At 60.3% G+C, this 56,160-nt stretch carries 56 protein-coding genes and 2 pseudogenes (2 of these 58 only partly in view); 24 read left to right on the forward strand and 34 right to left on the reverse strand.

Annotation, left to right across the window (positions count from 1 at the left end; all coding sequences use genetic code 11):
• From BFE01S_RS07040 to BFE01S_RS37725, 4 genes are all read left to right on the forward strand, one after another.
• Positions 1-196 carry the final stretch of an aromatic ring-hydroxylating dioxygenase subunit alpha gene (locus tag BFE01S_RS07040; RefSeq protein WP_028224872.1) on the forward strand. Its footprint begins 1,076 nt before the window's first position, so 196 of the gene's 1,272 nt are visible here — the last part of the coding sequence; its start codon lies off the left edge, out of view; it ends in the stop codon at positions 194-196.
• A 117-nt stretch (positions 197-313) separates the two neighbouring features.
• A complete protein-coding gene (locus BFE01S_RS07045; RefSeq protein ID WP_080763845.1) occupies positions 314-1,378 on the forward strand; it encodes a Bug family tripartite tricarboxylate transporter substrate binding protein in 1,065 nt (354 codons plus the stop codon).
• A gap of 74 nt (positions 1,379-1,452) precedes the next feature.
• Entirely contained in the window at positions 1,453-1,917 is a 465-nt protein-coding gene (locus BFE01S_RS07050) for a tripartite tricarboxylate transporter TctB family protein (RefSeq protein WP_028224874.1), read from the forward strand.
• Between the two features lies 1 nt (position 1,918).
• Complete coding sequence (locus BFE01S_RS37725; protein WP_042337302.1) at positions 1,919-3,469, forward strand: tripartite tricarboxylate transporter permease; 1,551 nt, start codon at positions 1,919-1,921, stop codon at positions 3,467-3,469.
• A 431-nt stretch (positions 3,470-3,900) separates the two neighbouring features.
• Here the strand turns inward: BFE01S_RS37725 and BFE01S_RS46505 are convergent, their stop codons facing one another.
• From BFE01S_RS46505 to BFE01S_RS07100, 12 genes are all read right to left on the reverse strand, one after another.
• A complete protein-coding gene (locus BFE01S_RS46505) occupies positions 3,901-4,311 on the reverse strand; it encodes a LysR substrate-binding domain-containing protein (protein ID WP_354006078.1) in 411 nt (136 codons plus the stop codon).
• On the reverse strand, positions 4,206-4,523 hold the full coding sequence (locus tag BFE01S_RS45715; protein ID WP_235355799.1) for a type 2 periplasmic-binding domain-containing protein: 318 nt from the start codon (positions 4,521-4,523) through the stop codon (positions 4,206-4,208). The genes BFE01S_RS46505 and BFE01S_RS45715 overlap by 106 nt, the downstream gene beginning before the upstream one ends.
• Positions 4,523-4,714 carry a hypothetical protein gene (locus tag BFE01S_RS46510; RefSeq protein WP_084169610.1) on the reverse strand — a complete coding sequence of 64 codons (192 nt, stop codon included), beginning with the start codon at positions 4,712-4,714 and terminating at the stop codon, positions 4,523-4,525. Before BFE01S_RS46510 ends, BFE01S_RS45715 begins: the two co-directional genes overlap by 1 nt.
• A gap of 3 nt (positions 4,715-4,717) precedes the next feature.
• The gene (locus tag BFE01S_RS07060; protein WP_028224875.1) at positions 4,718-5,305 is read right to left on the reverse strand and encodes a MarR family winged helix-turn-helix transcriptional regulator; all 588 of its coding nucleotides are present in this window, start codon (positions 5,303-5,305) and stop codon (positions 4,718-4,720) included.
• Positions 5,306-5,445: 140 nt separating this feature from the next.
• On the reverse strand, positions 5,446-6,519 hold the full coding sequence (locus BFE01S_RS07065) for a porin (RefSeq protein ID WP_028224876.1): 1,074 nt from the start codon (positions 6,517-6,519) through the stop codon (positions 5,446-5,448).
• Between the two features lie 73 nt (positions 6,520-6,592).
• Entirely contained in the window at positions 6,593-7,375 is a 783-nt protein-coding gene (locus BFE01S_RS07070) for an ABC transporter ATP-binding protein (RefSeq protein WP_028224877.1), read from the reverse strand.
• 5 nt (positions 7,376-7,380) lie between these two features.
• Positions 7,381-8,193, reverse strand: a complete 813-nt coding sequence (locus BFE01S_RS07075; RefSeq protein ID WP_028224878.1) for an ABC transporter permease — start codon at positions 8,191-8,193, stop codon at positions 7,381-7,383.
• A gap of 29 nt (positions 8,194-8,222) precedes the next feature.
• Entirely contained in the window at positions 8,223-9,206 is a 984-nt protein-coding gene (locus BFE01S_RS07080) for an ABC transporter substrate-binding protein (protein WP_028224879.1), read from the reverse strand.
• A 432-nt stretch (positions 9,207-9,638) separates the two neighbouring features.
• Positions 9,639-11,453, reverse strand: coding sequence for a thiamine pyrophosphate-binding protein (locus BFE01S_RS07085; protein WP_028224880.1), 1,815 nt, complete (start codon positions 11,451-11,453; stop codon positions 9,639-9,641).
• A gap of 26 nt (positions 11,454-11,479) precedes the next feature.
• Positions 11,480-12,967, reverse strand: coding sequence for an aldehyde dehydrogenase family protein (locus BFE01S_RS07090; RefSeq protein WP_028224881.1), 1,488 nt, complete (start codon positions 12,965-12,967; stop codon positions 11,480-11,482).
• Between the two features lie 33 nt (positions 12,968-13,000).
• Positions 13,001-13,993 (reverse strand): ABC transporter substrate-binding protein, encoded by a 993-nt coding sequence (locus BFE01S_RS07095; protein WP_028224882.1) that lies wholly within the window; start codon positions 13,991-13,993, stop codon positions 13,001-13,003.
• 48 nt (positions 13,994-14,041) lie between these two features.
• Entirely contained in the window at positions 14,042-15,376 is a 1,335-nt protein-coding gene (locus BFE01S_RS07100) for an MFS transporter (protein ID WP_028224883.1), read from the reverse strand.
• Between the two features lie 454 nt (positions 15,377-15,830).
• On the opposite strand from BFE01S_RS07100, the gene BFE01S_RS07105 reads away from it, so the two are divergent.
• Positions 15,831-17,351 carry a methyl-accepting chemotaxis protein gene (locus BFE01S_RS07105; RefSeq protein ID WP_039334719.1) on the forward strand — a complete coding sequence of 507 codons (1,521 nt, stop codon included), beginning with the start codon at positions 15,831-15,833 and terminating at the stop codon, positions 17,349-17,351.
• Between the two features lie 1,181 nt (positions 17,352-18,532).
• Here BFE01S_RS07105 and BFE01S_RS07110 read toward each other — a convergent pair.
• The gene (locus BFE01S_RS07110) at positions 18,533-19,462 is read right to left on the reverse strand and encodes a LysR family transcriptional regulator (protein ID WP_028224885.1); all 930 of its coding nucleotides are present in this window, start codon (positions 19,460-19,462) and stop codon (positions 18,533-18,535) included.
• Positions 19,463-19,925: 463 nt separating this feature from the next.
• Between BFE01S_RS07110 and BFE01S_RS07115 the strand changes: the two genes are divergently transcribed.
• Positions 19,926-20,837, forward strand: a complete 912-nt coding sequence (locus tag BFE01S_RS07115) for an HTH-type transcriptional regulator ArgP (protein WP_028224886.1) — start codon at positions 19,926-19,928, stop codon at positions 20,835-20,837.
• 6 nt (positions 20,838-20,843) lie between these two features.
• Here the strand turns inward: BFE01S_RS07115 and BFE01S_RS07120 are convergent, their stop codons facing one another.
• The 3 genes from BFE01S_RS07120 to BFE01S_RS07135 form a co-directional block, all read right to left on the reverse strand.
• On the reverse strand, positions 20,844-22,082 hold the full coding sequence (locus BFE01S_RS07120; RefSeq protein ID WP_028224887.1) for an SLC5/6 family protein: 1,239 nt from the start codon (positions 22,080-22,082) through the stop codon (positions 20,844-20,846).
• Positions 22,076-23,026, reverse strand: coding sequence for a fatty acid desaturase family protein (locus BFE01S_RS07125; protein ID WP_028224888.1), 951 nt, complete (start codon positions 23,024-23,026; stop codon positions 22,076-22,078). Before BFE01S_RS07125 ends, BFE01S_RS07120 begins: the two co-directional genes overlap by 7 nt.
• Positions 23,027-23,892: 866 nt before the next feature.
• Positions 23,893-24,339, reverse strand: coding sequence for a helix-turn-helix domain-containing protein (locus tag BFE01S_RS07135; RefSeq protein WP_028224889.1), 447 nt, complete (start codon positions 24,337-24,339; stop codon positions 23,893-23,895).
• A 151-nt stretch (positions 24,340-24,490) separates the two neighbouring features.
• Between BFE01S_RS07135 and BFE01S_RS42815 the strand changes: the two genes are divergently transcribed.
• From BFE01S_RS42815 to BFE01S_RS37755, 14 genes and pseudogenes are all read left to right on the forward strand, one after another.
• Entirely contained in the window at positions 24,491-24,751 is a 261-nt protein-coding gene (locus BFE01S_RS42815) for a helix-turn-helix transcriptional regulator (RefSeq protein ID WP_080763890.1), read from the forward strand.
• A 34-nt stretch (positions 24,752-24,785) separates the two neighbouring features.
• Positions 24,786-25,664 carry a ParA family protein gene (locus tag BFE01S_RS37730; protein ID WP_039334728.1) on the forward strand — a complete coding sequence of 293 codons (879 nt, stop codon included), beginning with the start codon at positions 24,786-24,788 and terminating at the stop codon, positions 25,662-25,664.
• A gap of 128 nt (positions 25,665-25,792) precedes the next feature.
• A complete protein-coding gene (locus tag BFE01S_RS07145; RefSeq protein ID WP_245621050.1) occupies positions 25,793-27,340 on the forward strand; it encodes a ParB N-terminal domain-containing protein in 1,548 nt (515 codons plus the stop codon).
• Positions 27,337-28,032, forward strand: coding sequence for a hypothetical protein (locus BFE01S_RS42820; protein ID WP_080982298.1), 696 nt, complete (start codon positions 27,337-27,339; stop codon positions 28,030-28,032). Before BFE01S_RS07145 ends, BFE01S_RS42820 begins: the two co-directional genes overlap by 4 nt.
• Complete coding sequence (locus BFE01S_RS07155; protein WP_028224892.1) at positions 28,001-28,465, forward strand: hypothetical protein; 465 nt, start codon at positions 28,001-28,003, stop codon at positions 28,463-28,465. The genes BFE01S_RS42820 and BFE01S_RS07155 overlap by 32 nt, the downstream gene beginning before the upstream one ends.
• Positions 28,462-30,069: a hypothetical protein gene (locus BFE01S_RS07160; RefSeq protein ID WP_028224893.1), complete on the forward strand. Its 1,608-nt coding sequence runs from the start codon at positions 28,462-28,464 to the stop codon at positions 30,067-30,069. The genes BFE01S_RS07155 and BFE01S_RS07160 overlap by 4 nt, the downstream gene beginning before the upstream one ends.
• A gap of 298 nt (positions 30,070-30,367) precedes the next feature.
• Positions 30,368-31,441 carry a PFL_4669 family integrating conjugative element protein gene (locus BFE01S_RS07165; protein WP_028224894.1) on the forward strand — a complete coding sequence of 358 codons (1,074 nt, stop codon included), beginning with the start codon at positions 30,368-30,370 and terminating at the stop codon, positions 31,439-31,441.
• 16 nt (positions 31,442-31,457) lie between these two features.
• Positions 31,458-31,943: a hypothetical protein gene (locus tag BFE01S_RS07170; protein WP_028224895.1), complete on the forward strand. Its 486-nt coding sequence runs from the start codon at positions 31,458-31,460 to the stop codon at positions 31,941-31,943.
• Positions 31,944-32,074: 131 nt separating this feature from the next.
• Positions 32,075-32,644 carry a single-stranded DNA-binding protein gene (locus tag BFE01S_RS37735; RefSeq protein ID WP_080763848.1) on the forward strand — a complete coding sequence of 190 codons (570 nt, stop codon included), beginning with the start codon at positions 32,075-32,077 and terminating at the stop codon, positions 32,642-32,644.
• Between the two features lie 330 nt (positions 32,645-32,974).
• The gene (locus BFE01S_RS07185; protein WP_042337304.1) at positions 32,975-34,081 is read left to right on the forward strand and encodes a DNA-methyltransferase; all 1,107 of its coding nucleotides are present in this window, start codon (positions 32,975-32,977) and stop codon (positions 34,079-34,081) included.
• Positions 34,078-34,521: pseudogene (locus tag BFE01S_RS46515) on the forward strand (DNA cytosine methyltransferase); the annotation flags it as partial. The gene BFE01S_RS07185 and the pseudogene BFE01S_RS46515, both read left to right, overlap by 4 nt.
• Positions 34,466-35,404, forward strand: coding sequence for a hypothetical protein (locus BFE01S_RS37745; protein ID WP_052420801.1), 939 nt, complete (start codon positions 34,466-34,468; stop codon positions 35,402-35,404). The pseudogene BFE01S_RS46515 and the gene BFE01S_RS37745, both read left to right, overlap by 56 nt.
• A 131-nt stretch (positions 35,405-35,535) precedes the next feature.
• Positions 35,536-36,333: an adenine nucleotide alpha hydrolase family protein gene (locus tag BFE01S_RS37750; protein WP_174464442.1), complete on the forward strand. Its 798-nt coding sequence runs from the start codon at positions 35,536-35,538 to the stop codon at positions 36,331-36,333.
• A gap of 68 nt (positions 36,334-36,401) precedes the next feature.
• Positions 36,402-38,444: a DNA topoisomerase 3 gene (locus tag BFE01S_RS37755; protein WP_042337355.1), complete on the forward strand. Its 2,043-nt coding sequence runs from the start codon at positions 36,402-36,404 to the stop codon at positions 38,442-38,444.
• Between the two features lie 5 nt (positions 38,445-38,449).
• Here the strand turns inward: BFE01S_RS37755 and BFE01S_RS37760 are convergent, their stop codons facing one another.
• Entirely contained in the window at positions 38,450-38,935 is a 486-nt protein-coding gene (locus BFE01S_RS37760; RefSeq protein WP_052420804.1) for a hypothetical protein, read from the reverse strand.
• A gap of 253 nt (positions 38,936-39,188) precedes the next feature.
• On the opposite strand from BFE01S_RS37760, the gene BFE01S_RS07215 reads away from it, so the two are divergent.
• On the forward strand, positions 39,189-39,473 hold the full coding sequence (locus BFE01S_RS07215) for an HU family DNA-binding protein (RefSeq protein WP_028224897.1): 285 nt from the start codon (positions 39,189-39,191) through the stop codon (positions 39,471-39,473).
• Positions 39,474-39,481: 8 nt separating this feature from the next.
• Here BFE01S_RS07215 and BFE01S_RS07220 read toward each other — a convergent pair whose 3' ends face one another.
• The 17 genes and pseudogenes from BFE01S_RS07220 to BFE01S_RS07300 all read right to left on the reverse strand — a co-directional run bounded on the left by BFE01S_RS07220 (position 39,482) and on the right by BFE01S_RS07300 (position 54,921).
• Positions 39,482-40,747 (reverse strand): carbon-nitrogen hydrolase family protein, encoded by a 1,266-nt coding sequence (locus tag BFE01S_RS07220; RefSeq protein WP_245621051.1) that lies wholly within the window; start codon positions 40,745-40,747, stop codon positions 39,482-39,484.
• Between the two features lie 446 nt (positions 40,748-41,193).
• Positions 41,194-42,218, reverse strand: a pseudogene (locus tag BFE01S_RS37765) (IS110 family RNA-guided transposase).
• Between the two features lie 142 nt (positions 42,219-42,360).
• The gene (locus BFE01S_RS07230; RefSeq protein WP_080982296.1) at positions 42,361-42,714 is read right to left on the reverse strand and encodes a DUF3085 domain-containing protein; all 354 of its coding nucleotides are present in this window, start codon (positions 42,712-42,714) and stop codon (positions 42,361-42,363) included.
• A 134-nt stretch (positions 42,715-42,848) separates the two neighbouring features.
• Positions 42,849-45,134 carry an SNF2-related protein gene (locus tag BFE01S_RS07235; RefSeq protein ID WP_028224900.1) on the reverse strand — a complete coding sequence of 762 codons (2,286 nt, stop codon included), beginning with the start codon at positions 45,132-45,134 and terminating at the stop codon, positions 42,849-42,851.
• Between the two features lie 123 nt (positions 45,135-45,257).
• A complete protein-coding gene (locus BFE01S_RS07240; protein WP_028224901.1) occupies positions 45,258-45,869 on the reverse strand; it encodes a hypothetical protein in 612 nt (203 codons plus the stop codon).
• A gap of 276 nt (positions 45,870-46,145) precedes the next feature.
• Positions 46,146-46,601, reverse strand: coding sequence for a hypothetical protein (locus BFE01S_RS07245; RefSeq protein WP_028224902.1), 456 nt, complete (start codon positions 46,599-46,601; stop codon positions 46,146-46,148).
• Between the two features lie 74 nt (positions 46,602-46,675).
• Positions 46,676-47,782 carry a DUF6094 domain-containing protein gene (locus tag BFE01S_RS07250; RefSeq protein ID WP_028224903.1) on the reverse strand — a complete coding sequence of 369 codons (1,107 nt, stop codon included), beginning with the start codon at positions 47,780-47,782 and terminating at the stop codon, positions 46,676-46,678.
• Between the two features lie 63 nt (positions 47,783-47,845).
• Positions 47,846-48,406: a DUF3275 family protein gene (locus tag BFE01S_RS07255; RefSeq protein WP_028224904.1), complete on the reverse strand. Its 561-nt coding sequence runs from the start codon at positions 48,404-48,406 to the stop codon at positions 47,846-47,848.
• 266 nt (positions 48,407-48,672) lie between these two features.
• Entirely contained in the window at positions 48,673-49,209 is a 537-nt protein-coding gene (locus BFE01S_RS07260) for a hypothetical protein (protein WP_028224905.1), read from the reverse strand.
• Positions 49,210-49,332: 123 nt separating this feature from the next.
• The gene (locus BFE01S_RS42830) at positions 49,333-49,923 is read right to left on the reverse strand and encodes a hypothetical protein (protein ID WP_028224906.1); all 591 of its coding nucleotides are present in this window, start codon (positions 49,921-49,923) and stop codon (positions 49,333-49,335) included.
• Positions 49,924-49,997: 74 nt separating this feature from the next.
• Entirely contained in the window at positions 49,998-50,417 is a 420-nt protein-coding gene (locus BFE01S_RS07270; protein WP_028224907.1) for an antirestriction protein, read from the reverse strand.
• Positions 50,418-50,568: 151 nt separating this feature from the next.
• A complete protein-coding gene (locus BFE01S_RS07275; RefSeq protein WP_028224908.1) occupies positions 50,569-50,802 on the reverse strand; it encodes a hypothetical protein in 234 nt (77 codons plus the stop codon).
• Between the two features lie 110 nt (positions 50,803-50,912).
• A complete protein-coding gene (locus BFE01S_RS44065) occupies positions 50,913-51,704 on the reverse strand; it encodes a hypothetical protein (RefSeq protein WP_156966929.1) in 792 nt (263 codons plus the stop codon).
• Entirely contained in the window at positions 51,701-52,534 is an 834-nt protein-coding gene (locus tag BFE01S_RS41805; RefSeq protein ID WP_028224910.1) for a DUF6878 family protein, read from the reverse strand. Before BFE01S_RS41805 ends, BFE01S_RS44065 begins: the two co-directional genes overlap by 4 nt.
• Before the next feature lie 78 nt (positions 52,535-52,612).
• Positions 52,613-53,080: a hypothetical protein gene (locus BFE01S_RS07290; protein WP_028224911.1), complete on the reverse strand. Its 468-nt coding sequence runs from the start codon at positions 53,078-53,080 to the stop codon at positions 52,613-52,615.
• Positions 53,081-53,629: 549 nt separating this feature from the next.
• Complete coding sequence (locus BFE01S_RS07295; RefSeq protein WP_042337307.1) at positions 53,630-54,292, reverse strand: DUF3577 domain-containing protein; 663 nt, start codon at positions 54,290-54,292, stop codon at positions 53,630-53,632.
• 404 nt (positions 54,293-54,696) lie between these two features.
• Positions 54,697-54,921, reverse strand: coding sequence for a helix-turn-helix domain-containing protein (locus BFE01S_RS07300; protein WP_028224913.1), 225 nt, complete (start codon positions 54,919-54,921; stop codon positions 54,697-54,699).
• Between the two features lie 177 nt (positions 54,922-55,098).
• Between BFE01S_RS07300 and BFE01S_RS07305 the strand changes: the two genes are divergently transcribed.
• From BFE01S_RS07305 to BFE01S_RS07315, 3 genes are all read left to right on the forward strand, one after another.
• Positions 55,099-55,518 carry an ACT domain-containing protein gene (locus tag BFE01S_RS07305; protein ID WP_028224914.1) on the forward strand — a complete coding sequence of 140 codons (420 nt, stop codon included), beginning with the start codon at positions 55,099-55,101 and terminating at the stop codon, positions 55,516-55,518.
• Positions 55,519-55,797: 279 nt separating this feature from the next.
• Positions 55,798-56,040, forward strand: coding sequence for a type II toxin-antitoxin system ParD family antitoxin (locus tag BFE01S_RS07310; protein ID WP_028224915.1), 243 nt, complete (start codon positions 55,798-55,800; stop codon positions 56,038-56,040).
• Positions 56,037-56,160, forward strand: partial view of a type II toxin-antitoxin system RelE/ParE family toxin gene (locus tag BFE01S_RS07315; protein WP_028224916.1) — the 5' portion only. It continues 179 nt past the right edge of the window; only the first 124 of its 303 coding nucleotides appear in the window; its start codon is at positions 56,037-56,039; its stop codon lies beyond the right edge, outside the window. The genes BFE01S_RS07310 and BFE01S_RS07315 overlap by 4 nt, the downstream gene beginning before the upstream one ends.

Raw genomic sequence — 56,160 nt, forward strand, 5'->3', positions numbered from 1 at the left:
GCTGGGACCGGCCGGATTTGTCTCCATCGACGACAGCGAGATGCTGACGCAGACTCAGATTGGTGTGACCGGCTACCCGGAAGGCAGCGCCATTATCGAAATGGGCGGCAAGGACACCGAGCCGACCGACTATATGGTGACCGAGGTGTTGATCCGTGGCTTTTACAAGTATTACCGCGAAGCGATGGGGCTGTGACGTGCGGCCGCTAGTGAAATCCGGGTGCCAACATATTCGCTGCGCTCACCGCCGCCGCAGACCAAGTCTGCGGCGGCGGGGAAAACGGGAAACGGCGTTGCTTACGGGCGTGCCTTGATGAGCGGAAAGCTTTATCGAGGATGTGAGGAGACAGAGCTTATGTATGTTTTGCCTATTAGGTTGAAACACATTTTTCGCCTGCCGATGTTGCGCGTGTTGGCTGCGGTTCTGTTGATGGGCCTCGCGCTCGTTGATCATGCGTTGGCTCAAGCAGGTTCGGAATCGCGCTGGCCGACCGACAAGGTCGTACTTATCGTTCCAGCAGTGCCGGGTTCATCGGGCGATACCATCGCCCGCATACTTGCAAGCAAGTTATCCGTTATATGGAATCAAGCCGTTGTTGTCGAGAACCGGCCCGGTGCGGGAGGCATCATCGGAATGCGGCAGACTGCGGCCGCGGCGCCGGACGGGTACACCCTCGTCCTGACCGCGACGACAACTGCAGTTGTCATGCCGTATGTCTATCGGAGCGCCAGGTACGATGTCGGAAAGGACCTCGTACCAGTCGCGTTAGTCGGCTACACGCCAATGGCCATCGTAGCTTCAGCCGATTCGCCGGTTAAGAACATTTCGGATCTGATCAATGCTTCGCGTCAGAATCCTGGCAAGCTCACACTAGGCCACCCCGGCATTGCGACTATGGCGCACCTTTCGGCTGAGCTACTGAACCAGGAGGCGGGTGCAAAGCTTTTCGACGTCAACATGGGTGGAGCGACCAATGGCCTGAAGGGTGTCATCAGTGGGGACATCAATTACTACATTGACGGACTTGGTGCAGTGATGCCGATGGTACGAAGCCACCAGGTTCAGGTCGTCACCGTCTTTTCCGACAAGATTCCTGACGAATTGAAAGCTGCGTCACTGGCAAAAGACTCCGTGCCTGGCATGGTCATGCAAGGATGGTTCGCCATTCTGGCACCGGCAGGCACTCCAAAATCCGTCGTCGAAAAGATAAACAAGGAGGTGAATGCGGTGATCACTATGCCCGACGTCGTGTCGCGTTTGCGAGATTTTGCGACTTATCCGCAGGGGGGGAGTGTCGAGGCGGTGGCCGCTTACGTTCAGTCGGAAAAGGAGCGTTGGGGCAACGTACTGAAGCGGGCGAACTTACAGCCGCAATGAAAGGAGTCAATGAAGGCTTGAGCGACGGCTGATCTGTTGGCACTTGGAGAACTCGTGTGAGTGAAGCGCAGGCGATGAACGTCCTAAAGGGATTCAGTAAGGACTACTACGGCGGCGCGCTGATGGCGCTGCTCGGTGTCGGTGCGATCTGGAAAGGCTTGGACTATGAGGTTGGCACTCTTACCCGGATGGGTCCAGGCTTTTTTCCAGTCGGAGTAGGAGCGGTTCTCGCGTTGATGGGCCTCCTCATCGCAACTGGCGCGCGTAGCAGCGCGCCAGAGGTCGCGGGCAGGAAATCCCGTCGGCCCGAATGGCGAGGGTGGCTCTGCATCATCCTCGGCAACGTCGCGTTTATCGTGGTGGGCCGTTACGGCGGCCTGTTGCCGGCCTCCTTTTTGATTGTGTTCATCTCCGCACTCGGCGATCGTGAGAATACATTCGGGAGCGCATTGATGCTGGCACTCGCGATGGTCGCGGTCTGCGTCGTCGTGTTCTGGTGGGCGTTGCGACTGCAATTCCCGCTCTTCCGCTGGGGCTAATATGGAGTTGGCGTTGAATGACCTATGGGCCGGCTTTCACGTGGCTCTGGACCCACAGAACCTCATGTGGTCGTTCGTGGGCGTATTGTTCGGCAACATGATTGGTGTACTGCCTGGCATGGGCGCGCTGTCGGCCATCTCGATCCTGTTGCCGCTCACCTATACGATGCACCCGGTCCCTGCGATCCTGATGCTCGCCGGCATCTTTTACGGATCGCAATACGGCGGCGCGATCGGCGCGATCCTGCTCAATCTTCCGTGCCATCCGCCGCACGCGGTCACTTGCCTCGACGGCTACCCGATGACGAAGCAGGGAAAGGGCGGCACCGCACTTGGTATTACGATGATCGCTTCGTTTTTTGCCGCTTCGGTCGGCATCATCGTGATGATCTTTGCGTCACCTTTGCTGGTTCGGGTCGCGTTCAAATTCGGTCCCGCCGAACTGTTCTCGATCATGTTGCTGGGTTTGCTGGCGGGCGCCACGATGTCCAGGGGATCTGCATTGAAGGGCGTTGCGATGACCTGTGTCGGCCTGCTGACCGGCATCGTTGGTACCGATGTCAACAGCGGCGTGATGCGTTTTACTTTCGGCTTTGTAGATCTGTCGGACCGGATCGAGCTCGTAGCGCTTGCGCTAGGCGTATTCGGGATCGCAGAGTTCCTGCACAACGTGAATCGGCTGCAGATAGTCGGTTCCGAGATGAGACTGAAACTGCGCGATATGCGTCCGAGCTGGGCTGAGTTGAAGCAGGCGTTCTGGCCGATGGTGCGCGGTACGACGGTGGGCACGCTATTCGGCGCAATGCCGGGCACTGGACCAACGATTACGACGTTCATCGCCTATGTGATTGAGAAGAAAGTATCTAAAGCGCCGGGAAGGTTCGGCCACGGCATGATCGCCGGCGTGGCCGGGCCGGAAGCAGCATCGCATTCGAAGACTCAGGTGGACTTTATTCCGACCATGAGTCTTGGCATCCCCGGTGATCCGGTCATGGCGCTGATCCTCGGCGCGCTGCTGATTCAGGGAATTCAGCCGGGCCCGCAGCTAATCACCGAGCACGCAGACCTATTCTGGGGCTTGATTGCGAGTTTCTGGATCGGCAACGTCTTGTTGGTTTTGCTGAACGTGCCACTGATCGGCGTCTGGGTGAGGATGCTGCGCGTGCCGTACCGCTTTCTGTTCCCTGCGGCAATGTTCTTTATTGCCGTCGGCGTTTACAGCACCAACAATGCGCTGTTCGATGTCGGCGAAGTATTGGTGTTTGGTATTGTCGGTGCAGTGCTAATCGCTCTCGATTTTTCAGTCGCCCCAATCCTGCTCGGCTATGTTCTGGGGCCGATGGTGGAGGAGAATTTTCGCAGGGCCTTGATGTTGTCACGCGGAAACATGGCAGTATTCGTCGAGCGTCCGATCAGCGCGGTATTCGTTTGCATTTGCGCTGCGTTAGTGCTGATGCAGTTCGGGTTCTGGCTGCGGCGGATCATGAAGGCAAATCCGGTAGTGCCTCCGCAGGAGGGAGTGATACCAGCATGCTTGAACGAAGATGCATGAGATGAACGTTGTACGTGGATATCAAGTGCAACCGTTGTCTGGGCTGGGTGAGGAATCGGATTCTTGCATTACGCCCAATGTAAAGATCCACATTGGGTGGCGGGATTCTTGTTAAGACTCGCAGGTACGAATCGGATAAGCTTACGGGTGCTTATCGGAATTTTGTTGCCTCCGTCAGTTGCCCTAGATTCACAGGAAACCTCAGTGTCTCAGCGAGACGATTGAGTGGGTACCTGTCGAAGACTCGTTGTACGACGAAAGGGCTGGCTGAAGCCGTGCCCGCAAAGCCAAGGAGTTTTTGCCATTCGATGACCTCGAGGCGGGCTTTGGGCAGGCGACACATCAATGGGAGGATCCTGGAAAATTCGGTTTTTGGCAGAACAGCGGCGCGCCGGGCAGAGATAGCGTAAGGGTTATGCGCCGAGCCGTATTTAAATATCTTGCAAAATGGTCGACGGACGGTCATGGGCGTTTTGCCGTGGTAAGCCGGATATCGCCTGCCGAAGCCAGCGATTCCCCGGATCCCGATTGACTTTCCTGTGCCAGAACTGGTGCACTTCCGCATGCGCTATGTCGAACGGCAAGCGCTGCAAGCGAAATTTGCCTGGATTCGCTACAAAGTTCCGAGGCACGATTGCGACCAGGTCAGTCTTTGCGACGACTTCCGCAGCCGTGTGGTAACGCGTCGCAACCAGTACAATTTTTCTATGAAGCCGTCGTCTTGCTAGTTCATTGTTCACAAGCGATTCAGCGTTTCGCTGCTCACCAGGATATTTTCGAGCTGCACATAGTCGTCTATTGGCAGATCCTGATTTTGGTTTGCGATGCCGCTTCGTGGCGATGCAACAGTATTCATCGTCGAACAGTCTCTGCTGGAAGAATCCGGACTTGAGAAAGGGCAGGTTCCGAGGCCGAGGTCAGCAGAACCGGACTCAAGAGCGCTGGCGTGTAAATCGTGGCGAATCTGCATTGCTTCAACGCGTACGTCCCGCGCTTCTTTAGATATTTTGTTAGTGAATAGCGGTAGGACGATGGCTTCCCCGGCATCCGACATCAGGAGTCGGAAAACTCGGTTTGACAACGCTGGGACAAATCAGCGGTCAGAGGGCTCCTGGCTGGTCCTCGGATCTCAAATACGGTTTGGTCCGCAGGCACGGACTCGCCTTCTTCAACCTTCCAGTCGACATGAAGGCGCGGATCAGCCGGCACGACTGTTTCGTTAAACCACGGGCGGCCGCAAAGCACAAATCAGCCGTTTTCGTAATGCTCGCCGCGCGAGGCAATAAGATTCCCGAATTCTCGTGTTGACGGGATACGACGAGCGGGATCATCTGATTCCGCTTCGTCTCTTGCCATGTTCTCGATGATGGTAAGTAACACCTTCCGGGCGATCTTGATTTCGCTTTCTTTCAAGCCTCTAACGCTGATCTCGTTGACATCCTCGGCGAGCGGCACGAGTTTTTTCTTGAGGCCCCTGCCTTTCGGGGTGAGGTAGACATAGCTGTTCTTTTTGTTGTCGGGTGACTGCCTGCGTTCGACATAGCCGAGCTTTTCCATCGCAGACACGGCCGTGAATGTGGTCGGCGTCATCACGCCGGCTTCAACGCTCAGTTCCTTCTGCGTGAGGCCATCCTCCTCCCACAGGATGCGGAGAAACGCCCAGTGTCCAAACGACACCTCATACTGAGCCAGACGCATGTGCAGGCCCCGGACCATCGCTCGGGCTGCGTCCTTGATCAGGTGCGCAAGCCGGTCATTGGGAACTGCTTCCCGCCAGTGTCGGAGAATTGCGTCAGATGCGGATTCGTTCGTTTTCGGATTACGTTGAGAAACCATGGGCGTTGCCGTATTTGAGATTGCATCGCTCATAATATTATCCCGTTCTGGGGCGGCCCGGGACTTTCCAGCATTCCGACAGGTCTGCCGGACTAAACTGGGTCGCCCCGATAGCCTAAGTTGTCAACGTGCCGCCAAAATCAGAAAGTGTGGCGAATACCTACCGTCACACCAGTCTGGTCGGCACCGGTGGTAATGTCGACACCGGTGCCCCGGATACCAACGTTAGAGTAGGAACGGTTGTTTACATATGCACCCTCCGCATACAGTTCGGTGCGCTTGGAGAGGAAATAGTCGACCAGAAGGGCACCCATCGTCGGGCCGCCATGAGGATTGCGGAACTGTGTGTGATATACGCTCGCCGATACGAAGAGCGGAGCACTGACGTGGTAAGTCAGTCCACCCCAGTACAGCATTGAACTGGGCGGCGTGTCGGTGTTGCGCGTGTTAAGCCACCGTATACCAGCAAGCGCCTTGACCATGCCGAAGTCGTAGGATGCTCCGAGAAGCGCTCGACTTTGCGTGTTACTTTGCGTAGCGATCGAAGTTCCCTGGAGTTGGTCGTATGTTAAACCGATGCTCACTGGCCCGCGGTCATACAAGATTGCAGCGCTCATTTCGCGGCCAACCTTCGTCGCGCCCGGAACCTGCGCACCATTGGGAATCGTCGAGTCGAAGCCGTTGCTGTAGAGCATGGCAAACGTGACACCGGCGATATTCAGACCATACCGGATCGAATTGTCCGCCCGGTTCACAAACTGGCTGTCCATGCTTTGCGCCGAATAGCTCGGGTTGAAGGTCAGCGCATCATATTTGTACATCAACTCGTAGAGCAGGTTCTGATGGCGGCCCAATGTTACGGTTCCATAGGGCGTGGAGACTCCCACGTACGCCTTTCGGCCAAACAGGCGTCCGCTCTGGCCGAGCGTCCCATTGTTCAGATTGAACCCGCCCTCCAGCACGAATACCGCTTTATAGCCACCGCCGAGATCCTCCGCTCCTTTCAGGCCCCACCGCGATCCGGCAAGGTTACCGGATTGCTGACGCACTGCCGAAGATGACGTTTTTCCGCTGGGTACGTGGTTCGCGTACTCAATCCCCACGTCGGTAATGCCGTACAGTGTGACGGAACTTTGAGCGTGGGCCGGGATGCTGGCGAGGACGAGCGCGCCTGCTACCAGAGGAGTGGATGGGATATGTCTAATTTTTCTCATTATTAATGTGGACTACTTAGTTATAAAATCTGTCTGTAGACTCTGTTGATACTCCGCTAACCGTTGGTGTCTGTCAGATACTGCCGGCCGCCTCCATGAATTCTTTCATGCTTTGCTCAAACACACCGAGTACCTCTGATTCAAGCGCGTGCATCTGCTGGCTTCCGTATTCCCGCGGCCGAGGCAGATCAACATTGATGATGGAGGCGATCCTCGTCGGCTTTGGCGTGTAGACGACGATCCGGTCGGCGAGATAGCAGGCTTCGATGATGTCGTGAGTGACGAAGACAACGGTGCGGCGGTTCTTCATCCATGTGCTGACCAGTTCGGCACGCAGCTTGCGGGCCGTAATTTCGTCGAGTGCCCCAAACGGTTCATCCATGAGCAGGAGTCCGGAGTCGCGGATATAGGCGCGGGCGATACCGACGCGATGCTGCATGCCACCGGAGATCTGATGCGGGTAGAAGTGCTCGTAACCGGTCAGGTTCACGAGATCGAGGACGTCCCGTATCCTGCGTGCTTCATCTTTTACCGGACGGCCGCTTTCGGCGCGCAGAGCGAACATAAGATTCTCTTCGACGGTGCGCCACTGGAGCAACCGTGGTTGCTGAAACACATACCCATAACGCGGCCTTGCAGTTGTAACCGGCGTGCCGTCCACCATGACGCTCCCCGAAGTGGGGGGCAGGAACCCGGAAATGCAGTTCAACGTGACGGACTTGCCTGCGCCCGACGGACCGAGGAGGCACACGAATTCGCCTTCCTGGACTGTGAGGTCGATGTTGTCCAGAACGGTGATTGGACCCGTGGGCGTATCGAATGACTTCGTGAGACCGTTAATGATGATGTTGCTCATGGAACTCAACCCCTCTTCCAGCGCGTTGCAAACCGGTCAATCGGCGCGATGATCAGCCAGTCCGTCAGTAGCATGAGAACAACAAGCCAGACGGTCCAGGCAAAGACTTCATTGGTCCGGTTGAATTCCCAACCCACATACAGGTTGTAGCCAATTCCGCCGCCGCTGGCGCCACCGGCAAACAGTTCGGCCAGAACGACGATCTTCCAGCAGATGGCAATCATGGTCCGCGATCCGCTGACCAGATATGGTGTCAGACTGGGCAACGTGATATGGCGGAAAGTCATCAGGCGGTTAGCGCTGACTGATTCGGCCATCTCGAGCAACTGACGGTCAATTTGATGCAAGCCCGCTGAGACGTTGTAGGCAATGATCGTGAAGCCCGCGATAAAGATCGTGAAGATCACGGATGCTTGTGACAGGCCGAACCAGATCATCGACATAAGTGCCCAGACGACGTACGGCACCGTCTGGGCAAAGTTGAGCAGCGGGCCAAAAAAGGCTTCGTGACGTTTCAATGCGAAGCCAGCAAGAGTACCGACGACAAGCGAGGCAGTGCTGCCTGCTACGACGGATTTGAGCGTGGCCCAGGTTGCTCGCCAGAGTGTTCCGTCGTTCGCGAAGGAAGCCATGTCCTGAGCGATGTGCGGCAAGGAAGGAAATACGTAGCTTGGCTGGGTGAGGGAGAAAAGCTGCCAGCCGATCAGCAGTACTGCGAACGATGCGATCGTTCCCGCGATTCTCTTGCGCTGCGCGCGGTTAAGGGCCTGACGATAGCTCGTGGTTGTGCCGCCGGTGGGCGAAACTGCTGCTTTCACTTTGTCTGTCTCCAGTTCAGGAAGCCGGTTCAGGGCATCACCCAGAAATCGGCAACGTTGACCTGTCGCGGGATCTGTTTAATGTCGTAAAGACGGTCGTAGTACGCCTGAACCTGCTTGAGGAATACTGGTTCATTCTGGTCAGGGATGTAGTCGCCCGCGTAGGGCTTCAGAAGTGCTTGGACCTGATCGGGAGACTCTTTCAGGGCGGGGACTGCTTCGGAAAGTGCCTGTGACGCTGCAGGGAGATTCGCCGGAAGGGAGCGCGCTTCGCTGTCAAGAATCGACAGGAATTTGTTCACGGCGGTGCGGTTCGCGAGATAGAAATCCTTACGGGCGGTCACATTCAGTGCGAAGAGGGTCGCTCCATAGTGACGCCGATACAGCGTAATGGGGCGAAAGATCTCCTTTACCGTACCTGAATGGACGGCCTGGCTGAGATAGGGCTCGTAGAGCGTGGCGCCGTCGATCGTTCCGTTCTGTAGAGCCGCAATAAGACCGGCCGGCGGCAACACTGAGACCTTCACGTCGCGCATCAAATCAACATTTTCGATCTTGAAGGCGAGATAGGTGGCGCCAAAATTTGTGCCGGCGAGTGAAACGACGCCATAGGGCTTTCCCTTAAAGTCCACGGGACCTTTGGCAGTTGACCCCGTTTTTACGACGACGGCCCAGAAGTCGGCAGGCTGAACTGCCTTGAGCACGACGATTGGTACGCCGGCTGAGAAGAGTTGAGCGGCCTCGATCCCCCCCGCGTTAATGTCGACGTCAATAGCCTTGCCTTTGAATGCATCGTATTTCTGGCTGGACTGGACGAACGGCTGCGTCTGAACGTCAAGTCCAGCCTGCTTGAATAATCCCTTTTTTTGCGCGTTGAAGAGCGCAGCCGACGTGATATCCGTTGTGATCGTGTATCCGACACGAATCGTGGTGGACTGGGCGAAGGCAACTGTTGTGACAGAAATGCTGGCGGCGATGACGAGATGTGACCACGCCCGCAAGGGGTTTCTCATGAAGTGTCTCCAAATACTCGGGTTTGTTATGCAATGGCAGCCTGAGGCTGCCGCGGACGGCCTGTCTTCCCGGAAAGACGTTGTTATTAGATGTCTATCGATGGGCTGACTATAGGTTAAAGATTGCTAGCTGTCTAATGTTTTTGACGTGGGACAAACACTGATGGAAGCGGATGTGATACCCGGGGCCTACACGGCTCACGGCGTCGAAATTGCACGGTTGTTGGCTGCCGTGCCGGACCATATCGTTCTCGCTAAGTGCACTGTTTTTCGGCTCGCCGTGCGCACAGTAAGACAGGATGGGCGACGATGACCGAAAGCCGTGCCATAGGCACGGGAGTGCAGGGTGAGCCGACATTGTCCGGGTCGCGGTCAAACGTAGCTTTCTTGTGGGGAATTTCCGCCCTCAGGTCTTTCAGGGCGGAAAGGGGGTCAGCGCGTTGCCTTGTCTGTTGCTGAGGCGGTCATGCCCCGGCTCATGGAAGGCGCATAGCCGGGCTTCACATGAACATCGACAAGCACTTGGCCGCCTTCAAGAACTTTGCTTATGGCTTCAGCGAGTGCGACGGACAGGGCATTACTGTCGACGACTGGTCCTGTTGCGGTGAACCCCTGGGCCCTCGCCATGGCTGCAAGATCCACCACGGGCGAACTGATACGCTGGCCGATCCATTTGTTTTCGACTGGCCGACCTCGTTCGAGCGCGACCCGCTCTTGGTGGACTTCGTCGTTATAGAACGACTGGTTGTTTGCGACGATAACCAGGAGCGGAATGTCAAAGTGCGCGGCAGACCATAGCGCAGTGTTGCCCATCAGGAAGTCACCGTCTCCCAGGATTGCAACCGGGAGTCGTCCTGTGCCTGCCAGTGCCAGCGCGGCACCGACAGCCATGCCGGGACCGGATCCTATCCCGGCGCCGCCGTCATAGCCGAGATAGTCGAGGGGCGAATGAAAATCCCATAGCTCTCCGCTCCAGCCTAGAGGGAGTCGGAGGAGTGAGACGTCAATGCTACCGGTGGCTGCGCGCAGAGTCGACGCCAGCGTTTCCATGGAAATGCCGAAACCTTCGGGTGGTAGCTGGGCAGGGCGTACGCGTGAAGGGACCTCGTTGTTGAGCTGATGATCCTGCGGCATTGCGGCAAGCAGTTCCCGGACGGTGATACCTGTGTCCGAGGCGATGGCAATGTCGACTACCGGCAGACCTTGATGATCGAAGCTCCATCCGTTGTGGAGCGTGTGATCCAGCGATACTGAAATGATGCGGGCGCTGACTGGACTGTCGGGCCACGCAGACTTTAGAGTTCCTGCCAGGTCGACCCAGTCGAGAGCGAGGACCACATCGGCCTGACGCAGCACTTCCGCGGACGGGCCGTTGACGAAGAATGCGGGCGGATGTGGGTGTTGGGGATGATCCGTTGGGAAACTGGCAGCAGTTTTCAGATCGGTCAGTACAGTGGCTCCGAGCCTCTCGGCCAGTTCGATCCGTTCGCGCCATTCGATGGTGTCTCTCGAAACCCGGCCAATCAGCATGACGGGGCGCTTTCCGTGGGATAGCACCTGCACCGCCTGATCGATGTCGGCCGGACGCGGATAGGGCGGGGCCGGGGGCGCGTAGCGAGCAGCGTCAGGGATGCGTGGTGCTCCCTCGAGCAGCGTTTCCTGAAATGTCACATCGAGACAGACATAGACCGGCGCGCTCGGCTGCGTTCGGGTGATCTGGAACGCACGGAGTATCGCCTCGTACGCAGCATCGACAGAGAGGGGCTGGTTGTCCCATTTGACGAAAGGTCGCACCAGCGCAGCCGTGTCCTGCGACGTGTGGATCCAGTCGATCCATGGTCTGCGCTTCGCCGCATCGGCCGGACCATGGGCACCAAGTACCAGCATCGGGACGCGGTCACACCAGGCGTTATAGATTGCCATGCTCGCGTGCATCAGCCCAACGTTGCTGTGCAAGGCGACGGCAAGCGGCAAACCCTTTACCTTCGCGTAACCGTGGGCGATGGCCACGGCGTGTTCCTCGTGCAGGCAAAGAAGGAATTTAGGGTTGGTGTTGCCGGTGTGGTTGACAATGCTGTCATGCAATCCCCGGAAACTCGAGCCCGGATTGAGGCACAGGAATGGTATGTCCAGACTCTGGAGCAGTTCCGCGACTCCGTCACTTCCCCAGTAATTTTCGCGATCGTGTGCGATCGTGCCTTCAGTTTGTTTGGCATTGGCTGCCTGATTTTCAGCGAGTGAGTTCATCTCTGTATGGACGCTCTGTCATTCTGTCAAAGTTGTATGTTGATGCTTTTGGTCGCCGTGAAATCCAGCAGTTCCTCAAGACATTCCTCGCGGCCGAGTCCCGAGTGTTTGACACCTCCGAAAGGCACACCGAGATAGTGGCGGCTGGTCTGGTTTATCCAGACGTAGCCTGCCTCCACGCGGATCGCGGCACGATGGGCGGTCGACAGTGCACTTGTCCAGATGGACGCAGTCAAGCCGAATTCAGTCCCGTTGACGACCTTGAAAAGCTCCTCTTCGTCTTTCCATCGAAAGACCGACATAACCGGCCCGAAAATCTCCTCTCGCGCAATCCGCATGGACGCGGTTACGTCTGAAAAGATTGTTGGCTCGATGTAGTAGCCGCCTCGCAGTTCCGGTGTGTCCGGGGCCTTGCCGCCTGTGACGAGCCGGGCACCTTCCCTAGTGGCAGATGCGATAAAGTCCATTACCTCATCACGCCGTTGTGCGGAAATGAGCGGGCCCATCGTTGTTGCCGCGTCAGTTGGCACCCCCGGTACGTAGGTTTCCTGCACATAGGTCGCGACGCGTTCCAGGACCTGGTCGTGAATTGAGTCGTGAAGAAACACCCTGCTGGTGGAGCCACACGATTGACCCGCCCAGGTGAAATTCATGCCACGGGCAATACCGTGAATCAGCGCTTCAATGTCCGCATCAGGAAACGCGATCAGTGCATTTTTGCCGCCGAGCTCCAGTAGTGTGGGCTTGATGGTATCGGCGGCGCCGCGAAGGATCGCGCGGCCCGTATTCACGCTCCCAATCAGGGTGACCTTTTTGACGAGCGGGTGCGATGCAAGCGTTTGCCCACATTCCCGGCCACCGGGCAATATGTTCAGGACGCCAGGTGGAAATACGTCCCTGAGTACCTCCGCAAGTCGCAGACAGGAAAGCGGCGCCTGCTCGGGGGGCTTGACAATGACGGTATTGCCGGCTGCGAGTGGCGCGGCAATCTTGCCCGCAGCAAACATCAGCGGGTGGTTGTAAGCGACGATGCGCGCGACGACACCCAGTGGCTCACGCAGCGAGTAGTGGAGACTGTTCCCGTCGACCGGGATGGTCTCCCCTTTCAGCATGGGGATGAGACCAGCGAAAAAATCCAGCGAGTCGGCGGCAACCATTGCGTCGCCAACCATCTCCGCGACCGGGTTCCCCGTATTGATCGCGTCGATCATGGCGAACTCTTCCGCATGCTCTCGCAGCAAGGTCGCGGCCTCGTGCAGCATGCGCTGCCGCTTTGCGGGGGCCGTACCTCTCCAGTCGAGCCAAGCTTCATGGGCGCGCTCGATAGCAACCTCGGTGTCATGTGCATTTGCATGCGCAACAGACGCGACCGGAAGGCCGTTCGCAGGATTGAGCGTTTCCTGATAGGTCGCGCTGAGCGGTTCATGCCAGTCCCCCGCGTAAAACAGTCCGCGGGAGAGCGGGAGACAGGAATACTCGCTAGGTGGCGTTTCCGCCATTGAATTCATAGACATTGCTGCCTCCCTTTGGGATAGCGGATTACCTGCTCAGAGCTTGAAGCTCTCAAGGCTGGATGGGTGGAACAGCTCCTTCGCTTCGAGCAGCCGCTCCGAAAGACCTTCCTGAAAGTGTTGTTTCAGGAAGCGGTTGATGACGTTTTCGTTGGCTGCGAATCCGTAGGACCAGAAATCGGGGCCCATGAGCTTGCGCGCGGCACGCAGATGATCTTCCACGAAGGGAAGCGTAACCTTCGTCGCGGATGTGTCATTCAGGCGGGAAAGCGCGATCGCCTTCGATTTTTCGAATGCTTTGACGACGGCTCCGGGTAACCACGGATGACGTTCAGCGAGGTCCTTCCGGATGCCTAGGGTGTGCATGATGGGGAAAATCGACGTCCGGCGGTACCATTCGGCCGCGGTGGTGTGCGGATCCTCGAACAGGTACTTGATCTGCGGATGCCCCCGATCGAAGCATGACGGAGCTCGAGGGCCGATGAGTGCATCGATTTCGCCGGTTTCGAGCATGCCAGAGATCGTCTTGCCTTCGGGGGCGTTTTCGAGATGCACATCTGGCGGTAGTTTGAGGTTGATCTTTTCAACGCGGGTGGGATCTTCATAACCCCCACGAACCCAGGTGACATCCGATGGCTTGACGCCATATTCCTCCTCAAGGAGCAGACGGACCCAGACGTTTGCCGTGAGTTGATATTCCGGAACGCCGATCCTCTTGCCCTTCAGATCTTCGGGACGGTTGATCCCGCGATCCGCGCGAACGTACACGGACGTATGGCGAAAAGCGCGTGAAGGGAATACCGGTACCGCGATGTACGGTGAGATGCCCGCTGCGGTCTTAACCGAGTAGCTGCTCAGTGACAGCTCGCAGATGTCGTAGTCGGCATGCCGAAACGCCCGGAAGAAGATTTCCTCCGGCTCCTGCAGCATGAACACGGGGTCGACGCCGTCGATCTGTACATCGCCATCGACGAGGGGCCGCATCCGGTCGTAATTCCCGACGGCGATGGAAAGCTGAAGCTTGCTCATTGATACTCCTGTACAGATTTTAGAGATGTGCTGCAGTGAAAAGGGCCGTCATGCGGCGGCCTTTTTCCCGGGCACGCCGAGCAGGACGGCGACGCCCCCGACGAATACGAGAACGGCGACGAGAATGAGGCCGGCCGCGAAGCTGCCGGTGACACTCTTGATCCAACCCAATACGATCGGACCGAAAAATGCGCCGACCTGACCGAGGCTGCTGATGACACCAATCCCACCCGCCGCGGCATCGCCGGTTAAATAGGTTGGGGGAATAGACCAGATAATGGCTGCGGCGGCAAAGTAGCTGATTGACACAAGGCTGAGACATACAATGGCCGCCGGCCAGGTGTGAGTGAGCAGGGTGAGCGTTGCCGCTCCGACAGCACCTGCTGTCGTCGATGCGATGAAGTGCCAGCGGCGCTCGAGCATCAGGTCCGAGCTTCGCGCAATTATCAACATGCCGACAGCGCCGACGATATAAGGCAATGTGGACAGCAGACCGATGTGAAGCAGATTGTTGATGCCGGCCTGTTTGATGATGGTAGGTGTCCAGTAATTCAGAATCGTGCCGCAAAGCGGCACCGTGGCCCAACCCGCGGCCATGACATAGACCTTCGGGTCACGCAGGGCAGCGAGCAGCCTGCTTGGCGCGTTGCTCGGTTTTGCGCGCTTGTCCGCCTCGATGTCACCAATAATGATCCGCTTCTGATCGTCGGTCAGCCAGTGTGCTTCCTCGGGCCGGTCCGTCAGATAGAAGAACGCAACGATGCCAGCAATGACTGCCGGAAGGCCTTCGAGAAAGAACAGCCATTGCCAGTTGCGAAAGCCCCAGACACCCGCGAAGTTTTGAAGGATGAGCCCGGAAAGCGGGCCGCCAATAACGCCTGCGGCCGCAATGGCCAGCAGGAAGCGCGATGTGATTCGTGCTCGGCGCTTCGCGGGATACCAGTAGGTCAGGTAGAGGATGATGCCCGGCCAGAAACCCGCTTCCGCGGCGCCCAGCAGTGTGCGGGAAAGGTAGAACTGCCACGGCGCGGTCATAAACGCCATTGCAGTCGAAATGCCGCCCCATAGAAGCATGATGCGCGTAACGCTCCGGCGGGCGCCGATGCGTTTGAGTAGCAGTGTGCTTGGGACCTCGAGCAGGATGTAGCCGATGAAAAAGAGGCTCACACCAAGCCCGTAAGCCGCGTCGCTCAGGCCCAGGTCCTGCTTGAGCTGCAGTTGCGCGAAGCTGACGTTGACCCGGTCGAGATAATTGAGTACCCAGCACAGGAAGAGAAAGGTCATCAGCCTGAGCGTGACCTTCCTGTAAGTCTCCTCGACTTCGTGAGCATCCGCCACGACGGGCCCGGACAACTGTCCGTATCCCAGCGCTGAATCTGTCATTTACGTCTCCGGTTTGTTTGCGGTAGTGCCTGGTCCGCAGGTACCGCGAGGATGATCACGATCAGGTAGTCACAAATTACTAGACGTCTAATTGATTAAGATTAAGGAAGCTTCGCGTTTTTGGCAACCAAGGGTTTGTACCAACGAATGCGATCTGCACACTGTGCGGGGATCTGTATATGATTAGATATCTATCGAAGTAGGTCCAGAGATTATGGTCTGCGTGTCGCGGGCGACGTCGGAGGAACTAGTGCTGGACCTCTGAAGCAGGCGATTCCCCTTGGATAAGTATGACGACCCGAGTGGACCCGGTAACTGGGAAGACGTCGTAGCAGAATCTCCGCTCAAGTGATTATTTGATCTCTAATATTAAAAACGAAGACGATTGGCCGTAAACCAGTCCAGACATACATATACGGGGGATCAAATGAGACGGCTGGGATTTCGGCAACAAATGTGGATTCCGCTTGTACTGTCACTAATTTGCCTGGTCGCAGTGGCCACCTTCGGTGTGTTGCAGAATCGTGTTTCCAGCCTTCGTGAGCGCGAACTCACGCTTAGCCAGGCCGCGGACTTTGCAACGGGCATCACGCAGCACTATGCAGACCTTGCTGGCCGGGGAGTCATGAGTGTGGCCGAAGCCAGGGCGGCGGCCTTGACTCAGCTTCGAGAGGTAAGGTTCGGAAAAGACGGATATATCGCAGTTATCGATCCAGGGATGCATTCGGTTGTGAACCCCTCCAAGCCGGAGACAGAGGGACGGTACCTGGGTGACTACCGGGACGAAAACGGTCACTACATTTATCGCGAGATGGTCGCCGTCGCTGAACATGGTCAGGAAGGGCTCGTTGACTACTATACTCATCGACCTAGGGCTACGGAGATTGTCAGGAAGCGGAGCTATGTAAAGGCATACAGACCATGGAACCTGATATTTGTTACTGGTGCTTATCTGGACGATATTGACAGAGCGTTTGCCAGATCTGCGATAGTGACGGTGATATTCGTTCTGGTTACAGGGTTGGTTTTATCAGGTGTCGTTCTCCTGGTTAACCGCGTGCTTATGCGCATGTTGGGTGGATCGCCCGAGTATGCGAAGGCGATCGTACATGCGACGGCGACGGGCGACCTCTCGATCGGTATCGCGATACATCCAAACGACAGCGACAGCTTGATTGCGGGTATCGCGGACATGCAAGCACGGTTGCGTGCCCTTATTGGCAGGATTCAGCAAGGGGCTGATGCGATAACCCTAGCCATGGAGGAGGTCGCTGCCGGCAACGCCGATCTTGCTCAGCGTACGGAAGAACAGGCTGCCGCGCTTCAGCAGACTTCCGCCACGATGGCTGGGCTTCGTGATGCCATACAGCGAACTGCCTCGGATGCAAAGTCGGCAGCTTTCTGTGCGGACGACGCATTTTCGACCGTTCGGCGCGGCAGTCAGGAAGTCGTGGCCGTTGCGACGACGATGGAACGCATCACCGAAAGCTCGAACGAAATCGCCGATATTCTCAATATGATAGAGAGCATTTCGTTCCAGACGAACATTCTGGCTCTCAATGCGGCAGTCGAGGCTGCGCGGGCTCAGGAACACGGACGAGGCTTCGCCGTGGTCGCCTCTGAAGTTCGGGCATTGGCACAGAGGTCGTCGACGGCTTCTAAGGATATCGAATCGCTAATCAGTCAATCGGATGTGCACGTGAATGAAGGATCAAGGCTGGTCGACGGCGCGAACCAATGCATGGCGCAGATCCTCGATACGGTCCACAAGGTAGATAAACTTGTAAAAAACATTGCCGGAGAATGCGAGGTTCAGGGGGCTGGAGTGACTGAGATATCGAAGGCGCTTAGTCAAATAGAGGAGGTCACGCAGCGCAATGCTGCGCTTGTCGAGCAGTCCGCTGCAGGGGCGCAGCTCGTGCATGAGAAGGCACGCGAGCTCGTATCGAGTGTTTCTGCATTCCGGCTTGTTTAGGCATCGATGCACGGACAGTGGATCATGGCGGCAATTCAGATAGTCGCATAGGCTGGCAGTCCATCGCACCGCCTTGGCAAAGGCACCGGTTCGGCGGCTGCGCGGTTCGAAGCGCGAATCACTCGAGACGTCGAGTCCAGATGTGCTGGTTCATCAGATGTCCTCGATTTTGCAGGTCCGGCGAGGCAGACGAAAGAACGCATTATTGCTCGGCTGACGCATCGAGTAAGCAGAGCGGGCAGCCACGTGGCACGTTTCTGGTCCGCAACGGGACGAGGGAGGTGGCTACCTGGAGAGCGTGGGTCCGTTGGACTAGTCATTGTGTAATGCAGCTGTTGAACGGAAGCTTCGAAAGACAGCTTCGATGCCACGGGCCATCACCCGTTTCGAAAACGTGACGCGGGATTTTCAGCACGACCGTCTCAGAGTCGACGGAAGGTCCCGGAGACTTCGATGTCCACCTGGTCTATTCAAGGAGATGTTTGCGGCGTAGGTGGGTAACGCGAGGAACTGCTCTGAAGTCCTTGCGGTTATCTTATGCCTCGCACCAAAAGGTCGGACAGGCCCTATCGGGCAACCTCGTGGTTGATGACGACTTGGGAGTTCACACATGGTCGGACAGGGCGGACGTCGATACCGCGAACGTGAAAGTGTCGACGAGCCCGTTCGACAGAATCGTTGTGGGAGGAAGTGCTGCACTTGAAAAAGCAGGTGTCGTCACGGAGGTGGCTGCGGTGTCGGCTGCCGTCTCAAATGCAGGAAATACTGCGCACGGCGCTTATGATCGGCGCCCGAACGCGCTTCGTTGAATTGAGCGAGTACGTGCTCGCGTTCGCAAAGTTGCCAGAGGTATTCGATGTTCACTGGTCCAGGCCCAGCTATTGTCTCAGAAATATTTCCAACTCATGTGCGTGCAGCAGGTGTGTCGATTGGAATGGGCCTAGCAAATTTGGCGGGAGGTTTTACGCCAATGATAGTCACGTGGTTGATCCGCCTTACCGGTGCACCACAGGATGCTGGCCACCTTCTCTCTGGCTTCGCCGTAATCTCGCTGATTGGGATCCTTCTCATTCGCAAACGATCACGCAGCTAGTGCCTTTCATGGCGACATCGTGAACGACACTGTCTTCCGATTGAGAACTGGAAACTGCTGTCGGAACAGGAAGCTATTTCTGCAGTTGTTATTTCCTCAACGCTGTTTCCCAAGGTGCTTGGGGCAGGAACCGCTCCGCCAGCAAGTCCACGACATGCCGGATCTTGGCGGAGAGATGTTGGTTCTTTTGCCATACCGCGTAAATGGGAAATCCCTGTGTCCTAGCCATGGTCAATGCCGGTGCCAGTCGACCAGTGGTCAGATGCTCGGCTACCAGCCAATCCGGCAGCAGCGCGATCCCGTGGCCTGCCAGCGTTGCGTCGAGGATGGCTTCGGTATGGTTCAAGCCTAGACGCCCACGTACCGCAAGCGGCAGGCTGCGGCCGTGGCGGTCGAGGAAGTACCAAGGCCGCGCCTGTCTGCCGCTGCCGAGCGTGATGCAAGCGTGCCGGTGCAGATCGTCCGGTGTTTCGGGCGCACCGTGCTTGGCCAGATAGTCGGGATCAGCCACCAGCACAACCCGCTGCTCGCCCAAAGGCTTGGCGACGAGGGTGGCACTGTCCTGCAGCGGCCCGATGCGGATCACCAGGTCTATGCCATCCTCGACCATATCGAGCCGGCGATCGGTTAGGCATACGTCGAGTTCCAGTGCGGGATGTTCCGCCGCGATCTCCAGCAATGCAGGCAAAACCCAACGTCGTCCGAAGACCAACGGCAGATCGATGCGCAGCCGCCCGGCCAGTGCCTGCCGCTGCGTCATCACCTGCGCCTGCGCGCGCTCTAGTTCTGCTAGGGCGCGCAGGCAGCCGTCACTGAACTGTCGGCCTTCGTCGGTCAGGCTCAGGCGGCGCGTGGTGCGCTGGAACAGCCGCACACCGAGTGCGGCTTCCAGGCGGGCGACGCTCTTGGCGACGCCCGATTTGCTCATGTCCAGCCGCTCGGCTGCCAGCGTGAAACTGCCAGTCTGCACGACCTGCATAAAGACGGTAATGCCACGGAAAGGATCTGTAGTGTTCACGGGTAGTGGCGAATCCAAGTCAACTCTGTTGCGATTTTGCGAGCATATATCGAATCTTAACTCGTCATATCATTGTTGAACCTAGCCGACCGCCCCAGTAATGGGTTAGCGGGCGGCGTGTGGCATAGCGAATACGCAACGAGGATGTGCGCTCGCATCGATGAGTCTGAGCGATGTCTTCCCGCGGACTCTGCGTAAGCGCGCCATAACGACGGTAGAGGTCCCGTTGCTCAGAGCTAAGCGCGGCTGGCAACGGAGGCGCTCAAGAAAGTCGAGCCGGCCCGAGGGCTGAAAAGCAATCGGAAAATGTGGTCGAGCGTCGAACGGATTTGTCAGCAGGCCGTGAGCGCGGTTGCGCCGAGTGTGTGTTTTTCCTAAATAAGGCGGGGGACGGTTAGGAAAGGTATTGGGACGTCGCATGGCGTTATCGCGAGGAAATCGCGAGTCAGACCGGGAGCCTGAAATGTTGGATCGGCAGCAACTTGAAACATTTGCGACGGTCGTGGAATGCCAGCATTTCAGGAGGGCGGCGGAAATACTGCATATATCGCCAGGTGCCGTGACGGCGCGGATAAAGAGCCTCGAAGCCACTGTCGGCGTAACTCTGTTATTGCGCGACCCCGTCGTTATGCCGACTCACGCTGGCGAAGTGATTCTTCGGCATGTTATGGCCGTTCGTCTGCTTGAGGAGGAGGCATTCCGGGTTATTAAGCCGGGCGAGTTTCCGCCTGTCAACATTGCCGTCGCCGTCAACGCTGATTCGTTGGCGACCTGGTTTGAGCCTGTTTCATGGCAACTTGCGGCACAGCACATTGGGCTCGAGATCATCGTCGACGATCAGGACCACACGGTGACTGCCTTGGTTCGTGGTGATGTCAAGGGTTGCATCTCGACACAACGGGAACCGAGCCTTGGATTTCAGGCCGATTTTGCTGGCGGAATGCGCTACCGTTGTGTCGCGACGCCTGAATTTGTCGCAGCGCACTTGCCCAAAGGCATGACGCTGCCGGCGATACTGGATGTTCCGGCAATCCTGTTTGATCGCAAGGATGCGATTCACGACAAATTCCTTTCCACATTCTTCCGGGTTGATATCGACAGGTACCGCAAGCACTATTTTCCGTCACCAACCGCATTGCTGAACGGGATACTAAACGGACTCGGGTATGGGCTGGTGCCGGAGATACAGATCGGGGCGCTGCTGGAATCCGGTTCGCTCGTGGAGCTTACGCCCGGACACAGTCTTCTGCTCGAGCTCTACTGGCATCACTGGGAATCGGAGCCTGAACCGCTTGCGAAGATCACCGCACTGGTCATGGATTACGCACGCCGTAGTCTTGTCCAGGAGATCCACCAGGGCAGTGGAGATGCATGACCTTGGTCATGACCGGGCACCAAGCTGCGCGCAGATAAAATACCATGCGAGCAGCGGGGCGACGGACGCGAGCAGTCCCGTGGTCAGGGACATCCAGTTTGGCAGGTCCGCGATGTGCGCCCAGGACACGACTGCTGTGAGCAGGGAAGACATGCCGCCTGAGATCATCATCGGAAGAGCGCAGCGTCGTGCAGCGGGTTTTCCGGTCTGATCTAGCACAAACAGTACTCCGACTGCCGAAATGTAAATGGCGTTCAGCGAAACAATGGTTGAGACGATCGAGTACCCGTCGATAGCGATGATCGAGCAAATCGCGGTGATGAGACATTTTGATGTGAGTTCGTGGCGGCGGATGGAAGGATGCAAGTCCATCAATGCACTGCCCATTGCATGCGTGATGGCTGTTCCGGATCCAAGCGCCGCCAGCACGACAATGCCGAGGCAGATCGGGCCTGCGGGTCCACCGGTATGGAGCATGATCAAGGGGATTGCGCCGGCGTAGTCTGTAAGCCCAGACAGTTGTCCGCTATGAAGTGCTGCTACAACGGTGGCGGCTGGCAAAAATCCGGCAGCGATGAGAAAGATGCCCGCGAAGACGCAGCCAAGCCAGGCGTCCACCGGTCGACGCGCAGCGATGACGAACTGTTGATAGTCGGAACCGGTGAGTACCAGGAATCCAATGCCGCTCGCCATCGTGAGCGTTTCGATGGGAGGCGCAGTCCACACCCCGCGAATGAACGACGGCCACGCATGGAGGTAGACCGGCAATCCTCCTGATGTGACGAGCGCATGTAGCAATATCAGATTGCTGCCGAGCAGGCCAAATGTGAAAAGCAGAGCCGCGACGCCCAGGTCAACGGACGAGATTGCCAGCAGCGCAATGGAAGTTGCAAGCACTGAGTGAAATGTCGAAAATCCCACAGTTGCAAGGACGGCGACACTGCCGTGAATCTGCGCTGCGAGTACACCAGCCATCCACACGAGCGAGAGGAGTGCGACGGCCTTTCTCACAACTGGACCATACTGGTTTCCAAAGACCTCCCAAATCGGTTTGCCGGCAAACCAGAGTCTCTTTGCGATGAGGCCGAGCGCGAACATTCCAAACGCGGTCACGACGGCATAGAGGCTGCCCGCGATACCGGAATGAATGGCCATTTCGCCAGTGCCGAGCAAGAAGGCAATTCCACAACTCGCGGAGACGAGCAGTGCGGCGACATGAATGGCACCCAGATTGCGACCTACCATGGCTGTTCTCCTCTGGAATTCTCCCATTCCCGCACCACCGCATCGGGGCCGGAAAAGTAAGTGCGGGATACGCGTGCCGCGCGGGCGAAGCCCGGTAGCTCAAGGAGCCTTGCGTGTGCCTTCGGCAGGCGATGATACGGGACCGAGGGCATCAAGTGGTGGGTAAGGTGGTAGCCGTTGTTGTGCGGGTGAATGATCCAGCGCCACATGCTGCACGAGGAAATGTCGCGCGTGTAACTGAACACGCCGCCGGGTTCCCTACCGAAGTGGTCGCAGAATTCCCGAAAGGTGGTAATCGCATGGAACACGGTGGCCCTGGCGAGTATCCACAGGGCGATGAATGCGCCCGCAACGTGGGGTCCTGCGAGAAGCGTTACGCCACCCAGCACGCAGATCCACCAGACGACGATACCTGCTTTACGCGAAAATGTGACCTGTCGGGCGTGAAGGTGTCCAAAGATCGAGGCAGCCCATGTGCGCGGGGTCACCAGGACCACGAGGTAGGGATGCCGCCAGTTGTCGCCCGGAGCGGGACGAACGTCAATGTAGTCGGGATCTGACTTTGGGTCTCCGAGCCACGCGTGGTGGCGCGCGTGGGACTCGCAATACATGACCAGACTATTGAAAAGCGGAGGCGCAATAAACAGCCTTGCGACTACGTCATTGAGTTGACGCGAGGATGCAAGATTCCGGTGAGCGGCGTCGTGAAGAAGATTGCCTAGCGCCCGCTGCCGGTTGCCGATCCACGCAATGGCTGCGGGGGCGGAGTACCATCCAAAGCGATGAAAGAAAAGCATCGCACCGGCGATACTCAGCCAGTCAAAGGCGATATCTGCGATCACCCTTGATAGTATAGGGGCAGTCATCGCCTGACGTACCGCATTCCACCCAGGAAACACGGAGCGAATCAGGTTCTGATCGTGGATGATGGCACGATTCGTCATGGTAGCCTCGCCTGAAGATCAGTCGTGACAGCGCCAGCTGAAGCGTGCGTCTATTCACGCACATCGCTGGCAGAAACGGGACTTTCATCTTAGGAAACCAGGGAGGGTCGTACAGTCCGTTCAGCAAATTTGAACGGCGTTTAAACCCGGCGATCGGAACGCCCGAAGGATCGTCGACGAGGCGGCGGAACTTCCGACGCGATTGAGTCTGTCTTCATCCAGTGGGGCTTGAAGTCCAGAACCCGGGCTAACCTGCCAATGGTGATCTCAGGGATAGCTATGGCAATAGCTGTTCGAAGAACTTGCTCTAAATATTATTCAGGAAAGCTATTTAATGAGATATGAAAATCTTTGCGATTGATGCTAAATCCGTACTTTTGAGGACCATATGACAACCATCGCTGTGGTATGTATGGTGAGAATCGCAAGTCCGCCGCGGAGGCGTCCTGACGCTTGCCTGATCCATCCGCAGATAGACATCACGGATCGTGATTGCCGGGTGTTTGTTGGGAAGGCGGAGACAGGCGACGCTAGCGATCTTCGTTATCATGATCCTGCCGTAGCGAGATCTTGAGGCGCAGGCGGGATATTTCTCCGGACAAGACCAGGTGGATACGGACAGGCGAAGGAGGGACAACTTCTCTTCCGGTTGCGGGATGTTGGCGCAAGCGTATGGCGTCTCGCTCAATCTCTTCGCAGAGCTGTTCGATTTCCTTTCGTACCTCCTTCAGACGACCCATGATCTTCCTCACTGCGGATACACGATGGGACCGAAGTCGCAGCGCGTGTAGAACCTTCACGTCTGAAGAGTAGCCTGTCAAGTTAGCTTTCTGACCTCTGTTTAGTATTTTTGCGCGTCGCTCACGTCAAAGCGACGACCGGGTTAGACGGTCGACTCGCGCGTCGGCGAGGATGTCCCCACGGTTCTCGCCGAGAAGCTGACATTGCTCATACAGCAGCCCGATGAGCCGCGCTTTTTTTTTCGTTGCTAGCGATAGATCGAGGTTTTTTTCGATACGTGCGACCGTCGCGGTGACGGCCTCCAGTGTTCGCTGGTCAAGGCGGAACCGTACATCGCGGTCGAGCAGCATGCCACCTTCTCCCGTGAGCAACCACACGGGATCGACAGCACACTTCTCAAGCAAGGTACGGACAACGTCGATGGGAATAGCGCGCTCGCCCCGCTCGTAATTTGCATAGGCACGCAGTGATATACCGAGACGTCCGGCCATCTTTTCCTGGGACAGTTCGAGGTATTCGCGCACGTGCGCGAGGCGTTGATGGTAGTCGGCAGGATCAATGGCGCTTGACATGTGTGTCCTTCGTTTCTAGAGTGAATCCGTGCCTCGATTATAGGCACCATTGAGTACTGGACAAGTCTGGACGTGCCTGGCTCGGAAAAGTAAGTAATGGACAGGTCGTGCATCTTTGTACTGCCTTTTGTGTTGCGAGGAGGCCCCGACGGTGACGCGCTTTTATACGCTGGAGGAGATTGCGCGCGAGTTGCATATCGCGCCAGCCACCGCGCGTAACCGGCTGACGCTGGGGCAACCGATGCCTCCGTCGATCCGTATCGGGCGGCGGCGACTCTTTCCGGTCGACGGATTCGAGAGGTGGATTGCGTCGCAAATGACGCGGTCAGATTCCGAAGAAACGTCTCCGACAGAAACGATACCTCTGCCTGACATTTGTGTCTCACGCTGTACCTCAATACGCGAGTCCTGAGTTCACGTCATGATGTTGCACTGGAATTTCTACCGTGCCCGTTGTTATCTCCTTCGTTTCCACCAAGGGCGGCGTCGGTAAGACGACCGTTGCCGCCAATCTGGGCGGCCTGCTCGCAGCCTTCGGCATGAAGGTCCTCGCGATCGATGCAGATGTCCAGCCGAGTCTAAGCAAGTTCTTTCCCGTCCATTACCGCTCACCCCGCGGTCTGAGTGCTGTTGTAACCTCAGGTGGCAATCCCTCCGCGGACTGTATTAGCCGCACCATTTTTTCGAATCTCGATCTCATCTACTCCGATACGCCGGATGCAACGCTACAGTCGTGGCTCAACCGCCGTGAGGACCGATTGATGATCATGCGCCGCGCGATGCGAAGTCCGCTGCTGGAGCCCTACGACGTCGTGCTGATTGATACGCAGGGAGCGGTGGGTGAGCTGCAGAGGTCTGCTGCGATGGCAGCCGACTTTATGGTGTCGCCGGTGAAGCCCGATGCGCTGAGTGCGGGTGAGTTCGTCACAGGTACCATCGGCATGCTCGATCACCTGAACCGGCTGGCCGATTTCGGCGAGTCATTCCGCTCCGGGGATCTACTCGCGCTGATCAATGCGCATGAACGGACCGTCAACGCAAGGGTACTGGCTGCCGTACTTCGACAACGCTTCGCGAATCATCGGCGAGTCAGGGTGCTGGACACGGTCGTGCCGTCGGCTGCCGCGTACGCCGCGGCCGCGACCGCCCGCGTTCCTGTTCATGATTTCGATCGTCGGCGAAGGTTCGGCAATTCCGCATGGAACGTCATGCATCGCCTGGCCTGGGAACTATTCCCGTCGCTGGCCCAGGTCTATGCGGGTTCACCACGACCGGTGATGGATGGCAGCGATACTGTCGGCGACCCGTGCGGGGCGGTGGCATGAGCGCATCTGGGACTGCGAGAAGTCCGGGGAGGGAAATAGCCGCTGCGCGACGGCTGGGCGTTCCTGCTCCGGGACCACAGGCGCGCGAGCCGGAACTGACATCGGTCATCCGGTTAAGGATCAACGAGGTGGTGGTCTATGAGCGCAACCCGCGGCGTGTTTCCAATGAGCGCATCGTTGAGCTGAAAGAGTCGATCCGCGCGAACGGAATCGAGCAGATCGTAACCGTGACGCGCAGACCCGGCGAAACCCGATACGTCGTCGCGAAGGGCGGTAATTCGCGCGTGACAGCAGCAACGGCACTCTACGATGAGACCGGCGACGAGCGATTCCTCTACTACGATTTCGTCTGCGTTCCGTATCCCGGGGAGGCCAGGCTGCTGGCCGCCCATCTGCGCGAGAACGACCAGCGCTCCGACCTGTGTTTCTGGGACAAGGCGAATGGTTATCTCGCGCTCAAGGCGGATATGGAAAAGGAGCAGGGCACCACGCTGTCATTGCGCGAATTTTCGCGATTGCTCGAGGAAGAGGGCACACCCGTCAGTCACGTCCTGCTCTCACTGTTCCAGTTTGCCGTCGATCGACTTTCCGCACTGGGCCCCGCTACGGAATACCTGAGCCGGCGTGTGCTCGTTGACATGATCCAGCCGGCGATGGGCGCACTGATCCGGCTCACGCGCCGCCTGGGATTCGATGATGCCTGGCTCCAGCACCATGTGATCGATCCGGCACTGCTGCAGGTTGCGGCCGACTTCCCCCCGGAGACCATGCAGGATCACCATCCAGCGGCCCTGGCCTTGGATGCGGGGAATCTCATTCGAGGCTTTCGATCGCGCTGCGCGGTTGCGCTGGGAGTTTCCATGGAAGGTCTGGACCGTATGAGCCATCTCCTTGAGCATGCTCCCGATGTCGGCGCGGATGAGTTGCGGCACGCCGCAGAGCACCCCGCCATTGAGAGCTCGGTGGAAGCCGAAGGGGGTAAGCCGGAGTCCGTGTCCTCGCCGCACATTCCAGGTGAGACGCGTGCAGGCGACATTGCCGGGCACGGCATCGCCGTTCGGGAGAGGGAGCCGCATGCTTCGCTGAACGATGATCCCCCGGCCACCGAATCGATCAACTGGCCCGCGTCATCGACGGTTGTTCCAGCAGCGAGCGTGGAACTGGCCGCCGCAGCTTTCCGTGACGCACTGAACGCGTTTGCGGACACGTGCGGGCTCGAAGGATGTGTCCGGGATGCGCCCGGCCTGCCTTATGGTTTCATGGTCGAACCGCCGCTACCGGAGCCTTCGCAGCCATCGCTGGATGACCAGGCGCGCCTGAATGCTGACGGGCTGAACCGGTATCTCGGCTGGTGGTGGCTGGTCAGCCTGTCGCGACAGAACACGGCATCTGGCCTTGACCACGTACCGAAGCAAAGCGTGTATGCGCGCATGGCGCGCGATGAAGATTACTGGGCGCGGATCTGTGATTCCTGTGTCGGGGAGCCCCTGCTGGGTGACCGCATGGATGTGATGTTTGCCGCCATGCTCAACCCCGACAGACCCATCGGGCTGTGGTGGTCCGAACTCGTGCACGCCGCCCGTGCGTTCCGGGTTGCCTGTCCCGAGCGCTTCCGCCCACCGCGATGGAACGAGCTGGATGCGGTCGAGCGGCTACTGCGTGGGGAGGGAGCATGAAGCCGGGGTTCTTTCCCCTTCCGGATGCCGCCATCGGGCACATCGTGCTACTGGAACTGATCCAGCTGTCACGCATGGACAGCAATCGATTTCATTGTATTGATACGGACTGCAAAGTTTCATGTGAAACATCGAATGATGAAGAAAGGAGGGCAGGAAATGGTCTGCCTGTCTCCGTTCGGCGCGTGCTTGCCGACGCACGTACCGGGGCACTGATCGATGCGCTGGTTGCTTCTGGTGCGCTGCGCGTACTCGTCGACCTCGATGTTCTGCAGCGACGCTGTGAACTGATCGCGCGGCAGTGGCACGACGAGCGCCTGCTCCATGCGTTTGTCCGGGCGCAGGCGAGCGCTCCGATGATCCGGCGGTTCTTTCGTACCGCGACGCGCTCCTCCATCTCCCGCCTGCGCAGGGAGATGAACGTTCCCGCGCCCGCCAAGCCACGCATGCCGGCAGCCCGCGAGACCGACACATTGTTGTCGCGCTGGCATAGCCTGCGGGACATCACCGATGTCCGTGAGCGTTATCTGGCGTTGCATCGCGAGTGCGATGGCGCGTGGTCGCTTGCCTCGCTCTTTGCCGCACTGGACAGCGCGGCGAACCCGGATGCGGCCTCATCGGTCTGCGTCCGTCCTTCCCCGAACTCAAGGGAGTCTCACCATGTACGATATGCGCCTAGACCCGGAGGGTAACCTGTTGCCGGGCAAAAGCTGGGATGATCCGCCCGGACCGCCACCTGCGGAAACGGAACTGATGCTGTCGATGCTCGACATGCCCATCACTATCGACCGCTGCTTCGTCGAGATATGCGGAGACATGCCGGCAGCAGCTGTATTGACCGAGCTGTCGACGATCGAGAGCGAGGCTGGCTGTCGCGACCAGTGGCTGACGGTCACACCCGGCGAACTGGAACGGCGCCTCGCGCTGTCCGAGCGGCAACAGCGTGCTGCCCGTCGTGTACTGCGCGTGAAGGGCCTGATTGGACACCGGAGAAAGGGACCGGGGCCTGCGGATGAGTACCGTCTGCTCTGGCCGGTGATCATGGCCCAGTTGCGGCAGAAGGCCGCCGAGCGCACGGCGCACATCGCATGGCCGCCGCGGCGGCCGGAAGGAGTGCAGCCATGATGCAAGGATCGCCACCCTATCTGGAGGACTTCGAGGACCTGTGGTTTGCCCTCAAGCCGTACCGGCCCATCGCGTTCGGGACACGTCTTGCGCGGATCACAGGCCATCCGAAAGATGCCATGCTGCTCTCGCAGCTCGTCTACTGGACGCGACGCGGGCGCGACGTCGGTAGCAACGGCGGCTGGGTCCACAAGACGCGGGAACACTGGTTCGCCGAAACCGGGCTGTCGCGTGAGGAGCAGGAGAATGCGCGGCGCCGTCTGCGCGACAGGAACCTGGTCATGGAATGGCGGGGCGGTCGCCCGGCGTGCCTGCATTACCGCCTGGATGTCCGGGCGATGTCGACAGCGGTGCGGACCAGTTGCCGGATGGTCGGACCGCTGCCCGCGTCGATCGAGGCGATCCGTACGGACGAGGGGGCGATGCAGGAACTGCTCGGGCCGACGGTGGCCTTCCGGCGGGTCTTCGTCGATCTCGTCGGGAACGTCAACGCCGCGCTGCTGCTCTCGCGTATGGTGCAGCTTCAGCGTCGGGAAGCAGACCAGCAGGCTACGTGGTTCACCCAGAGCGGGCTGGAATGGCAGCGCTCGCTCGGGTTGAACCGCGTGCAGCAGGAGAATGCCCGGCGCCGGCTGGTCCGGCAGGGCCTGATTCGCGAACTGACACGCCCGAACACCGGCAAACGGGTGTTCACGCAGATCAACGCGACGGAGTTGCGGCACCAGCTCGAGCGGCTGGTCTCCCGCATCGATGTTCGTGACCGGCTCGCAACCCGCAAGGCGCTGATCGCGCGCGGCGCACGGGAAGGGAGCGCGACGCCAGGGACGGAAGCATTTGTCGCTGTTACCCGGGGTAACAGTGGGAGCCCGGTTTGTCCAGCGATGTTCGCAGGCGTTGTTACCCCGGGTAACAGCCCGGGGGGGACGGTGCACATTCCCGATGTCGGCCCCGTCGTCGCGTTTCAAAACCCGCCAACCCGAAGTCTCCAACCCGGTCAGGAAGCAGGGATGCAGTTACCGTCGGAGAGTTTGGTGCGTTACCGATGGCGACAAACGTACGGTTCCAACGCGCGCGCGTATACGAGGATTACATATTCGACTACGACAACCACCGGCTTCGCCTTGGGAACCCGCTACGTATGCCCGGTTGTCGTGGGGACGAAGCGATATGCCGATGTCGCGGCGGACGACGCCAGCGGCGACGGGCTTGTCTGGCCTGCCATGCTGCACGCGGTCGAGTACCCGCTGGTTGCGGCGCACCTCGAACGCGTTCCTTTCCGGGACCGTCAGGTGCTGCTCGATGAAATGGCATCCTGCCACCGGCACCGGCCTGTGCAGTCGCCGGTCGCCTACATCGCGGGGCTGGTGCGCCGCTGTCTCGCAGGCGACTTCGTGCCGGCACGAGCCCATCTCGAACGCGCCGCGCGTGAGCGTGCACACGCAGTCGAGGGCGCGGTGACTGCCAGCTTCGACCACGACGGTTCCGGGAGCGAGCCTGGACGGCCACATGCCTCGACGCCCGAGACGGCGCGACTGCATCTTGCCGCCATCCGCGCCGGGCTGAAGCAGGCGCGGTTCACGCAGGCCGGAGCCGGCCATGCGTGACGTGTGTCTCTCGCGCCCGTCGCAGACAGCCTCCAGTGCTCCTGTTACCCCGGGTAACACTCCGCGGCCCCGGTTTCTTTCCGCCGATCCTGCGAAAGGGGGATTTCGGCCGGAATGTGCAAAGGGCACGCATCGTCCCATCTTTATCCGCGCAGCCCGGCAATTGACGCTGCTACCCCGGGTAACGGTCGTTGGGCAATTCGCGATTCCCGTTCGGGAGGAATGCCTGTTACCCGGGGGACAGCCCGGTAACGAACCCTTTCCGTCGATTCTGATTCTGCTCATGAGGAGTCTGTTTATGGACACGCAGCCAGCCGGCGTCGACCCGTCAGTCGATTCGTCCGTTGATGCCTTTGCCCGTTCACCGTCGTCGCCGTTTGCCGACGGCTACGACCTGGAATCCGAGCGCGTCGCGCTCGCCCATCTGATTGCTTCGGATGACCCCGACCCGGCCGATCCGCTCTTCGGGCGCTACCAGCTCTTTCTCGAACGGGAGGAGTCGCTCGATCACCAGCAGCAGGTGCATGCGCTGCGTCAGGGTGGCGATCCCCTTGTCAGGCCACATGAGGCCAGCGAGATCAACCGGATCGGTCAGCTCACGAGCGAGGGCGGCGACCGGATGCGGCTGCATACGCGCGATGCGATGCGCCTGTTCCTGGGGCGCGCCGTCGCTCCGGGTGAATCCGGTCATGCCATGGCAGGCGGGCGGCGCGTAGCGGCGGCGCTGCGCGCGCTCTGGTCTCTCTCGGGCAACGACAATCCCTATGCCGACTGGAAGCTCGTCGAGATTGCCGAACGGATCACCGGCATCCGGCGTGCCAACGAGCTGGAACAGCAGCACGTACGGCAACTGCTGGATGCCGCGCGCGAGAAGGGGCTCGATTTCGCGGTGCTGCAGTCACGCGAACCAGCCCAGGTGTCGCTGGGGTTTGGCTCCCCCTATGGCTACATGATCGTGATGCTGCTGGTCGAGATCGACTGGCTGGTGCGGCTCGTGCGATCGGCCGTGCTGCGGGACCTGATGGCCTCCAGCGAGGGCGTGCGGCGGATCGGCTTCGCGAAACACCGGTGCCTGTCGGTGTTTCATTTCGCGGTGCACTGCCAGCGCGTGCTCACCCGCCCCGAGCTGCTGCCGCTTTCACGTGTCGATTTCCTGCCCAATGCGGACACTGCCGCAGCCCGGCGGGTCGAAGCCGCACGGGCACTGCTCGGTGCGATCCCCCGGGACGTCTTTACCGGCGAGCGCGAACCCCGTCACAGCCGCCGGCGTGTGAGCCAGCTGTCGCACGCCGAACTGCGGCTGCTCGACAGCGTGCCGCTGTCCGGGGACGACGCCGATGCGAAAGCTGCGGCAAACACGCTGGTGCAATGACACGAGGACTGCGGCAATGACGGACCGACCTTCCCATCTGGATCGACGTACAAAGGCCTTTAAGGGTAAGGGGGACCCGCTGGCCGAACCGCGCGCATTGCACGTCTCGCGCGTGGCCGGGCGAACCGGCTTCAAGGTGCTGCTGCGCTCGTACGAACACTGGCTTGACGAGACGGTGACCGAGATGGGCGCGCTGGCGCAGGAGAGCGCGACAGCGGGGCTCGATGCGTCGCTGCGCTGTGTGCGCGTCGTGCTGGCGAGCGGCGCGACGCGTCATCGTCTCGACTGGTTCATGCGCGGCGAGCCGCATGCGGTGCCGTACTCGCGCGTGCAGTCCTGTTTCAGCCGGATACCGGCACCGTTGCGCGCTTATCTGCAGCAGTGTCATTCGCGTGCGAAGGAGCTCAATGCGCTCGAATCGGTATTTCGATATGCGGCCAGCCAGCTCGCGATGTATCTGGATCACGGCACAGTCAAGGTTCGTCGGATCGACGACACGTGATCCGCGCAGCGAGATATGCGGATGAGGTAACCGCGGCATCGCCAAGCTGACGCAGAGCAGCCGTTGACAATAGCAGTCAGTGGACAGCGCGTTCGATTCACTGGGGCAACCCATGATGAACGGAGTCCGCAATGGGCATCTATGCAGAACTGGTCGGCAACGTACTGGCGTCGCCGACGATGAAACAGGTCAACACCGCTGGCGTCGCGCGACGCATCGTCGAGCTGCGCGTCATGTCGGCCAGCTACCGGCGCCTCGACGACGGGACGCTGGAGCAGCGTGACGGCCGCACTTTCCCCGTTGACGTCACGATCTGGAACGAGCGTCTCACCGAGCGCGTCCTGCAGCATATCCGCACCGGTGCGAGTGTCGTCGTACGCGGCGACTTCTATGTCAACCCCTGGATCAACCGCGACAACGAGGCCGATGCCGGTGCGCATATCGATGCCGAGTCGATCTCGCTGAATCTCGTGCGGATCGACCAGGTGGTGTATCGCCCGCGCCAGCCTCGCGAAGGCTCCGATCCGGCATCGGACGGCACAGCGGACGATCCGGCGGCCGGCACCAGGGAGGGATCACAGGAGTCTGCCGGGCAGGCCGGAGACGAACGGCCCCAGGGCGGCGGGGCCGGCGGTACCGGCGAGCCGGCACAGGCTGCCGGCCGGCGTCCGCGTCGCGCGCCCGGTACCGCCGCACGGTAGTCCACGTTTTCATTCCACGCGCACGGTGGGTTGATATGCCCCGTGCGCGGCTACCCTGGCGGAGGAAGACGTGGAGCTCACGTACGTTGTGTGTCCGGCATGGCCGGACGCGGCGGAACTCAGGATGTTGCGGGTGCTGCTGGCCGAGGGCGCAATCGCTTCCCGGAGTCGCGCGTATGCCGTGCAGTTTCACGGCTGGCGCGTCCGTGTCTGGCAGGCTGGTGGCCCGTTGTGGCGCCGGCTGCAGATCGGGATTTGGTGCCCTGAGGGTGGGTTGTGCGCGTGGGCCAGCCTGCCCGCGGGATGTCGCCATGACGGCGAGGTTTTTCAATGACCGCGCCACGCTGGATCGACGCCTGCCACTTTGGGGATTGCCGGTTACTGATGGCACGCATGGCAGCCGACGGGGTGCGGGCACAGACCGTGGTGACCAGCCCGCCGTACTACGGGCTGCGCTCGTATCTGCCGGAAGACGCTCCTGACCGGCATCACGAACTCGGACTTGAACGCACACCGCGCGAGTACGTGGCACAGATGGTCGACGTGTTCCGGCATGTGCGCAGCCTGCTGGTCGAGGACGGGACGGTCTGGCTGTCCATCGGCGACAGCTACGCTGCCAGGCGCTCCTGGCAGGCGCACAGCACCATGGGAGGTCGCAAGCACGGACCGGCGCAAGGTGTCGCCGGCCGTTCCAGTGCGGTTCCGCCTGGTCTGAAAGCGAAGGACCTGGTCGGGATTCCCTGGATGCTGGCCTTCGCCCTACGCGACGATGGCTGGTATCTGCGTTCGGCCATTGTCTGGGCCAAGCCCAACGGGATGCCGGGCAGCCAGCTTGACCGGCCAACGTCCTCCTACGAGTACGTGTTCCTGCTGTCGAGGCGCGCGCGATACTACAGCGACTTCGATGCGATCAGGACACCACCGCGTGAATCGACGCTCGTGCGTCTTGCACAGGATGTGCAGGCGCAGGCCGGGAGTCATCGTGCCAACGGTGGCACGCGTGCCGTGCGTCCGATGCGGGCTGCCGCCGGAAGTCGCGGCGGGCACCACTGGACAACCCGTGACGGGCGCAGGGAGATCGTCGCCGACAAGCAACGGGGACATTCACGTCGGCACGCAGGGTTCAACGAACGATGTGCTGCTGACCCGGGCGCGGCCATGCGGCCCGTGATGATGCGCGACGTCTGGTTTGTGTCGCCGGGTGGCTATCGGGGCGCGCACTTCGCCGTCATGCCGCCCGAAATCGCGCGGCGTTGTGTACTCGCCGGCAGCAGGCCCGGCGACGTCGTGCTCGATCCGTTTATGGGCAGCGGCACGACGGCTGCGATGGCCGTGGGTCTCGGGCGTCACTTCGTGGGGTGTGAACTGAACCCCACCTACGCCTCGCTGCAGCGCGAGCGTCTCTCGCGGGCGAGGCCGGGCGGTGACACGCCATGACTGCCTGGTACAACGAGCACGACCCGTACGCGGCCCAGTGGCTGCGCAACCTGATCGCCGCGGGTCTGATTGCTCCCGGCGACGTCGACGAAAGGGATATCCGCGATGTCACGCCACAGGAGCTTGTCCGCTATGACCAGTGCCACTTCTTCGCAGGCATCGGCACGTGGTCGTACGCGCTGCGTCTCGCCGGTTGGCCGGACTACCGCCCGGTCTGGACCGGCAGTTGCCCGTGCCAGCCGTTCAGCGCGGCCGGCCGCGGGCTTGGATTTGCCGACGAGCGGCACCTCTGGCCTGAGTGGTTCCGCCTCATCGCGCAGTGCCGCCCTGGCATCGTGTTTGGCGAGCAGGTTGCAAGCCGCGACGGCCTTGACTGGCTCGACCTTGTTCACGCTGACCTGGAAGGTGCGGACTACGCCGTCGGGGCGGTCGATCTCTGCGCTGCGGGCGTCGGTGCGCCGCACATCCGGCAGCGCCTGTGGTTCGTGGCCCACGCCGCTCGCGCAGCATGCGAACGGCACGCCGGAGGCTTTCCTCGATCGCAAGCGCCGTGCGGTGGCCCGCGGCGTGCGCATGGGCGTATCGCTGACCGACCTGCAAATGGTCGCGCAGCTCGCCGCCTACTGGCCGACGCCCACCTGTCCGAACGGCGGACGCACGCCGAAGGGCGGCCAGATGTCACCGACCGGGCGAACGCCCGATGGGCGCAAGCGCCAGGTCGATCTGGCGTGGATCGCCAGGCTCGCGTCATGGCCCAGTCCGCAGGCAAGCAATGCGACCGGCGGCGGGCAGCCGAAGCGGGCGGCGGGAGCCACGCGGCACGGCTCGAACCTGAACGACTTTGCGATGCTGGCGGCGTGGCCGACGCCGACCGCCTCGCTGGCCTCCAAGAACGTGCGCTCGCTCGCGGGCGCGCTTGCCGAAGTGGAACGACGGGGCGGTCCCCAAGATCTGTGCACGGCGGCGATGCTCGCGATGGCCGCGCAGGTCGGGTTGCCCGGCAGCGAGACAGGGACGCCGGCGGGGTGGCGCACGCCGACGAGTCTTTCCCCGGCGCGCGACGGCCGCAGCGCGGCCGGCAATTCCGCAGGGCTGGTCGCCATACGCGAACGGGCGCTTGCCATGCTCCCGGTCCGGCTAACGGCATCTGGAGAAATGCTGACTGGATTGGATGCCGGGACGGCCGGTTCCGGCCAGTTGAACCCGGCACATTCCCGCTGGTTGATGGCGCTTCCGCCCGTCTGGGGCGATTGCGCGCCTACGGCAACGCGATCGTCGCGGAGGCTGCCGCGGCGTTCATCCGGGCAGCAGACGAAGCGCTGAATGCCATTCCTGCGAATTCGTGACGACATGAAATTCAGTATTCCTTATCAGGTGATAACATGACGCATCCTGCGTACTAGATCCAGGGGCCGGCCCAGATCTGTTTCTCCGGCGGTCGTACGAGCGGCTATATGTTGCACCAGATACTTGAGGCAAACGATGGTTTGCCACAGGATTGCCATGTCACATTCGAGAACACAGGGCAGGAGCGTGAGGAAACGCTGGTGTTCGTCCAAGAGTGCAGCCGTCGCTGGCACGTTCCCGTGCGCTGGCTCGAATGGGTCAGCGGGCAGGGACCGGGCGGCTTCCGTCGGCCCGAATGGCGGTACGTCAACTTCGGTTCGGCCTCGCGCAAGGGTGAACCTTTCGCGAGGCTCATCGCCCAGAAGCGTTACCTGCCGAACGTCCGGCATCGGCTGTGTACCAGCAACCTGAAGGTCCGTGTGGGTGAGGCGTTCATGCGCTCGCCCGGCTATCAGGATTGGGACTCGGTGCTGGGCATCCGCGCCGATGAGCCACGGCGGGTCGCACGCATGCTTGCACCCGGCCGCGACAATAGTGCCGGCCTGCCGTGCCTGCCGCTCGTACGCGCGGATGTCACGAAGGCTGACGTGCTGCACTGGTGGTCGAGGCAACCGTTCAATCTTGCGCTGGATCCCGCTGGCGATCTGGGCAACTGCGACCTGTGTTTCCTGAAGGGTCGACGCAAACTCGTCAGCGCGATCCGGGCAGACCGTACACGGGTTGTCTGGTGGCTCGACCAGGAGCATCTGAGCGGCCAGCGGTTTCTCACCGGATATGCCAGCTATGCCGATCTGCTGCGCGAAGCCGATTTCCTTGACCGGCAACTCGAACTGGACGGGCTGGAGCCGCCCGACCTGGACCGCGAGTCGACCGCGCCGCTCGTCGACTGCCGGTGCGGCGACTGATCGGTTCCATAACATTTTCTCCACGCGCGTCAGCAGGGAAGCGGACCCCATCCCGGATGGAGGTCAACATGAAGCTATACATCTGCGAGAAGCCGTCACAGGCGAAGGATCTCGCACCGCACGCGGGTGCCCGCAGTCGTGCCATCGGTGCCTTCACCGGTGACGACGTGACGGTGACCTGGTGTATCGGTCATCTGCTGGAGCAGGCGAAACCGGAGCAGTATGTGCCTGAACTGGCGAGCTGGAATATTGACCTGCTGCCGGTACTGCCCGAACGGTGGGCGGTCCAGGTCAAACCATCGGTGAAGGTACAGTTCGATACCGTCGTGCGACTCATCCGGGAAGCGGACGAGGTGATCATTGCCACCGACGCTGACCGTGAGGGCGAGGTGATCGCGCGGGAGATGATGCAGATCACTGGTTATCGCGGCCCGGTCTCGCGTCTGTGGCTGTCGGCGATGGATGCAGCTTCGGTGCGCAAGGCACTCGCGCAACTGCTGCCAGGCTCGAAGACGCTGCCGCTGTATTTCTCGGGGCTCGGCCGTTCGCACGCGGACTGGCTCGCCGGCATGAACCTGACGATGGCGCTGACGAAGGCGTTCGGCACCGGCGGCAAGGACGGCACGCTGCATTTCGGCCGGGTGCAGACACCAGTGCTCGCTTTGATCGTCCGGCGCGAGCGTGCGATCCGCGATTTTGTCCCGAAGGTCCATTACGACCTGAAGGCCGTCTTCGATCTCGCTGGAACCGGGGTGCCGATGCAGTGGATCGTGCCGGACAGTCTGGTCGATACCGCTGGCCATGCCACGGATTATGGAAAGGTGAAGGCGCTTGCCGCACGCCTGCAGGGTCGAACGGGGCGCGTCGACGCGGTGGACACCACACCCGAGCGCGAAGTTGCGCCGTTGCTGTTCAGTCTTGGCAGCCTGCAGCGCGAGGCGTCGGCACGCTACGGGCTGAAGGCGGCAGCGGTGCTCGACGCCTGTCAGGCGCTCTACGAGACCCACAAGGCTACGACCTATCCCCGCACCGACTGCGAGCATCTGCCGGTGTCGATGTTTGCCGAAGTGCCGAAGGTCCTCGCGGCGATCACCACGATCGATCCATCGATGAAGGCGCTTGCCTCGAAGAGCCAGCTGCAGTCACCGGGGCGAGCATTCAACGATACGAGGATCACTGCGCACCACGCAATCATTCCAACCACGAACGAGGCAGTCCGGCTCGCCGGATTCACGAAGACCGAGCGGCTTGTTTACGATCTGATCCGGTGGCGTTACCTCGCCCAGTTTCTGGGCGACTTCGAGTACCTGAGGACAGTCATCGGGGTGACGTGCGAAGGTGAGCTTTTCCGGGTGACGGGTCATGCACCGACCGTTCAGGGGTGGCGTGAGACGGTCGATACGGCCGCGAGGCCTGACCGGCAGGATGGCGCGGGTGACGAGACGCCCGACGTTCCGGCGTTGCCTGCGGTGACTGTTGGCCAGCCGGCACTGAACGTTTCCTGTGACGTCGAGCGCAGGCAGACGAAGCCATCAAAGCGCTATACGGAGGGCACACTTCTCGCGGCAATGGAGTCGATCGACCGCGAGATCGACGATGAGCGTCTGAAGAAGATCATGCGCACGAAGGAGAAGGCTGGCATCGGGACTGACGCGACACGTGCTGGCATCATCGAGAATCTCTTTCGTCGGGACTATATCGGCAATCACGCGAAGCAGAAAAGGCAGATCGTGCCATTGCCGCGGGGCGATGCACTGATCGCGTTGCTGGAGCAGGTCGCGCCCGAGCTGGCGGATCCAGTGCTGACGGCCGAATGGGAAGATCGCCTGATGCAGATCGAGGCGGGAAAACTTGAGCTGCGACAGTTCGAGGACGAACTGGGCGAATGGGTACGGCAACTGGTGCTACGCATCAAGGCGCAACGTGGCAAGAATGGCGGAGGGCAAGCGGTATCGATAACAGGAGCGGCCGTCACGTGTCCGGCGTGTGGCGCTCCGATGCGACGGATCAAGGGTTCGCGCGGTTATTTCTGGGGATGCTCGGCGTTTCGCGATGGGTGCCGCGCCACGTTACGGGACGTTGATGGAGTTGCGGTACAGGCACATGCGTAGTGATCCTACGTTATTCCCGTCGTTCCACCGGTCTGGGCCGATGTTAGCGGTGGCAATGGCGACGGTGCTGTGCTGCTGATGAAGTCGCGCAATTCTCCTTCCGCCTCGATGACAGCGTAAGCCGGAGCCATATCGAGCTGGCGATCATGGAGTAGCAGGATGTGTTCGAAGAACGGGTATCCGTCTTCATCCAGGCACCAGAGACTTTCCAATGCGCCTCGCCTGTTGGCGATTTCCATGTACTGCTCGGCGATGTGAAACTCGTCCAGCGGCAGGTCGCCATATCCGGCGCGTTGCAGAAACCAGGAGATGTACATTACGCTTGCCAGTTCGACCAGATGTTCGATCGAGCCAAATCCCTTGCGGACCGTGGTCAGATAGGCGTGAAACTTGAGCGAGCGCGCACGGGTCGCCGCGAGGGGCAGGGGCAGAAGCAGCTCGCGCGAATAGCGGGGGCTGCGACGCTTACGGCTGTGGGCAGATTGGGTCATACGGTTGTGCGGTCAGCGAGCAGGGGCGGGTGAACGCCGCGATTTTACGACAGGTTTTAGCGATGCCGGGGATATCTCGGTCCCCACTCCCGTGACGCCGGTGTGCTGGACTCCGAGCTTTGGTCGACGGGGTCTTGTGCGGTGAACCGTGTATGCGGTACGGTACGCGGGTTGCGCTGCGACCGCTGCCGTTCGGGTGCCCATATATGGGAATATGGCAGTCAACTTTATTAATCGACAGAGGATGCATTTCATGAACAAGCAGGAACTGATTGATGCCGTCGCATCTGCGACGGGTGCGAGCAAGGCGATCAGCGGCGAAGCCATCGACGCCGTGATTGGTGCCATTACCAAGGCTGTTGCGAAGGGCGATACGGTGCAACTGGTTGGTTTTGGCTCATTCAGCCAGGGCAAACGTGCGGCGCGTACGGGCCGCAATCCGTCAACCGGAGAGGAGATCAGGATTGCCGCTGCGAATACGGTGAAGTTCACGGCTGGCAAGGCGTTCAAGGATGCGGTGAACGGCGCCGGGAAATAAGGAACCGGTTACCGGTTTGTGGCGCGTAGCAGCGGTGCACCCGCCAGGCGCGCTACGGCTTCGATACTCTGCCGCTGGATGTTGGCGAGTGCGAGATCGGAGTCGAACCACCCATTCGACTGGCTGATGATCACGTCTGGTCTGTCCAGCAGTGTGCGCCAGTGCGGCCACCACAGCAGGTCCTCAAAGCATAGTGATATCGCGGCGCGGCGACCGGCGATCATCAGATACGGCTGGTCGATATCTCCCCTGACTGCACTGATCGGCCCTCCGGGGCGCCACAGGGCGACCGGGACCGGTTGCCGACTGTCGAGTCGGCCGCGCCCGGCGCCGGTGACCACGGCACTGTCGGTGTACCGGAATGGACTGTTTTCTACCGTCAGGTCCATCCCGATCACGAGCGTCTGCCCGGCAGCACGCATGTGTCCAAGATCGGCGCGCCACCAGAATTTCATCGCGGGACGCCACAAACCGGCGATCTCTTCCGGCAGGATCACCACGTCCGCTCCGTCTGCGAATGAGCGCCGGACGATCGATTGAAGCTGCAGGGTCTGCGCATAGATTGACTGGTAGCTGGATTGGTCGAAGCGTCCGAGCATGGTGTCGACGGCTTGCCATCCGGCTGGTGGTGACTGTGGGAGGGCCTGGCAGTTTGCGTAAAGAGAAAGCCCGGCAAGAGTGGCGGCACATGTGACCCAGGTTGGGGACTGGCGAGGCCGTATGGAGGCGGTACACAGTGTTGCGAGTCCAAGACTCATGCCAGTGATTCGCCAGCCGGGATACAGGGTGCCTGCCACGTGAATCGGCGACAGCCATCCAATGATGCCAAGCGGAGGGACGGTCACGATCAGCGTGGCCGCCGCCGCCCGACATCCGTAGCTGAAGCCGGATGTCGTCCGTTCTGGTTTGAGCACCGTCCAGGGAAGCGCGAGAACAGCGGCCTGCAGTAACCAGACAGCGGTGCCCAGGGTGGCGGCCATCCCGGTGTTGAGTTCCTGGTGACCGACGAAGAAGCGTTCGCAGGCCGTTGGTATGTCGCGTGCACCTATGAGGTAGTAGGTTGTCCAGAGCGTGAATACGGCTACCCTGTTGGGCAGCCTGGACCATAGGGCGGGAAGGGCGAGAAGAGTGATGGGGTAGCTTCCAGGGTACCAGGCCAGGAGCGCGATGATGATGCCCGTACCGAACGCCAGCAGGTGGTGTGAGCCGTTGTGAATCGCTCCAATGGTCTCGGGGAACAGTCGGGATCGAGATTCATGCATGATGTTCAGCAACGCAATAGTGGGCGGGTGTCGGTTACATGACAGACACCCCTGTACGTGACGCGCGTTGCTGATTGCCCGATGGGACTTGATTAAATTGCGACAGGGTCTGAAGTGAGTTGACCCGCCTGTTGATATGTTAGTCGTTCCCGGTCGGCGGTGAGATATGCCAGATGCCCGATCTGCAAAAGAAAATCTATGGTCACCCCCATTTTTGCAACACTGATTTTTGACGGTGTGGGTTGGCTTGCCTAAATCTATCCGGCGTCGTTGTGGGGATCGCTCCCCGCGCCACGATGAGAATCGCGCCTGACGATCCCAAAAAAGCCCGCGGCTTCGAAAGCCAATTTCTTTGACAGATTGTTCGCCAGGCCGGTATGCCGTTCACGTCATCAAATTTCAGCGGTCGCAAAACCAGGTAGGTGAAACTTGGTAAAACGTAGTTGGGAGTCGGGCGCTCAGAGTGGTATGGCACCGCCTCCTGCATCGAATGTGCTATTTCGGGTCGCCAGCGCCCAAGCGGTACGCGCCAGCTTGTTCGCAAGCGCGCAGGCAACCACATTCGAGTGCCGACGTGTGAGCATCGCACGAACCCACTCGGCCAACCGGCCGGTTTGCCGGTCGAGCCGCTGCATGTAGGCTCTGGCGCACTGCACAAGCAGGCGTCGGATATTCTTGTCTCCGCGTTTGCTGATGCCCAGCAGGTTTGCCTTGCCGCCCGTACTGTACTGGCGCGGCACGAGCCCGATCGACGCCGCGCAGTCCCGACTGCAGCCGTATTGTTTGCCATCACCCATTTCGGAGGCCAGCACGCTCGCCGTGATCGGACCAACACCCGGGATGCCCAGCAGGCGCTGACCGAGGTCGTCATCTGCCAGTTGCCGGGTCATCTCCCTGTCGATCTCGTCGATCTGTTCGGTGAGGTACTTGAAGTGGGCATGCAGGCGATCGAGGATCGCGACCAGTCGCGGCGGGAGCGAATGCTCGGCGAGTACTGCCGGTAGGCGCTTGATGACAGCCTGTCCAATGGGCAGGCTGATGCCAAATTCGAGCAGGAAGCCGTGCATCTGGTTGCACGTCTTAACGCGATCCCGAACCATGGATTCGCGCATGCGGTGCAAGGCCGACAAGGTTTGCTGCGATTCCGTCTTCGGCGTCACGAAGCGCATGGCCGGACGCGACGCTGCTTCGCAGATCGCTTCCGCGTCCACGAATCGTTCTTGTTCCTCTTGACGAAGGGCCGCACAAACTGCGGCGAGATGAGCTTGGCCTGATGTCCGAAGTCAGCAAGTTTGCGGGCCATGTGATGAGCGCCCGCGCAAGCCTCCATGACCACCGTGCAAGCGTGAAAGGTGGCGAAGAACTCGATCAGTTGCTTACGACTTACCCTCCGGCGGAACACGGCTGTGCCGTGCTGGTCCTGACCGTGAAGATGGAACGAGTGCTTGCCCAGATCGATTCCAACCAGTGTCACGTTCTGCATGATGGCCTCTCCAGAAAAGGAAACACCCTGCAGCGTAACCCGCGTGCAGGGTGGGGGTGACCATCTCATTAAGCCCCTGCTCTTGCGAGACAGGGGCTGGGCGGATTGTGGATGATGCGACGGCTCGGGCGGCCGGATTACGTTACGCGCCGGGCTTGACTGCATCCACGTACAGATGACTGGCGTCTGCCGTGATTTCCAGATTGCAGCCGTCGGCTACGACGAGATCGAAAATGGCGTCGTCGTGCCCAAAATACTCGGCAAAGTCGTCGCCGCCGAATTCGTCGCGCGCGCGGTCCCACCACTCGTCAAAAGGTGTCGTCTCGGGATTGCATCCAACGGCGTACGCGATGGTTCTCGGCCGACCGTTTCCCGGGGCGTCACTTTTCTCCGACATCATGTAGACACCCTGGTCCTTGACGAGAACGATGCGGCAGCTGCGCGCGCGGGCTTCAACAATGACCGGGCGTAAATCCGAGGCGAGAAATTGAATCATGATTGATACCTCCAGGTAGTTTGCGGAATGTGCGAAGCCGCGGTCCCGACACTGGAACAGGGCGTCAACTTCGCGGTCTATGGCGTTGATTGCTGTAAGGATCAGCGGTGACCGGCGATGCCAGTCAGGCCGGGCTACTCCTGATTCACCAGTTGTCGAGCGAGCGCGACTTCGATGCTCTCTCCACCCTGGTTCAGGATGTCGAGACCAGATTCCGGCATGTCGCCGGAGGTCGATTGCGAAACGGCGATCTTCTGGGCCATGAGCTTCAGGCACCGCATCTGCGCTGTGCCTTCATACCCGAGGAAACGCACCGTGACGTCGAGGGTCTGGCCAATGCGCCAGCTTCGTCGTGCGGCCTGTTGAAGCGTGTATACGTTGTAGCCGGATTGAAGGAAGGCGATGGTCGGGAATTCGAGCAGGTCGAGTCCCGTCTTGACCAGTTCCGGATTGGTGATGATGACCTCGGCACCGCGCTCGAGCTGATCGGCGACCCAGTCCTCACGTTTCTCGGCGGCGACGCTTGCGCGAAGAACCGATGCCTTTACACCGACTGCATCGAAGAGATTTTTAAGCCGGATCGACGTGTCGCGCGTGCCGGTATAGGTCGTATACACCAGAGTGCGCCGGCGGTTCAGCAGTTCACCGCGGACGAGACCCAGTAGTTCAGCTTCCTTGGGACCGGGCTGGTCGTCGCGCAGCAGGGCGGGCACGCTGGCGAGGATCCGCTTCGTCCGAGGGTGACGCACGATTTCGGGGCGGAAGCAGCATTCCGGCCAGGCGAGCAGCGCGTTGAGCACTACACCGAGCAGGCTCTTGTCGCCACAACGCAGTGCGGCGCGCAACTCCGAGGTCAGCGTCGACTCAAGTGTCCTGTATGTCGCCGCCATGTCCTCGGTCAGCGCGACCGGCAGCAGGGATTCGTCGTAGGGAGGCAGAACGTTCTGGCCGATCTGCGAGAGCTTCACGAACGCCGTATACGGCACGACGTAACGCATGATGCCCTTGGGGCCGAAGCCTGGGCCTTTCACCGTCGAGACGCTTTTCCGGTTGCCCTTCGCCGTGCGATGCGAACCTTCGTCGACCTGCTTGTGAATGTCGATGAGCACGCCATGCTCGCGCATGAATGCCATCGTGGCGGCTGCCATCGAACCGTTGCTGTTGTAGTTGAACCCGTCCTCGATCAGCATGTTCGGGTTAAGGCGGTAGAGCAGGTGATACAGGTCGTCCGCGTAGCCGCCCATCAGAGTGCCGGTGAGCAGCAGCGTTCTCGATGCCTTTCGGGCCAGGACGCCCATGGCCTGTCCCTGGGCTGAGTTTTCATTCTTGTATTCGTGACCTTCGTCCGCGATAAGCAGACCGAAGTAGCCCTGAGGGAGATAGCGTTTGACGAACTCGGATGCCTGATAGCCGCCCTGTCCGAAAGAGATCTCCGTATGTGCCAGTGCCCGTTCCATGCGTCGCGCCTGCCGGTCGGAAAAGATCAGCTCACCCTGGTCGTCCATCAGGTTGATGAACTCGTAGAGGTTGTCCTGAAGCATGTCGGCGAGCATGGATTCGCCGAAGCGGGAAAGCAGCCGCTCCGCAGTCTTGTCGCCGACGGTGGGCATCTGAAGCAGCGCAGCTTTCACGAGTTCGCGCATCGACCGCGTGCCTTGTCCTTTCGGAGCCAGGGTCCACAGCCGTTCACCGCAACTGCACGCGCGGCGTTTTTCATTGAGGGCAGATCGGGCCAGGGTGGGTGTCAGCGGATTGCCGTCTTCGTCGCAGACGAATTCGCCACAGGATGGGCAGCAGGCAAAGACACGCGTGATCGCATCGGTCTCCATGTCGAGTGTGGCGATGCGGCGTGCAAAGGCGGGTTTCCAGTCGAACCCCATGCGCATGCGCACGCGGCCGAGAATGAAAAACTCCGGTACTTCCGGCCTCATCCGCATGACGCGAAGCTGAAGCAACTTGCGCAAGGTGTCCGGACCATTGAGAATCCAGACCCGCGCGCCAGGGACGGTTGCCTTGATTTCCCGACGCCACTTGTAGACGAGATGCGGTGGCGCAATGACCAGTGTGCGCGGATAGCCGCAGTGATGGAGCAGGACGGCAACGCCGATGCCCATCAGCGTCTTGCCTGTGCCCATTTCGCCGTTGATGACGCCGCCGGGCGCATGCTGGGTGAGCAGCGCCGTGATGGCATGAATGACCTCACGCTGAGCCGGGAACGGCTGCCGCGAAAGCCCATCGAGCAGCACGTCCCAGCGTGGGTCACGCTGTCCGCTGTAGATGGAGGGGTTCTGCTGGCGTACGGCGTCGAGCAGGCCCTTGCCGAAATTCGAGATGAATTCCGGCAGGGCGATCACGTTGCCTCCGGATGGATCGTCCGGTATCGCGTCCTGATCGGCAGGTGGGGATTGCAGATCTTCCATGATGCGTCTCCAGGAGGAGCGGCGCACCTGTCCCCCTCGGGATCGGTGCCCCGCGGGTTGAGGAAGTGATGAAACAGGACCGGTCGGCACGGAGGCGACGATCGGCGTTAGTGCGAAGGAGATTCAGTCCAGCGCGAGCGCGCCGCTGTTAACGAAGCGGGATATGGCTTCACTGAACGAGTCAGGCAGCGTGATCCGGGACGCGCGGATGCGTCCGATGGAAGCATGCGGCGTCTGGTCGAGATGGCTCACGAGCTGGTCACCGAGCATACCGAGCACGAGCGAACGCCAGTGCGGCAACAGTGGTATCGGGCTGAGCTGTTCGATCAGTGACCAGGACCGCTCCTCCAGTGATGCGTCGTCGTGGGCCTGGGTGTCCCGGTCAACCAGCATCCAGGCCGAACCTGTCGCCTTCGACGGGGTGAGGAGTGCTTCGTCATAGATCCACGTGTGGACCAGGTTGCCGAACAGGTTTTCCTTCGGCAGACGACCGCTGTATTTGTCCAGCCGCCTCGGATCGCCGATAGGAACTGCTGCGATCATCTGGCTGGTGTCGGGGTTGATTAGCGTGATCTGACGGATGCCGCCTTCCTGGATGCCCAGGTGTAGCGAGGCGTACAGTTGCTGAACTGCGCCGTCGCGGCCGAAGACGGAAACGAAAGCGAGTTCGCCGTCGGGAGCACGCACGCAGGCATCGACGAAGATGTCCTGCAGTTCCTTGATGGGGTACAGCATGAAAGGCTCCTGGATGAATGCCCGCTGCACCCCGCGGGTGCGGCAGACCCGGGCGGGTTGAAGGAAGTTCCGGGCTTTCCGGAGAAAGCCGCAGCCGCGCAGACGAAGGCGCCGGAAGGAAGCTGCTGGTTTACCGCTGAAGGTGCCGCGTAACGGACGGCGCCGGGTCTGCTGCCGGCAGACCAGCGGGAACCGCTTTCCAGGAGCGTTCACCCGAACGTTCCGGGAAAGCGTCCCATGGAAGGGGCGCGTAATGGGAAGAAACGGGCTACCGAGTTAGCAACGGGCCAACGTCGCCAGCAGGGCACGAAGCTCGCGCACCTGTCCGGCCGTGAGCGTCATGGACACCAGGACTTCCGGATGCCACGCCTCGATCGCCGATGCAGCTTGCAGACGGCTGTCGACCAGCTCGGCGAGTGCCAGCAGCCGCTCGGCCGCCGCGCGCACTCGGCTCATGCGTGCCGAAGCGTGTGCAACTGGCCATGCAGCGACGGCCGTGGCATCGAAACGAAGAATCTGTCCATCGAGTTCTTCGTAGTCGTCGTAAAGCAGGGGGACGTTCGGCGTGTCATCCCACAACGTGCCGGCGTCGAACGCCGCGCGAGCGTGGCTGCAGGCCTCGTCGGCGCTGACTGCCCGGACCCCCACCACGACGCGGTGGGCATAATCGAGGGTGTAACCAACCATATACAGGCCCGGGGTTGTTTCAGTATCGTCAGGCAGGGGCGTCATGCTGTTCTCCTGTTGAAGACGGGACCCCGCTCCTGCGGGGCGAGGCCCCGCAGGGTTGAAGGTGAAAATCCGTGCTATCGGATCGTGATAATCCGGCCGAGATTGGGGCCGGGCGTGAAGTCGATGCCCGCGATCGTCGGAACGAACCGGTCGCGCATCAGGATCGTGGTCCGGATGTCGCCCTTGTCGGTTTCTTCGATCTGGACTTCCTGCTCCTTCTGCTTGATCGTGTCGCCGCGAATCAGCAGGCGGGTACCGTCGAGACCTGTTACCACGCCGGTGATCTGGCCGGCCGCGAGCGCGAGGGCAAGATGCCAGTCGGACAGATCACGCAGCGGGCGCCGGGGCGTGACTGCCTTCGCGGCGAACATGGTGGCGAACTGCGGCCAGAGCGTCGCGTCCTGCAGACGTTGCAGTTCGTGTTCGAGTTGCGGTGCGTCGATCCGGGTGGACACGAACGCGTGTTCACCTGACGCCGAAGGGATGCGATACGGCTGCACCGGCCAGCTTTCCGGCAGCTCCGGCGGCAGTTCACCCTCGCTGATGCGGGCAAGCCGCGCAGCCAATGCACCGTCCACGCCATCCGCCCGGCGCTTGACGCCGAACAGCACGAGCTGTTTGAACGCCTGATCGGGCGCGAGGTAAACCTCGACGTGTGCGAAGTTGCGGGCGACCATCGTCGCGAATTCGCGATCCATCACGTAGTACGGCACGATCAGAACGAGCACGCCACCGAATGCGAGCCATGGAACCGTCTTCAGGTAAAAAACCTTCTCCAGCCGGTTCGAGTGGCGTTCCCCGGTCTGTGCCTTGTCCGAGACAACATCACCGTAGGGCGGGTTCAGGAACAGCAGGCCCATGCTGCGGGCGGTGATGAACATGTCTTGGACGTCGGTGTGAGCCACGGTGTCGAGGACGTTCTTGGCATGCCATGCACGTTCGCGATCGTACTCGACGCCCCACGCGCGGACGGCGTCGGGTGATGTGGATAGATCGGCCAGCGTTTTCTTCACGTCGTGCAGCGCGGCGCCTTCGCCGCAGCACGGATCGAGTAGCCGCACCGGACGATCGGGTTCGGCCAGTGCGAGAGCGGGGACGATGCGTCCGAGCGTGACGGCATCGGTTGGGAAGTACCCGTTTTTTACGAAGTTTCGGGCGAGGCGGGGAAAGATCAGGGCCATAGGAGCCTCCATGGGATGGGGGCGTGCCCGGCCGGAGGCCAGGCACGCCAGAGGCGGAAGAACTTAGCTCTTCAGCCAGGTCTGGCTGGATGCCTGGAAGGCGTAGCCAAATTGGCGAAGCTGGTCGCGCTGCTGGCGGAATACGCCACGGTCGACGGTGGGATCGAGCTTGACTGGCGCACCGGCGAGGATGGCGTCAGCCAGTTCAATCCCGAAGAGGTCGGGGAGATACAGCTCGTCAGAATCGACACCCACCTGTGCAACGGGTGCTGCTTCTCCGGCAAGGGCCGGCGTTGCTGTGCCGGATGAACGTTCCTCATCGGCCGGATCCGGCTCGCTCGAAGACGGTACCCGCCCTGTTTCGCTGAACGGCTCGTCGTTGTCGAGCTGCACATCGGCGAGCCTGGCGCGGATCTCCACCGTGACCTTGCCGTACCATACGTAGCTGTGCGGATAGATCTTGTCGATGAGGAACGTACCTGTGTAGGCGCCGGGTTCGAACTGCTCGAGCACCTTGTCCTTAACCTTGAATTCGCCGACGGACGTCGTGAGTTCGCCGACCTGGAAGGGGCCGTTGCTGCCTTTGATGGTCCGCACGTCGAGCGTGCCTGAAAGGGAAATCATGATGCCTCCACGAAGTGAGGCGGGGCCAACCCTTGCGGGCATGGCGGCCCGCTGGTTGGGGAAGAGTGATTCCGTCTGCCCGGTGAGGACAGGCAGCTGCGCAGACGGGGCGCCGGAAGAAAGCTGCGGGTGTCGCATGACGTGGCGACGTACGGATCTGCATCTGGCAGATCACAGGGTTGGATCATTCCGGGAGAGCCGCGAAGACAGTTCTTCGGGAATGGCGCCTGCCGGGTAGGCAGGCGTAACGGCACACTTCTGGTGGATCAATTAGCGAGTTGCGCGGAGGCATCATTCGCATGTCGTTGTTCAACGATGTAGCGGAAGAGCCGTGGCGGAAACTCGAACAGCCGGCCACCGCTCTCCACGATCCACGTTCGGTGAATCCGCCTGACGACAACGGCCTCGGTGATCGAGAGCCCGCTGAGCGTCAGGATGTCACCCGCTGCGAGCGTGCGAGAGCGCGCGGCATGCCAGGCGCGGACCTGTTCGCGCCATGCGGGCGCCGCCGGCGGAACCATGTCCAGGTAGGCGAGGGGACAGGAGTAATAAAACGGTTGCATTTCCTCGCACAGATCCTTGTAGCCCCAGCCGGAGCAGCCTTTGTCCCAGGCGAGCAGGTCGCAGCCGATATAGCGGAAGGGGGCGACGCCTGCTCGCCTGATTTCCCAGACTGTCCAGAGTATGTTGCCACTGAGGCAGTGGCGCAGGCAGTGACGCGTGGAGCCGTCGTGCTCTTCATCGCGCGTGAGGCGTGCGATCAGCTGCGCACGCGTCTGTCCATGACCAAATAACCATCCCATGATGCACCTCGCAGAATATAGCGAGGCACCTTCCCCTTCTGCGGGAAACGTGCCCCGCAGGGGAATGCACCGTAGGTACGGTGCGGGCGAAAAGAAAGTGAAGTGGCGACGGTCGGATAGTGGTTACACGCGACGCTGTGAGCGAAGATCGCGACCAATGACCGTCCGTACCGAGCTGATGATGAAGACGGTCCAGTCGGCGAAGTACCGGCCGTCGAATACGATCACGCCAGAGCTGAGTCCAAGCTGGATCGGTAGTGCGATCCTGCCTGTGGGGACATGACCGTCGCGGCTAGCGAGTACTTCCATGTCGGGGAAGAACCGGCGACCTTCGAACGGATCGAGGAACTCGAGTCTGACTTCGCGAGCTTCGACTGTATGGCAGTAACGCAGCCGTCCGATCAGCGGGCCGTCGAAGCCTGCGTCGATTGCAGAGGTGAACGGATCGTCGCGGCCATTGAACAGTCCGAGATACAGGCCATCGGGAATATCGGCACTGTGGACCGTGTAGCGCGGAAGCGCCCGGCCGTCGCGGCACAGGAAATCCTGTTTTGATGGCGCGTCATCGTTATCGTCATCGTCATCGTCGTCGGGGAGAGGCGAGGCGTGACGCAGTGGCTCCGGCTTGCCCGGGTATTCCGTATTTGCCGGTGGCCAGCGGTCCATGTCCGTATCAGCGGGCGGTTGGGAAAAGAGAGAAATGCAGGTCGACATGATTGTCTCCGGAAGGATCGCGGAGACGCACCCCTGCGGGACGCGTTCCGCAGGGGATGAAGAAAGCGGATGCGTCAGTCGATTGCCGCGAAAATCTTGCTGGCCTCGGGATGAGACGGGACGAATGCGAGCAGCCTGTGATAGAGCCCGGTGAATTTCTCGTCTTCGGTTGCCCATGCCATCGCGTTTAGCGCAAAGAGGGTAGCGACGATGCCTGCCGCGTCGCAGCTCATCTCGCCGTCGTATCCGTTTCCGTCGCAGGCGATGGGGATCGGATGTTCCAGGCGAGGCACCATATAGAACGCTCCGTTGGATAGCTCGACGTAGTCCCAGAAGCCGCCGCCGTAGGTCACGCACAGGGACGACATGGCGTTGTAGACAGCGATTTCGCCGCGAATCATGTGTTTGCCCAAATAGCGCGGCAGAATTTCCATGCGATGTTCATCGGGCACGATGGTCGCGACGATGGAACGCGTTTCAGTAACCTGGTTCATGACATCCTCCAGAAAGATGCGGAGGACGACTTTCCCGGCGGGGAAGTACATTCCCCGCATGGGTTGAATAACAAGGGTGCCGACGATGCGGAACTCAGCCCGCAGTCGTGAGGCATCAGAGATAGCAGTGACGGTTGTGCGCGGCCGGAGATCAGGGGTTTTCCAGATCGTCAGTCAGTTGTGACCATTCCTCGGCCAGCCTTGCGATGGGTTCGGGCGCGTCGTCGACAGCTTCTCCGGTGTCGAGGCTGACCAGACAGTGCACCTCGCCAGGGATGGCGCCCGCGTCGTACTCCATGCGATAACCCTGTGCGGCAAGTTGCTGCTGGATTTCATCGCGACGATCTTTGGGTGGATCGTCAGGCCCTACCGGACCATGCTCCATGGTTTGCTCCAGTTGATGGGTGGGAAGAGAACGATGCGTTCGTGCATCGGGCACTTCGAAGATGGCTTGATCAAGGCATGTGTGAGGCATGTCGGGTCAGCCGGCTGGTGTCATGCATCGCACCGGCTACGGGTTTCGCGCAGATAACGTCTCAGATTGCCTTCGCTGAAAATAACGGCATGGTCGTGGATGGCATCCAGCAGGGACCACCACCATGGCTCCTGTTCCAGCACGCGATGTTCGTCGCGTGTTCCGTTGTTGCCGGACAGATGCACCTCAATGCATCGTTCGCAGGCCAGCATCTCGCGGACCATCGTCTGTTCCCGGCATCGGGTGCGGACGGAAACGATGTTCAGATGTGAAAGATCCAGCGCGTACGGAACACCGGAGTCGAAGAGCACCCGATATTCATTCCAGTCCGATATCAGGTACGGGTTGTCGCGGGTTGGATAGTGACCTTCGATTCCGACGGGACAGTTGAACAGTGCAGCGGCATGCCGTGCGTTGTCGAAGAGTCCGGACAACGTGCAGCGGTCGCGTCGTCCCGCGTGGGCGGTATAGGCCAGTGCGGCGAGAGATTGACTGCGTGCCGCGAGTGCCTGCCAGTACGGATCGCCCGGGTTCCAGTCAGCCAGGTCGGCAAGGCGCCTTGCTGCCAGTACGCGAACATTGGCGTGAAGACGAAAGCGGGTCCGGGGAAATCGGTGACGCAGGTCCTGAGCGAGTTCTGGCGTCAGGACACCACGGTTTTGAGGGCAGAGTTGAATGTGATTGCACTCCAGCGTACCCAGCAACGGTTCGTGTGGTGGTCTGTCGATCGCTTCCGCTACGGCCTCTTCAAAACGCAAGCCGGGCCATGCGGCCAACGATACGTTGGCTGGCCGAAGAGAGAGTCGGTTCATGACCGGCCTCCCCCGGACGCGTCGTGACTGGAAGTGCCGAAGGTGTACGAGTTGTTGACGGTATCGGTGAAGTTGTCGGAATGCTCGAGGCTCGCGGTGGCGTCGGCGTGCACGATGAAAGTGCCGCCACCTCCGTCGTTGTTTTCCCAGCCGCTGTGGCCGGAAAGTTCGATCGCGTCGTAAAGCAGGTTCTCGATGGCGTCGTCGAACGGGCGCGCCCTGATGTCCACCCTCGGTTCCTTGCCGGGCGAGGAGGATGTGACAGACCCGGAGTCGGCCCTGGGTATTGCAATCGAGGCAGGTAGCGCGCCCGGCGGACCAGGCCATTGCAGCGTGATCGTCTCGACTCCACCGGAATCGCCGTATCCGTTGTATTCGACGGTAACGGAAAGGGCGCCGACAGAGCGCAGCGTAGTGCCAACGGCAATGAGCGCGGCGGTGAGCTCGCTGTCCTTGCCGAATTCATGCGTGGACTCGTTCGAGTTCTCGACGTTGTCGTAGTGCTCAAGAGTGGCGGTGCCATCGGGAAGGAGCGTGAATGTGCCGCCGCCGCCTTCGTTGTTTTCCCATCCGTCGTGACCGGCAGAGGAGACCGCGTCCCAGACGAGGTTTTCGAACCTGACGTCGAAGTCGGGGTAATCCAGGCTGTCGGAGGTGGTTGACCTGGGTTCAGTTGTGTCTGCGTTCCCAGCCGGATTGGCTGGCCACTGGATCGCGATTTCGAAATGGTCTCCCGAGTCACCGTAGCCGGCATATTCCGCAGTGGCGGATAATGCGCCGGCAACTCGCAGGACTGTCGAGAGTTGGGCAAGCGTGGGATTGAGGTCCATGAGGAACTCCCGGTAAATAGCGGGAGCCTTCCGCGGGAAGGTTCCCGCGAGGATGAGGGTGTCAGCCAGGTGGTGTGCCTAGCAGATGCGGAAGCCTCCGCAGTCACGCAGGAACGCCGCGAACTCGCGTACGTTTTCCACGCTGAACGGATAGTTCGTTTCGAAGTTGGGCTGGCTTCCAGTGCCGCCACAACCGTTGCAGGGCAGCTCGCCCGGACCAATGGCGGGCGGTGTCGCCCGCTTGCCCGTTGCGCCGCAGATGTCACAAGGGGTTAGCGGCAGGGAGGCAAGGTATTCCTGGCGGGCCTGTTTGTAGGCTGCCGTGTGTCCTTCCCTGATCGCTGAATCGAGGCGTGTGGCTAGTGCGATGGAGGCCCGGTGGCCGAGTCCCCAGCCATCGTTGGAGTGCCCCAGATTACCCTTCGGGATGACGTCGGGTGCGACCAGCTCACAGTATTGCCAGAGTGGGCGCCACCACCAGATGTTGTTGCGGAAGTATTGGCCCGTTTCGGAAACGGGCGAGCGGCCCATGACGTCCATACCCATGGTCATGCTCCCGCAGAGAGGGGGTGCGCGACCCGGTATGTCGGCGTCGGATGTGGAACTACAGGTTGCAGGATGGACATCGGATGCTCCTTGAAGAAAAAAGGGGCATCCGGGCCCGTCGGGCGCGCGAACGCCCCAACGGGGAAGAAAGTGATTCCGGGCCGGGTGTCTTGATGGCACCAGGGCAGCCGTGCAGACGATGGCACCGGAAGCGGCTGTGGGCTATCGCCGTAACGTGGCGACGGGCGAGCCTGCAACTGGCAGGCTGGCAGTGAAAGACTCATGCGTCATTGGCCATCAGGCGAATCACGCATAACGCCTGGCAGTGGGTGAACTGCCAGGCCCATGTCTGCGCTCAGGACAATCGGTCCGTCGCAAACGGCACGGCGTAACAGGGCCGCCGTGGACCCGGGTGATGACGGGCGGAAACGACACCGGCTTTCCGCAGCGATCGGGTTATCGCTGTGGAAAACCGGCGCGATGGCCGGGCGTGAGAATGGAGTCCCCGCGCGAAGCGGGGAATAGCGACGAAGGAGGCGATGGCCCCGTTTACCGGTCGCTGGCGGCGGGCCGGCGGGTGTTTCCACCGCCATTACGGCGCAACGGCGGATAGCGGTTCGTACGCGGTGCCGCATGCCCGGTTTCCGAAACGTCCTCACCCGACCGGACGGTCTCACGACGGTTGTCCGGCGCTTCGGTTCCGGATACGCCGTGCTCGTCGGGTTGTTCCAATGTTGCCGGTTCGCCGTTGACGGTTTCACGTGAGGCATCGGCACCCGCTTCGGTGTCGTCGCCTTCGTCACGCCAGACTTCCTGGCCGTCGACCTTGATCCAGAAGAGCTTGAGCAGGCGTCCCTTGAGGACAGCGCCCGTTTCTCCGGCGCGGTTGCCGGTGCGTTCGAACGTACGGATATAGTGGTCACCAGAGCGGAAGGCGACGAGCACCTTCACGTCCGGATCATTGGCGTCGTCCATGATGGAGCGGACGGCCTCCTTCGCCTTTTCGCCAGAGACGATCAGGTCGAGCGGCAGATAGACAATGCCGTTTTCGATATTCGGATCGCCATGAAACGCGGAGATCGAGCATGCGAGGAAGGGCTTGGCCTTGCTGCGGCCATTGCCACGGGTGGTGACATCGCGGACACGGGACAGATACCCGAGGCCGCGCAGATGAAGATCAAAATACTTGCGGGATTCGACAGGCTGGTTCATGACGATTCTCCAGAACGAAAAAGGGGAATCGCCATAGCCCGTGTCGGGGAATGGCAATTCCCCAGACGGGTCGGCAAGGAAGCTTCCGGTCGGAAGACCTGCGGTGGTCCAGACGATGGGACGAAGCGTAACCGCAAAAGGTGTCGCACGGGCGACGGTACTGCGAAGGATGCTGGACTGGTTCCAGCGGCGACTTCAGTGCGGAATCATAGGCGGTTACACGGAAAAATCAAGATTGCTTTCCGGATGTAAAATTCGGATGCCGAATCAATATCACTGCACTGACGTGTGATATCGCGATGTCGCACGGAGCATCCCATCATGGATGTTCTCCTGAACCAATGCCCGGTTCCAGTAGCCGGCATGTGCGGGTTGGACCGGGATGCCCGCCCATCAATGCAGTGTCACGCAAGCTCATCAAAATCGAGCATGGAAGCGGGCGAAATCCCGAGTGTGGAGGCAAGCACACAGATGTTATAGAGAGCGATGTTGCGCTGGCCGCGCTCGATGCCACCAATGTACGACCGGGCAAGTCCACTTTCGAGCGCAAGTCGCTCTTGTGACCAGCCGCGTGCCTTGCGCAGTGCAATCAGGCGTTTTCCAAACAGGACAAGGGGGTCGTACTGCATTGACATCTCGATCAGGAAGATATCGAAGCGTACGGATTTGACCTGTTTGAGGCCACGCTCTATGATAACACGCACTAAGAGTGACAATTTCGGGCGTCGGTCACAATAGCCCGATGATGACGTTTACATGGGCGCGGCCACGCGTCCCCGATTGACCCTCGTCCAACAGGAATCCCAGTGAGCCAACCGGTCTCGGACCTCGCACAGATGCTGGCATCGATGCAGCCGGAATTGAATGAAGGAGCTTATGTCTTTTCGTCGGTTCAGGCTGACACGGATGTATCGCGTCTTGCACCTATTGCAACATTCCGCGAGCGGGAAGGGTTGACAGTCATCGTTGACGAGTCGACGGCGTTGCGCGAGGGATTGCCCGTGCTTTTCAGGGCGGCGTGGATCACGCTGACGGTTCACTCCGATCTTCAGGCGGTAGGACTGACTGCCGCCGTGGCCGAGGTCCTGACGAAGGCGAGCATCAGTTGCAACGTCGTTGCCGCGGCCTTCCACGACCACATTTTTGTGCCAGCCGACAGGGCAGCGGACGCGCTTGCCGAGCTTGCCGGACTCCAGGCCCGGGCGTCGCGCGACGCGAGAGCCTGATCCGCATCTTGCTATACCTGTTCGTTCGGTATGTGGACGCGACGCGATGGGCGCATGCGTGGAAATTTTGAGGCGGTATTAAAAAGGGTCATAACACTAGCGAAGGTGGTTGGCCGCCGGCCCGGCGTACAGGGAAGCGGGTCTTCGACACCTTGACGCTGAGCGATGGGGCTGGGGAGCAGTGTAGTCTCGCCGCATCTGCTCCGGCACTTCCGGCAAGGTCAATTTTCTGGCAAGGACTACCAGAAATTGGTATTCTTGGCGAAGGAGGTGCGAGTTATGAGCAAAAGCACATCGTTCACGCTCGGTGAGCATTTTTCGGAATTCGTCGATGACCGCGTGCGCAGCGGTCGTTACAGCACAGCCAGCGACGTGGTCCGCGCCGGCTTGCGCCTGCTCGAGACTGAGGAGGCAAGACTGGAGGCCCTGCGAAGCGCGTTGATCGAAGGCGAGCAGTCCGGACCGTCGCGCCCGTTTGATTTTCGCAAGTACGTCGCGGGTAAGCGGAACAGGGCCGCATGAAGGCGTTTGTTCTCTCGCCGGCAGCCGAACGCGACCTTGATGATATCTGGGATTACACGGTCACCCGATGGGGAGAAGTGCAGGCTGAGCGTTACATCCTGAGCATCGAAAGTACCATTG

The sequence above is a fragment of the Paraburkholderia ferrariae NBRC 106233 genome (genome assembly GCF_000685035.1).
In the GTDB taxonomy this organism is placed as follows: Bacteria; Pseudomonadota; Gammaproteobacteria; order Burkholderiales; family Burkholderiaceae; genus Paraburkholderia; species Paraburkholderia ferrariae.

Bases quoted from the DNA above. Each gene is read 5' to 3' on its own strand.
- BFE01S_RS07045 (WP_080763845.1), top strand. From the start codon at position 314: ATGAGCGGAAAGCTTTATCGAGGATGTGAGGAGACAGAGCTTATGTAT.
- BFE01S_RS07050 (WP_028224874.1), top strand. From the start codon at position 1,453: ATGAACGTCCTAAAGGGATTCAGTAAGGACTACTACGGCGGCGCGCTG.
- BFE01S_RS37725 (WP_042337302.1), top strand. From the start codon at position 1,919: ATGGAGTTGGCGTTGAATGACCTATGGGCCGGCTTTCACGTGGCTCTG.
- BFE01S_RS45715 (WP_235355799.1), bottom strand. From the start codon at position 4,523: ATGTCGGATGCCGGGGAAGCCATCGTCCTACCGCTATTCACTAACAAA.
- BFE01S_RS07060 (WP_028224875.1), bottom strand. From the start codon at position 5,305: ATGGTTTCTCAACGTAATCCGAAAACGAACGAATCCGCATCTGACGCA.
- BFE01S_RS07065 (WP_028224876.1), bottom strand. From the start codon at position 6,519: ATGAGAAAAATTAGACATATCCCATCCACTCCTCTGGTAGCAGGCGCG.
- BFE01S_RS07070 (WP_028224877.1), bottom strand. From the start codon at position 7,375: ATGAGCAACATCATCATTAACGGTCTCACGAAGTCATTCGATACGCCC.
- BFE01S_RS07080 (WP_028224879.1), bottom strand. From the start codon at position 9,206: ATGAGAAACCCCTTGCGGGCGTGGTCACATCTCGTCATCGCCGCCAGC.
- BFE01S_RS07085 (WP_028224880.1), bottom strand. From the start codon at position 11,453: ATGAACTCACTCGCTGAAAATCAGGCAGCCAATGCCAAACAAACTGAA.
- BFE01S_RS07090 (WP_028224881.1), bottom strand. From the start codon at position 12,967: ATGTCTATGAATTCAATGGCGGAAACGCCACCTAGCGAGTATTCCTGT.
- BFE01S_RS07095 (WP_028224882.1), bottom strand. From the start codon at position 13,993: ATGAGCAAGCTTCAGCTTTCCATCGCCGTCGGGAATTACGACCGGATG.
- BFE01S_RS07100 (WP_028224883.1), bottom strand. From the start codon at position 15,376: ATGACAGATTCAGCGCTGGGATACGGACAGTTGTCCGGGCCCGTCGTG.
- BFE01S_RS07105 (WP_039334719.1), top strand. From the start codon at position 15,831: ATGTGGATTCCGCTTGTACTGTCACTAATTTGCCTGGTCGCAGTGGCC.
- BFE01S_RS07115 (WP_028224886.1), top strand. From the start codon at position 19,926: ATGTTGGATCGGCAGCAACTTGAAACATTTGCGACGGTCGTGGAATGC.
- BFE01S_RS07120 (WP_028224887.1), bottom strand. From the start codon at position 22,082: ATGGTAGGTCGCAATCTGGGTGCCATTCATGTCGCCGCACTGCTCGTC.
- BFE01S_RS07125 (WP_028224888.1), bottom strand. From the start codon at position 23,026: ATGACGAATCGTGCCATCATCCACGATCAGAACCTGATTCGCTCCGTG.
- BFE01S_RS07135 (WP_028224889.1), bottom strand. From the start codon at position 24,339: ATGTCAAGCGCCATTGATCCTGCCGACTACCATCAACGCCTCGCGCAC.
- BFE01S_RS42820 (WP_080982298.1), top strand. From the start codon at position 27,337: ATGAAGCCGGGGTTCTTTCCCCTTCCGGATGCCGCCATCGGGCACATC.
- BFE01S_RS07155 (WP_028224892.1), top strand. From the start codon at position 28,001: ATGTACGATATGCGCCTAGACCCGGAGGGTAACCTGTTGCCGGGCAAA.
- BFE01S_RS07160 (WP_028224893.1), top strand. From the start codon at position 28,462: ATGATGCAAGGATCGCCACCCTATCTGGAGGACTTCGAGGACCTGTGG.
- BFE01S_RS07165 (WP_028224894.1), top strand. From the start codon at position 30,368: ATGGACACGCAGCCAGCCGGCGTCGACCCGTCAGTCGATTCGTCCGTT.
- BFE01S_RS07170 (WP_028224895.1), top strand. From the start codon at position 31,458: ATGACGGACCGACCTTCCCATCTGGATCGACGTACAAAGGCCTTTAAG.
- BFE01S_RS37735 (WP_080763848.1), top strand. From the start codon at position 32,075: ATGGGCATCTATGCAGAACTGGTCGGCAACGTACTGGCGTCGCCGACG.
- BFE01S_RS07185 (WP_042337304.1), top strand. From the start codon at position 32,975: ATGACCGCGCCACGCTGGATCGACGCCTGCCACTTTGGGGATTGCCGG.
- BFE01S_RS37750 (WP_174464442.1), top strand. From the start codon at position 35,536: ATGTTGCACCAGATACTTGAGGCAAACGATGGTTTGCCACAGGATTGC.
- BFE01S_RS37755 (WP_042337355.1), top strand. From the start codon at position 36,402: ATGAAGCTATACATCTGCGAGAAGCCGTCACAGGCGAAGGATCTCGCA.
- BFE01S_RS37760 (WP_052420804.1), bottom strand. From the start codon at position 38,935: ATGACCCAATCTGCCCACAGCCGTAAGCGTCGCAGCCCCCGCTATTCG.
- BFE01S_RS07215 (WP_028224897.1), top strand. From the start codon at position 39,189: ATGAACAAGCAGGAACTGATTGATGCCGTCGCATCTGCGACGGGTGCG.
- BFE01S_RS07230 (WP_080982296.1), bottom strand. From the start codon at position 42,714: ATGATTCAATTTCTCGCCTCGGATTTACGCCCGGTCATTGTTGAAGCC.
- BFE01S_RS07235 (WP_028224900.1), bottom strand. From the start codon at position 45,134: ATGGAAGATCTGCAATCCCCACCTGCCGATCAGGACGCGATACCGGAC.
- BFE01S_RS07240 (WP_028224901.1), bottom strand. From the start codon at position 45,869: ATGCTGTACCCCATCAAGGAACTGCAGGACATCTTCGTCGATGCCTGC.
- BFE01S_RS07245 (WP_028224902.1), bottom strand. From the start codon at position 46,601: ATGACGCCCCTGCCTGACGATACTGAAACAACCCCGGGCCTGTATATG.
- BFE01S_RS07250 (WP_028224903.1), bottom strand. From the start codon at position 47,782: ATGGCCCTGATCTTTCCCCGCCTCGCCCGAAACTTCGTAAAAAACGGG.
- BFE01S_RS07255 (WP_028224904.1), bottom strand. From the start codon at position 48,406: ATGATTTCCCTTTCAGGCACGCTCGACGTGCGGACCATCAAAGGCAGC.
- BFE01S_RS07260 (WP_028224905.1), bottom strand. From the start codon at position 49,209: ATGGGATGGTTATTTGGTCATGGACAGACGCGTGCGCAGCTGATCGCA.
- BFE01S_RS42830 (WP_028224906.1), bottom strand. From the start codon at position 49,923: ATGTCGACCTGCATTTCTCTCTTTTCCCAACCGCCCGCTGATACGGAC.
- BFE01S_RS07270 (WP_028224907.1), bottom strand. From the start codon at position 50,417: ATGAACCAGGTTACTGAAACGCGTTCCATCGTCGCGACCATCGTGCCC.
- BFE01S_RS07275 (WP_028224908.1), bottom strand. From the start codon at position 50,802: ATGGAGCATGGTCCGGTAGGGCCTGACGATCCACCCAAAGATCGTCGC.
- BFE01S_RS44065 (WP_156966929.1), bottom strand. From the start codon at position 51,704: ATGAACCGACTCTCTCTTCGGCCAGCCAACGTATCGTTGGCCGCATGG.
- BFE01S_RS41805 (WP_028224910.1), bottom strand. From the start codon at position 52,534: ATGGACCTCAATCCCACGCTTGCCCAACTCTCGACAGTCCTGCGAGTT.
- BFE01S_RS07290 (WP_028224911.1), bottom strand. From the start codon at position 53,080: ATGGGTATGGACGTCATGGGCCGCTCGCCCGTTTCCGAAACGGGCCAA.
- BFE01S_RS07295 (WP_042337307.1), bottom strand. From the start codon at position 54,292: ATGAACCAGCCTGTCGAATCCCGCAAGTATTTTGATCTTCATCTGCGC.
- BFE01S_RS07300 (WP_028224913.1), bottom strand. From the start codon at position 54,921: ATGCAGTACGACCCCCTTGTCCTGTTTGGAAAACGCCTGATTGCACTG.
- BFE01S_RS07310 (WP_028224915.1), top strand. From the start codon at position 55,798: ATGAGCAAAAGCACATCGTTCACGCTCGGTGAGCATTTTTCGGAATTC.